Below are 57,544 nucleotides of genomic sequence, written 5' to 3' on the forward strand. Positions count from 1 at the left end.
GTCGGCGGTGGTTGAAGCCAGCAATCCGGGGGCGACGCTGATCGACGCACTTCTTTCGGCCTCGGCGGCCGGCATCATAGAACTTCTCTCGCCCAATCCGCCGGGCTGGGGCGGCACGCTGTTGCTTGGGCTGCTCCATTCGATCGAGATCGCGCTCGGCGCCACGGTCCTTGGTCTCCTGATCGGCACCGGTGGCGCCTTTGGCAAACTTTACGGCGGGCCGGTCGTACGCGACTTGCTGGCGGTTTACACCACCATCGTGCGCGCCGTGCCCGAACTGGTGCTGATCCTGCTGCTCTATTATGCCGGAACAGACCTGATTAACCAGGCGCTGACGGCAATGGGCTACCAGCGCGTCGACGTCAGCGGCCTTGCGGCAGGCATCGCCGTGCTCGGCTTTGTCCAGGGCGCCTATTCGACCGAAGTGATCCGTGGCGCCATCCTGGCCATACCGCAGGGCCAGATCGAAGCCGCTCGCGCCTATGGCATGTCACCCGGGCTCATGCTGCGGCGCATCACCTTGCCGGCGATGCTGCCCTTCGCCATACCCGGGCTCGCCAATCTGTGGCTGATCGCCACCAAGGATACGGCCCTTCTGGCAGTCGTCGGCTTTTACGAACTGGCGCTGGCGACGCGGCAGGCGGCGGGCGTCACCAAAGCCTATTTCACCTTCTTTTTCGCCGCGGGCGTGCTCTATCTCATCTTGTCGCTGGTCTCCAACCTGCTCATCGGCCGTCTCGAGGCCTGGTCGCGGCGCGGTATGCCGTCGCTCAAGGATGCGCGCTGATGGCCGGAGAAGCGACCATCATCAACGCTGCCGCGCGCACGTCGCTGTGGCTGCAGCCGCATCGCATCGTGCTGATCCTGGCCGCGATCGCGCTGGTTTTCGGTGCAGCCTTCTTCATGCGCTGGGACTGGCTGCCGCAATATTATGAAATGGGGCTTCTCGGCATCTGGCGGTCGCTGTGGATCCTGGCCGTCACCTGCTTTCTCGGCTTCCTGCTCGCCGTGCCGCTCGGGCTGGCGCAGGCCGCCGGCCCGTTCTGGTTTTCCGCGCCCGCCAGGACATTCTGCACCGTCATCAGGGGCACGCCGCTGCTGATCCAGCTGTGGCTGCTCTATTACGGGCTGGGCTCGCTGTTTCCGCAATTTCCCTGGATCCGCGAATCCTGGATGTGGCCGTATCTGAGGCAAGCCTGGCCTTATGGCGTGCTGGCACTGACCTTGTCCTTCGCCGGCTATGAGGGCGAAGTAATGCGCGGCGCCTTTGCCGGCGTGCCGAAGGGGCAGTTAGAGGCGGCCCGCGCTTTCGGCATGAGCCGCTGGAAGATTTTCCGCCGCATCTGGCTGCCGCAGGCCATCTACCGGGCGCTGCCGACGCTGACCGGCGAAACCGTGCTGCAGCTGAAGTCGACGCCGCTGGTGGCGACGATCAGCGTCATCGACATCTTCGCAGTCTCGTCCAAGGTCCGGCAGGACACCTACCTCACCTACGAACCCTTGCTGCTTTTGGCGCTGATCTACATGATCATCACCGGCATACTGGTGTTTGCATTCAGCAAGATCGAGGCGCGCATACCGAACAAGGTGGGCTAGGGAATAGTGAGTAGGCAGTAGTGAGTAGTCAGCATATGACCGGGAAACCGCTTGCTTTCGCTACTCCCTACTGACTACTCCCTACTCACTCACCACCAATCGGGTCCGCACCATGCAACTCTCTCTCGACCAGGCAACAGGGCTGTGCCGGATGGCGGCGCTCGGCGCCGGCGCCAATGAGGAGGCGGCGAGGTCGCTCACCGCCTCGATCATTGCCGCCGAGGCGGAAGGGCTTTCGACCGTCGGGCTGACCCATTTCATCGATTACCTCGAAGCGCTGGAAGCCGGCCGCATCGACGGCAATGCCGATCCCGTGATCACCAGGCCGGCGCTCGCCGTCTATCAATCCGATGCGCGTGGCGGCCTCGCCCATACCGGCTTCGACCGCACCATCGACGACCTCGCCAAGGCGGCAAAGCTGTTCGGCGTCGCCATCTTCTCGCAGAAGAACGCCTATACGTGCGGCGCACTAGGCTATTTCACCGGGCGTCTGGCGCAGCTGGGATTGGTCTCCTTCGCCGCCACCAACGGGCCGGCGGTGCTGGCAGGCTCGGGCTCGGTCAAGCCGGTCTATTGCACCAACCCGATGTCGTTTGCGGCACCCGCCGCCGATGGCGCGCCGCTGGTCATCGACCAGTCGTCGAGCGCCACCGCCTTCGTCAACATCCGCAAGGCGGCCGAGGACGGCAAGAAGATCCCCGAAGGCTGGGCGCTGGACGCCAGCGGCAACCCGACCACCGATCCGGCCGCTGCCATGAAGGGCGCCATGCTGGCCTTCGGCGGCCAGCGTGGCGCCAACATCGCGCTGATGGTCGAAGTGCTGGCGGCTGGCCTGTCGGGCGCCAACTGGTCGCTCGACGCGCCCTGGTTCTCCGGCGGATCGGACAGCCCCGGAACCGGCCTGTTCGTGCTCGCCGTCGAGCCCAAGCTGCTCGACCCGGATTTCGAGCAACGCATGAAGGACCAGCTCGACCGGCTGCGCCGGCGCTTTGGCGTGCACGTGCCGGGCCGGGCGCGGGCCGAAGCGGCCGAGAAGGCGCAGGCGCGCGGCATCAATGCCCCCAAAGCCGTGGTGCAGCGCATTTCCGAGTTCGCCGAGCGCTATTCGGGCTGAAGCGGTCCTGCGACAACGCGACCTGGCTGACCTTTCTACCGATCGCAACGACCAATAGCTGCCGGGTCGGGTTTGCCCGGTCGGTGTCTTCTGTCGGATACGTCCAGGGCCCGGGCGGGCGTATGCCGTCTCAGGTTATCCGCCCCGTTGCGCTCTGTCTCGACCGTTGCGTCACCCGGAAAACCCCGCTTCGGCGGGGTTTTCTGGGTTCATGCTCTGTATACTAAAACATGATGACGAAAGTTAACTTTTGTTAACTTGACTTGCCGGGAACCATCGGGCGTTTGCAAGGGATCGTCACAACAACAGGAGCTACGATGTCCGCAACCACCGACGCTTCCCGCGGCAAACTTATCGTTCCGGTGTTTGGCCGCCTGTATTCGTCGCTGCATGATGGCGCCGAAACCCTTCTGCGCGTCGTCGCCGGCGGGTTTCTCACCATTCACGGCTCGCAGAAGATCACCAACCCTTTCGGCGCCGCCGAGATGGTCGAAGGCCTCGGCTTCTATCCCGGCGCGTTCTGGTCGTTGCTTTTGTCCTGCACCGAATTCTTCGGCGGCATTCTGATCGCCATCGGCCTGTTGGCTCGGCCCGCCGCCTTTGCCGGCATGATCGTGCTGCTGGTCACCGTCTGGTTCCACTGGATCACTGTCGGCCAGGGCTTTTCCGGCGCTGAAAAGTCGCTTCTATGGGCGGCGATCCTGCTGTTCTTCGTTATCCGCGGCGGCAACCGCCAGTCGGTCGACGCGCGCATCGGCAAGGCGTTCTGAAGGGTCTATAAGAGGGTGGCAGCGACGACGCGTCACCCTTTGCCTTTGGCCCAAAACGGACTATGAAACGGCTTCAGCCAAGCTTTCGAGCGCCGGAGCCAGCCATGACCGAAATCCTGCAGATCCCCAAGCTCGTGGTCGTCTTCGGCGGCTCCGGCTTCGTCGGCCGCCACATCGTGCGGGCGCTGGCCAGGCGCGGCTACCGCATCAGGGTGGCGGTGCGCCGGCCCGATCTCGCGGGACATCTGCAGCCGCTCGGCAATGTCGGCCAGATCCAGCCGGTGCAGGCCAATGTGCGCGTGCGCTGGTCGGTCGACCGCGCCGTGCAGGGCGCCGACCATGTCATCAATCTGGTCGCCATCCCGCATGAAAGCGGCCGGCAGAAATTCAACACCGTGCACGAATTCGGCGCCCGCGCCGTCGCCGAAGCCGCACGCTCGGTCGGCGCAGGGCTCACCCACATCTCGGCGCTGGGCGCCGACCTCAACGCCGAATCCGACTATGCCCGCACCAAAGCGCTCGGCGAAAAGGCCGTCCTGGAGACGATCCCGGACGTCGTCATCTTCCGTCCGTCGATCAATTTCGGACCCGAGGACAGTTTCTTCAACCGCTTCGCCGACATGGCGCGCTATTCGCCGGTGCTGCCGCTAATCGGCGGCGGCCAGACCAAGTTCCAGCCGGTCTATGTCGGCGATGTCGCCGAAGCAGTGGCGCGTTCGGTCGAGGGCAAGATCAAGGGCGGCCAGATCTATGAACTCGGCGGGCCGCAAGTGCTCACCTTCAAGCAGTGCATGGAAGAGCTGCTCACCGTCATCGAGCGCAAGCGGCTCCTGGTGCCGGTGCCGTGGTGGATGGCCAATCTGCAGGCCTCGATCCTCGGCCTGCTGCCCAACCCGTTGCTGACCAAGGACCAGGTGCTGCTGCTGCGCCAGCCCAATATTGTGTCGGAGGAGGCCAACAAGGCCAACCGGAACCTTGCCGGCCTCGACATCCAGCCGCAGTCTATCGGCACAATCCTGCCCAGCTATCTCTGGCGCTTCCGCGCCGCAGGCCAGTTCCAGCGCAAGCCTGCCGGGATCGCGTAACAAGGCGTTGCGCCGTTAAACGCGCCGCGTGACCTGCATCGGCAGGCCGCCTTGCGGCTGTGTCGTCAGTTTCTGCACCGGCCACGGCTTGGTCTCGGACGTCACGTCGAAGCGGAAGCGCGACAGCATGACGGCCAGCGCAATGATCGCCTCCTGCATGGCGAAGCTGGTGCCGATGCAGATGCGCGGACCGGCGCCGAACGGCAGATACTGGAAGCGGTCGATCTTCTCGCGGTTTCCCGGATGGAAGCGTTCGGGCATGAAGGCGTCGGGCATGTCCCACAGTTTTCTGTGGCGGTGCACGACCCAGGGCATGACCAGTACGGCCGCGCGCTTGGGGAGCACCAGATCGTTCCAGGTCTCCGTCTCGATCGGCTCGCGGTTGATCGACGGCGCCGGCGGATAAAGCCGCAGCGCCTCCTCGAAGGCGGCGCGGGTGAACGGCATTGCGTCGAGCCATTTCGTTGGGTCGGGTTCGCGCGCCAGCACGGCCTCGATCTCGCGCTCGACCTTTTCGCGCTCCCACGGCGCTTCGGCGAGGCAGTAGATCGTCCAGCCCAGCGCCCGCGCGGTGGTCTCGTGGCCGGCGCCGATGAAGGTGATGATGTTGTCCTCGACTTCCGCCCGCGTCAGCCCGTCGGGGCCTTCGGCGCGCAGCAGAAGCGTCAGGAAATCCTGCGGCGCGGTGTCGGGGTCGCGCTTCAGCCGCTCCTCGCGCATCTTGACTGTATCGGTGACGATCTTGCGGAAATACGCCATGGTCTTGCGGCCGCGGATGCGGGTCAGCCGCGGCAGCCATTCGGGCGCGCGCAACAGGTCGAGCGGATCGACACGGCCCATGGTTTCGAACAGGCGGTCGATTTCCTGCGCAAAACTGCCGGGCTCGCCCGCAATCTCGCCCGAAAACAGCGTTTCGGCCAGGATATCGTAGGTGAGCAGCGTCATGTCGTGGGCGACATCGGTCATGCCGCCCTCCTCGTAGCGGGCGACGAACTGCATCGTGCGGCGCAGCATCGGCTCGGCGAAGCCGAAGATATGCCGCGGCGTGAACACCGGCGCCATCGCCTTGCGCGAGCGCTTCCACACCTCGCCTTCGGCGGTCAACAGCCCGTCGCGCAAGATCGGTCGCAGGATCATCTGGCGCACCGTCGCCATCTTGTAGTTCCTGGCGTTGTCGATCAGCACGTGGCGGATAAGGCCGGGATCGTTGGCGACGATCAGATGCCCGCCGACGCCATTCGCCGAAATCCAGGGCTCGTTGTAGGTGTGCTCGCCCCACAGTTCGAGCGGATTGCGGTAGACGATCCGCATCATCTCCAGCGTCGAAGGCGGCGTCGTGCGCGGCCTGGGCGCCGGCGGCACGAAGGGGACGGGCTGCGTGTCCATGAGGTGCTCCGCTGATAGCTCAGATGTAGTGGCTGGCAATCCGGGCGTCCATGTGACCGAACGGCAAACTGAAACGCTGTAGCGAGAATGCCTCGACAGACAATCTGTTCATCGGATCGTGACCGCCTGTGAAACGCTCGCGCCTTGTCCAATAGGGCACTCTGCCGTAGGTGATAGTCACTAACAGATACTGCCACCAGGAGAGCCCGCTTGAAGCACCAGCTGAACATCATCATCGGCAGCACGCGGCCGGGCCGCGCCGGGCCGGCCTTCGCCCACTGGCTGGAGGATTTTGCCCGCGAGCACGGCAAATTCGAACCGGTGCTGACCGACATTGCCACGTTCCATCTGCCGGTTCTGGACGAGCCGCATCATCCAAAACTCGGCAAATACGAGAAGGACCATACGAAGGCCTGGTCGAAGGCAATCGACGCCGCCGACGCCTTTGTCTTCGTGGCGCCGGAATACAATTATTTCGTCGCTCCGGCGATCGTCAACGCGATCGATTATCTATCGCGCGAGTGGAAATACAAACCCGCCGCCATCTTCAGCTATGGCGGCGTTTCCGGAGGCCTGCGCGCCGCGCAGGCGCTGAAGCCGCTGCTGACCGCGGTGGGCGTCATGCCCATCTCGGAAGGCGTCGCGCTGCCGATGTATCAGAAACTGCTGGAGAGCGACGGCTCCTTCCAGGCTAGTGAGCAGGTAGAGGGTGGGACCAAGACCATGCTGGACGAGCTCTCGCGCTGGAGCGAGGCGCTGAAGCCGATGCGGGCTGCGTAACGCAGCCGGCCCCGGCTTGCTCATGCCATAAAGAGGTGGAATGGTCGGCAGGTGACTGAGCCGGGGGCGGTTCGATTTGCGCCTGTTGTTTGCCTTGCTGTTGATGCTTGCGACCACCGCCACGGCGGTGGCGGAGCGGCGCGTGGCGTTGGTCATTGCCGAGGACGACTATCGGCTGGTGCGGAAGCTCTCCAATCCGGTCAATGACGGCGAGGCGATGGAAGTGGCGCTGAAGAAGCTCGGCTTCGAGGTCGTGGTCGAGACCAATCGTGATCTCAGGCGCATGCGCCGGGCTCTCGACGATTTTCGCGAGGACGCCATGGGCGCCGACGTGGCGCTGGTGTATTTCTCCGGCCATGGCGTCGAAATCTCCGGCGACAACCGTCTTCTGCCGGTCGATGCCGATGCCTCCTCGCTCGACCAGCTGGAGAAGACCAGCCTGCCGCTGGAGGAAGTGCGCGGTGCGGTTGCCGCCACGGCGAAGGTCGGGCTGATCGTGCTCGACGCCTGCCGCAGCGATCCGTTCACAGGCGGCAACGGCGACGGGCGTGGCGCCACATCGCTGATCAAGGACCTGGTGGACAAGATCAAGCCGGGCCTCGGACGCGTCGGCAAGGCGGAAAACATCCTGTTCGCCTTTTCGGCGGCGCCCGGCGAGACGGCTGCCGACGGTACCGGTGCGAATTCGCCCTTTACAGCGGCGCTGATCAAATACCTCGGCACCGACGGGCTCGAAATCCGCTCGGTGCTGACGCTGGTGCAGCAGGAGGTCTACGACCTTTCGCGCGGAAAACAGCTGCCCTACGTCGAGAGCGGGCTGCCGAAGCTGTTCTTCGCCTCGGCGGCCAAGGAACAACTGCCGGAGCGCGAGCGGCTGTTGCTTGCCATGGCCGATGTGACGCCGGAAATGCGCGGCGCGGTCGAACGGGTCGCCAGCGATGCCGACATGCCGCTGGCGCCGCTCTATGGCGCGCTGATCAGTTCCGACACCAGCCATCTCTCCGGCGAAAGCCTGGACGCCAAGCTGCGCGAGGCGGCCGACGCCTTCGTCAAGGTGCGCGGCGAGATGAAGACGCTGGCCGCCGACGACCCGCAGGTGACCGAACTGCGCCGCCAGGCCGAGGAACAGTTGGCGCTCGGCGCTTTCGATGGTGCACGCGTGATCCTCGCCAAGGCCGCCGACGTCGACAATGTCTCGCGCCAGGCGTTGAAGGCCAATTTCGTCAGCCGCACCCTGTCCGAAGCCGCGACGCGATTTCTCTCGGGCGGCGCGGCGCGTGCCACCCTGGACTATGCAACCGCCATCAAGGACTATGAAACGGTGCTGGCGCTCTATGGCGAAGCCGGGCAGACCTCGCTCAGCCTGGAACAGGCCGACCGCCAAAGCCGCACGCTGGAAGAGCTCGGCATCCTCTACACAACGGTCGGCAACACCGACGCCGCCGGCCGCGCCTTTGCGGCGCTGGTCGCCAATCTTGAGCAGCGAGCGCGCCAGGAAACCGATCCGAGCGTCAAGCGCGACCTGGCCATCGGCCATATCAAGTTCGCCAACATCAAGATGGCGCAAGGCGATCTGCCGGCCTCCCTGCAAAACTATGAGGCGGCCAGGGACATGTTGCAGGGCCTGACCACAGACGTGCCGGACAAGAAGGACTGGCTCGGCGATCTCGCCATGGCCAATGACAAGATCGGCAATGTGCTGGCCACGCAAGGCGACGTGGGTGCGGCAGCCCAGGCCTACCAGCAAAGCCTGTCCATCAAGCAGCAATTGGCCGATGCCGAGCCGAACAGCGTCTATCTGCTGCGCGACCTGACCATTACCTACGACGAAATCGGCGGTCTTGCCCGTACCGCCGGCCAGCTGGATGGCGCCCAGACTGCATTCGAAGAGAGCCTGAGAATTCGGCTGGCGCTGGCGCAGAACAACCCCGACGACCCCAGGCATCAGCGCGCCGTCTCCGTCAGCTACACAAGGATCGGCGACGTCCTGCGCGAGCGTGGCGACGCTGCGGGCGCGCTCGACGCCTACAACAAGAGCCAAATAATCGCCGAAGCGCTGGTGCGCCGCGACTCAAACGACACCGATTTGAAGCGCGACCTGTCGGTCGGTTACGCCAAGATCGGCAATGCTTACGGCGACCAGAAGGACTGGCCATTCGCGTTGGAGGCCTACCAGCAGGCGCTGGCCACGGCGCGAGACCTTGCCGCCAGCGACCCAGGCAACACCGATTGGCAGCGCGACCTGTCGGTCTGTCTGGAAAAAATTGCCGGCGTGTTTGATGCCCAGGGCGATATCGCCGGTGCTTTGCAGAACTACCAGGACAGTCTCGTCATTGCCGACCGGTTGGCAAATCTCGACCCGGGCAATTCCGACTGGCAGCGCGACCTGTCGATCACGTTCGAGGAAATAGGCCTGCTGGAGACCAAGCAGCGCCACTATGAGGGCTCGAAGAAGGCCTTCGAAGCCAGCCTGGCCATCCGCCAGCGGTTGGCCCTGTCCGATCCGGACAATGCGATCTGGCAATTCGATCTGGTACAGGCCTATATCAACTATGCCTATGTGGCGAAGAATCCGAAGGCTGTGTTGTCGCAGGCGCTAGACCTGACGCTGGAGCTTGACCGCACAGGCAAACTGGCGCCGAGGGACAAACCCACGATCAAATATCTGCGCCGTCTTCTGGCCAAATTGAAAGCCGCGAAAAAATAGCCGGCTGCCAGCTCGGGATTCAGCCCTGAAATGCCCGCAAACCTTGGAAAAACCGCCTTTTGCGCCTATATCTAGGACATCAAAGCGGCGTGATTCGAAGCCATTTTTTCGCGCTGAGCATGCGGCATCAATCAGACAGGTTTTCATGAGCGATCAAAGCGACAACGCCAACGGCGCTGAGGCCGAATACGGCGCCGATTCCATCAAGGTTTTGAAGGGGTTGGACGCTGTCCGCAAGCGGCCGGGCATGTATATCGGCGACACCGACGACGGCTCGGGCCTGCATCACATGGTCTATGAGGTGGTCGACAACGCCATCGACGAGGCGCTGGCCGGCCATGCCGATCTGGTCACGGTGACGCTCAATCCCGACGGTTCGGTCACCGTTATCGACAATGGCCGCGGGATTCCGACCGATATTCACACTGGCGAAGGCATTTCGGCGGCCGAAGTGATCATGACGCAGCTGCATGCCGGCGGCAAATTCGACCAGAATTCCTACAAGGTGTCTGGCGGCCTGCACGGCGTCGGCGTCTCGGTGGTCAACGCGTTGTCGGCCTGGCTGAAGCTGAAAATCCGCCGCAACGGCCAGATTTTCGAGATGAGCTTCACGCATGGCAATGCCGATGCGCCGCTCAAGGCGACCGGCAGCTATGAGCAGAACAAGCAGCCCGGCACCTATGAGGGCCGCAGCGGTTCCGAGATCACCTTCTTTCCGTCGTCCGAAACCTTCACCATGGTCGAGTTCGACTTCGGCACGCTGGAGCACCGGCTGCGCGAGCTCGCCTTCCTGAATTCCGGCGTGCGCATCATTTTGACCGATGCCCGCCATGCCGATCTCGTGCGCCACGAGTTGCACTATGATGGCGGCCTGGAAGAGTTCGTCAAATATCTCGACCGGGTCAAGAAACCGCTGATCGACAAGCCGATCGCCATCAAGGCCGAGCGCGACGGCATCACCGTCGAAGTGGCGATGTGGTGGAACGACAGCTACCACGAGAACGTGCTGGCCTTCACCAACAACATCCCGCAGCGCGATGGCGGCACCCATCTGGCCGGCTTCCGTGGCGCGCTGACGCGCCAGATCACCGGCTATGGCGAATCGTCGGGCCTGACCAAGAAGGAAAAGGTGGCGCTGATCGGCGACGACTGCCGCGAAGGCCTGACGGCGGTGCTGTCGGTCAAGGTTCCCGACCCGAAATTCTCCTCCCAGACCAAGGACAAGCTGGTCTCGTCGGAAGTCCGCCCGGTGGTCGAAGGCCTGGTCAACGAGGCGCTTGGCACCTGGCTGGAAGAACACCCGACCGAGGGCAAGGTGGTCATCGACAAGGTGATCCAGGCGGCCGCGGCGCGCGAAGCCGCGCGCAAGGCCCGAGACATCACCCGCAAAAGCTCGCTCGGCGTCACCTCTCTGCCTGGCAAGCTTGCCGACTGCCAGGAACGCGACCCGGCGAAATCCGAAATCTTCATCGTCGAGGGTGACTCGGCCGGCGGCTCTGCCAAGGGCGGCCGTTCGCGCCAGAACCAGGCAATCCTGCCGTTGCGCGGCAAGATACTCAATGTCGAGCGGGCGCGCTTCGACCGCATGCTCGGCTCCGAGATGATCGGCACGCTGATCACCGCGCTCGGCACCTCGATCGGCAAGGACGAGTTCAACGCCGACAAATTGCGCTACCACAAGATCATCCTGATGACCGACGCCGACGTCGACGGCGCCCATATCAGGACCTTGCTGCTCACCTTCTTCTTCCGCCAGATGCCGGAGCTGATCGAGCGCGGCCATCTCTACATCGCCCAGCCGCCGCTCTACAAAGTGACGCGCGGAAAAAGCTCGCAATACATCAAGGACGAGAGCGCCTTCGAGGAGTTCCTGATCGGCTCCGGGCTGGAGGAGGCGTCGCTGACGCTTGCCTCCGGCGAGGCGCGGGCCGGACAGGATCTGCGCGGCTCGATCGATGATGCACTGGCCGTGCGCCAGCTCATCAACGGGCTGCACACGCGCTACAACAGGGGCGTGGTCGAACAGGCGGCGATCGCCGGCGCGCTCAACGCCGATGTGCTAAACGACCTCGGCCGCGCCAATGCCATGGCCGAACGCGTCGCCCAGCGCCTTGACATCATTGCCGAGGACACCGAGCGCGGCTGGACCGGCCGGCTGTCGACCTCCAATGAAGGCGTCGGCGGCTATGTGTTCGAACGCACGGTGCGCAGCGTCAAGGAATTCGCGCAGCTCGATGCCGGGCTGATAAATTCGGCCGACGCACGCCAGCTCGACCGCTATGCCCCGCGCCTCATGGAAGTCTATGGCGAGCCGCCGGTGCTGCGCCGCAAGGATGTCTCCGAAACCATTTCGGGGCCGCTGGCGCTGCTCAACGCGGTGTTTGCGACCGGCCGCAAGGGCCTGACCATGCAGCGCTACAAGGGCCTCGGCGAGATGAATGCCGAGCAGCTCTGGGAAACCACGCTCGACCCGAATGTGCGTTCGCTGCTGCAGGTCAAGGTCAATGACGCCACCGATGCGGATTCGCTGTTTTCGCGGCTGATGGGCGACGAGGTCGAACCGCGGCGCGAATTCATCCAGGACAACGCGCTGTCAGTTGCCAATCTGGACATTTGAGGGCTGGGGGCCTTGCCGCCGGAGCTCCACTCCGGGTCAGGCCTTTGGCTCCAGCTTCCGACCAAGGTCCACCGCGTCGCGCAGCACTTGCAGATGCGAGCGCGGCGCGGTGCCCGCCGGCAGGGCGATTTCGACGCCGTTTGCCGTCGATGACCAATAAAGCGTGTGGGTGAAGATACGGCCAAGTGAGCTGCGAAGCTCGATCTGGATGTTCTCCACACCGGGGCCGAAGTTTTCCGTCATCGGACCGGAAATCGGATCGCCTGTCGCCCAGCCATTGCCGCGGTCGTAGACGTTCGTCCAGCGCGTTGCCGCAAACACCGCGCCATGATGCACCGCGCGCTGCGCCTTGCCTTGGCTGTGTCCTTCCCGGTAAAGCACGGTGCCGCCGGGGCGCCCGTCATCGGCAATCGGCGGGCAAGCCGAGAACAGGCGCTCGGCAAGGCCACGCCTGAATTCCGCGAGATTGTAGGTCACCAGGAATTCGCTGTGGGAGAGCGGACTGCCAAGCGTGACGAAATCGCTGATCTTCCAGGGCAGCGGGTGGTCGGCGTCCTTGGTCCGAAGCTGCTGGTAGAGCGCCCATTGACCGCGCCGGAATCCGGCGAGGTCTTCAAGGTTCTTTGGCCACGCTGACCCATCAGAGCCGAGCGTTGCCTTGTCGACGGCCTCGACCGCCGCCAGTTTGGCCTTGTCGCGGACCGCTTCCAGCCTTCGCGGCCGGAACTCGGCCCACAGGATCTGCAGCAAATCATAGGCGATGATCGACCCAAGGCTGTGCGAGACCAGCACGATGCGGTCGTAAGCATCGTCCTTCATCAGCGTCTTGAGCAACGTCAGGCCTCTGTCGCGGATCAGCGCACGCTTCTCGATCGTCGCCGCCTCGGCGCGCACATAAGCGGCGACGTCACCGAAATAGGGCAGGGCGAACTGATCCACCGCCCAGATGACAAAAGAAGCGAGGGTGGTGATCATCAGGCCGGTCGTCAAGGTAACGGCCTGTTGCCAGACCGATGTTGCCAGCACGAGTGCTGCGCCCAGAATGACGATAACGATCAGAAGTGTGGCGACGTAAAGCTTGCGGGCGTCGAGCGGAATGTCGGCGGGCTTGCGCCACAACAGGTTCGTCACCCAGGCGGCCAGCCGGCCGCGCGTCGTGCCTTGCGTGATGTCGGCCCAATAAAGCTCGTAGAAATCGGTACGGCGGCCATCGACGTCGTAGGGCGTGGTGATGCGGCGCAGCTCGTGTGACTTGGTCCGGCTGTCGGGCGTGATCCAGCTCTGGTTGATCGTGGCGCCGGAAACGGCCGGATCGGGAATCTGGGCGTAGGGTGGAGCACGGGTGGGATCGCTGCTCCAGACCGCCTGGACGAATCCCCTCAGCGTACCCATCGGCCGCTGCTCGCCCATGCCGTGCACGATCACCACCGCCTGGCCGGGCTGCGCCTTTTTGTAAGCCAGCGATGCGACAGTCTTGGGCATCAGCGTCTCCGTTGACGACATCCGACGGCGGGATCGCTCATGCTACCCCCGGCTCACCGAGCCAACAATACACGGCAGCCCATGTGGAACTCCGTGAACCAATCCACAGTTTCGCAGTTGTGCCTCGGGCCGCGCGGAAAATAGTTCCGTTCCCGGCAAGCAAATCATTTCATTGCCCTTCGGAACGGAAATCGCTCAGGAACATTGTGACGACATCGATCAATTTCTCGCAGGGAGGCTCTTTATGGGACGCGGTATTTTGCTCTGGTTGCTCGGTATTCCGATCCCGATCATCATTCTCATCATGCTGTTCGTACGGTAGGAGGCGTCGATGCAGTCCACCGTATCGGCTGTCGACGTATCCGCCTCAACGGAATCCTCCGCCCCGGCCGTCAGCTGGGGTCCGATCATCGCCGGCGCCTTCGCGGCCTCGACGCTGACCTTCATCCTCATGCTGCTCGGTTCGGGGCTGGGGCTGACCATGGTCTCGCCGTGGTCCGGCGCCAGTGCCTCGCTGACCACCTTCGCGGTGTCCGGCGCCATCTGGCTCATCATCGTGCAATGGCTGTCCTCCGGGGTCGGTGGCTATCTTGCCGGACGCCTGCGCACCAAATGGGTCGGCATCCACACCGACGAGGTCTATTTCCGTGACACCGCGCACGGCCTCCTCGCCTGGGCGCTGGCGACATTGCTGGTCGTCGGCATTCTCGGGTCGGCGCTGTCGGCAGTGCTTGGTTCAGGCGTGCAGGCGGCTTCTACTGTTGCCTCAGGCGCCGCCATGGGTGCTTCGGCCGGCGCGTCCGCCAATGCCGGCAGCGCACCGGCCGACAATGCAACGTCCTATCTCGTGGATACGCTGTTCCGTCCGGCTGATGCCGCCAGGCTCGCGGCGGCCAATCCGGACAGCGATGCGGCTGCGGCCGGGCAGGCTTCGCGCATCCTCATCGCCAGTGCGGCGGCAGGCGAAGTTTCGGCTGACGACAAGACCTATCTGTCGCAGCTGGTCGCCGCCCGCACCGGGCTTTCCGAGGCCGACGCCAAGGCGCGTGTCGACGCCCTGGTGGCCAGGGTCGAGGACGCCAAGGTCAAGGCAAAGCAGGCCGCCGACGCCGCGCGGAAAGGCAGCGCCACCTTCGCCCTGCTTGGCGCCCTGTCGCTGGTTATCGGCGCCTTCATCGCCAGCGCTGCGGCAGCCCTGGGCGGCAGGCAGCGCGACGACGAGGAAGCGGTTTTCCTGACCAGCCGCTGAACCGGTCTTCAACATCAAAAAGCCCGGTCGAACCGGGCTTTTTTGTTTCCGATGATGGACCGACAACCTTCCAGTGGAAGGTTGCGGCGGCTTAGTGATCCATGGCCTTGACGATTTCCTCGGTCATCTTCTTGGCGTCGCCGAGCAGCATCATGGTGCCGTCCTTGTAGAACAGCGTGTTGTCGATGCCGGCGTAGCCCGAGCCGAGCGAGCGCTTGACGAACAGGCAGGTGCGGGCCTTGTCGACGTCGAGGATCGGCATACCGTAGATCGGCGACGACTTGTCGTCGCGGGCGGACGGATTGGTGACGTCATTGGCGCCGATGACATAGGCGACATCGGCCTGCGCGAACTCGGAGTTGATGTCTTCCAGTTCGAACACTTCGTCATAGGGAACATTGGCTTCGGCGAGCAGCACGTTCATGTGGCCGGGCATGCGGCCGGCCACGGGGTGGATGGCGTATTTGACATCCACGCCATTGGCCTTGAGCTTGTCGGCCATTTCGCGCAGCGCGTGCTGGGCCTGGGCGACCGCCATGCCGTAGCCCGGCACGATGATGACCTTCTGTGCGTTCATCATCAGATAGGCAGCGTCGTCGGCCGAGCCCTGCTTGACCGTGCGTTCGATGCCGTCATCGGCAACCGCCGCGGTCTCGCCGCCGAAGCCGCCGAGGATGACCGAGATGAACGACCGGTTCATGCCCTTGCACATGATGTAGGACAGGATGGCGCCGGACGAGCCGACCAGCGCGCCGGTGATGATCAACGCCAGATTGCCAAGCGTGAAGCCGAGTGCCGCGGCGGCCCAGCCGGAATAGGAATTCAGCATCGAGACGACGACCGGCATGTCGGCGCCGCCGATCGGGATGATCAAGAGGACGCCGAGCGCCAGCGAAGCCGCGACGATCAGCCAGAACACCAGCTTGGCCTCGGTGGTGACCAGAAGCACGATCAGCACGATCAGCGCGATGCCGAGGACCGCGTTGATGATGTGACGGCCGCCGATCATGATCGGCTTGCCCGACATGCGGCCATCGAGCTTGAGGAAGGCGATGACGGAGCCGGTGAAGGTGATGGCGCCGATGGCAACGCCAAGGCTCATCTCGATCAACGCCTGGGCGTGGATGTCGCCATTCGTGCCGATGCCGAAACTTTCCGGCGCGTAGATGGCGGCTGCCGCTACCATGACGGCGGCAAGGCCGACCAGCGAGTGGAAGGCGGCGACCAGCTGCGGCATCGAAGTCATGGCGATGCGGCGCGCTGTAACGGCGCCGACGCCGCCGCCGATGGCCAGACCAAGCACGATCAGGCCGAAGCGCCCGGCGGACGGAGTCGCCAGCGCCAGCGTGGTGGCAATGGCAATGCCCATGCCGATCATGCCGTAGAGATTGCCTTGGCGGCTGGTGGTCGGATGCGACAGGCCGCGCAGCGCCATGATGAACAGGACGCCGGAGACCAGGTAGAGGAAGGACGCGAAGTTGGCGTTCATGGCTCTCTACCGGTCCTTCTTCTTGTACATGGCCAGCATGCGCTGGGTGACCAGGAAGCCGCCAAAGATGTTGACCGAGACCAGCATCAGCGCGACGAAGCCGAAGCCGGTGGCAATGCCGGAGGCCGAGATGCCGACGGCCAGCAGCGCGCCGACGACGATGACCGAGGAGATGGCGTTGGTGACCGCCATCAGCGGCGTGTGCAGCGCCGGCGTCACCGACCAAACGACGTAGTATCCGACGAAGATCGCAAGTACGAAGATGGCGAAGCGGAAGACGAAGGGATCGATGGCGCCGCCGGACAGTGCGTGCGCGGCATCGCCCGCCGCATCGACGCCACCGGGCGCGTTGGCCAGGTTCTGCACAGCCAGCCGGACGGCGGCACTTGCCTGGTCGAGCTGATCGAGGGCTTTCTGCAAGGTCTGATCCATCACGCGATCCCCTTCGGCTTGGCGGCGGACTTGCCGGCAGTGGCTTTGTCGGACGCCTTTTTCGGTGCAGCCTTCTTCGGCGTGGCATCAGCCACCATGGTCTCGGCCGGCATGGCCGCCGGTTCGATATGGGGCTGTTCCGCCGCCTTGGCGAAGGCCGGATGCACCACGCGGCCAGCGTCGGTCAGCATCGTCGCCTTAACCAGATCGTCTTCGCGGTTGATGGCGAGCGTCTTGCTGGTCTTGTCGACCAGCGTCTCGAGGAAGGCGAACAGGTTCCTGGCGTAGAGCAGCGAGGCCGATGCGGCGACGCGGCCGGGCACGTTGAGGTGGCCGACGATCTTAACGTTGTTGGCCGTCGTCACCACCTGACCCGCAACCGCGCCTTCGACATTGCCGCCGCGCTCGACGGCGAGGTCGACGATCACCGAACCCGGCTTCATCGAGGCGACCATCGCCGCCGACACCAGCTTCGGCGCCGGCCGGCCGGGGATCAGCGCCGTGGTGATGACGATGTCCTGCTTGGCGATGTGCTCAGCGGTGAGCGCTGCCTGCTTGGCCTGGTACTCCTTCGACATTTCCTTGGCGTAGCCGCCGGCGGTCTCGGCCGCCTTGAACTCCTCGTCCTCGACGGCGAGGAACTTTGCGCCAAGCGACGCCACCTGTTCCTTGGCGGCGGGACGAACGTCGGTGGCGGTGACGACAGCGCCGAGACGGCGCGCCGTGGCGATCGCCTGCAGGCCGGCAACGCCGACGCCCATGATGAAGATCTTCGCCGCCGGCACGGTGCCGGCCGCAGTCATCATCATCGGCAGCGCGCGGTCATACTCCGATGCGCCGTCAATCACGGCCTGGTAGCCGGCGAGATTGGCCTGCGACGACAGCACATCCATCGACTGGGCGCGGGTGATGCGCGGCATGAATTCCATCGAGAAGGCGGTGATCCCAGCCTCGGCAAGCGCCGCGACCGCGGCATCATTGCCGTAGGGATCCATGATGGCAATGACCGCCGCACCCGATTTGTAGCCCTTCAACTCGGCATCGGTCGGCCGGCGCACCTTCAGCACTACATTCGCCCGGCTCGCATCCGAAGCCTTGCCGATCGCGGCGCCCGCCTTGGCGAACTCCTCATCGGGAATGCGCGACCTGGTGCCGGCGCCCGTCTCGACGGTGACGTCGAAGCCCAGCGCCGCCAGCCGCTTCACGGTATCGGGCGAGGCCGCGACACGAGGCTCGCTGGCATCGAGCTCGCGAGGGATGAAAACCGTCTGTCCCACCGCATGATCCTTTCGGCTGGAACCTGTTTGCGCAAGAGTGCGGCTTTGCGAAAGAGTGCGGCCGGATGTCCGGCTACGCCCTTGGCAAGGGTCTGAAGAGACTATCGGAGAATGAAGGCGCCGAGGGCTAGGATCAGCACGAACAGGATGGTCGCGGAGAAGAAACCGCCTGCGAAGAAGCCGAAAGCCATGGCCAGGAGCAGGGCGCCGCAGAACAGCGAGCCGTATTTGGCCAGCGCCAGAAAGCCATGATAGGTGCGGTCATGTTCGGCATAGTCCATCTTCGCGCCCAGTTCGACAGGACCGGTCGGCGTGTGATCAGCCATAGGAATACCCCTTCGAAGACATCTTTGAGGCACATAGCGAAAAGCCGGGCCAAGAGCAATGGCGCTATTGCCGCACGACCAGTGACAACAGCCTCAAAGGAATGTTGAAAGCCGGCGATAGGGCTTGTCGCCGGCCTAACGTCGAACGTTGAGGGTTTTGCGTTTCAACCGGCCAGATGCGGAAACAGCCCGAGCAGCCCAATGACGATCAGATAGAGCGCGACGATGTAGTTGAGCAGCCGCGGCATCACCAGGATCAGCACGCCGGCAATCAGCGAGATCAGCGGGGTCAGTGCTAGCTCGGGAATATGCATGTCGGTTCCTTTCTATGGCCGCGTCGGCGTCATCCAGAACGCGGAAGCGGCGGGAAAGCTCCAGAGTTCGCGTGCCAAATTACGCAGGCTTCAGTGGTGTCAGGCGGCTTCGCGGAAAAACTTGGCGGTGGGCAGGATGGTTAGCGGTGCGAGTTCGCCGCTCTTGGGGCGTTGGAAGAGCATGCGCTGCTCGAACGCCGTGGAGTTGAAGAACGGGAAGCGATCCAGCGTCGCCTGCATGTTTTCGGAGCACTTCGACTGGAACAGATGCACGGGAACGGTGAGACCGGGATAGATGCGCGGGGGCACCGCCTGCTCGGAACGGAAGATGCGATGATAGAAGCCGGCATGCTCTTCCTTGACCGCCGTCAGGCAATATGTCGGTTTGAAGTGGCTGCAAGCTACGACCGCAAGCCTGAGCGTCACGTAGGGCAGCACGCGCAGGCTGGTCGACCACTCGATATCGGCAGCGAAACGGCTTGGATCGACGAACGTCTCGCCAACTGCCAGCCGCCGCGCCAGCGTGTCGCCGAACACGGCGGTGCTGGGGGAAACAGGGTATTTCGCGCAGGCGTAGTGGATTCTGATGGTGCTGACCAGAACACCATCGAAGAACACGCCAAATCGGTAGGAATTGCGCAGATCGTCGAAGTCGTCCTTTACCATACGCGAGGCATCGGGCTTCACCATGCCAGCATGAAGGTAGGATTTGTAGCGAAGTCGATAGATGGCTTCCAAATCCTCGGCACCGTCGCAAAGGCGATACTCGACGTGCTCCAGGACGTCCATGATATGACGAGAAAACACCGAAGGAGACTGAGCGGTGGCCCTAGAAGCCACCAGAGGCATACCTGCTAGCTGAGTTTCCATTGTTACCCTCGTGCCGTCGCAACTAAACCATACCGGACGACCGAATGAACAAGAAGATGAAACTCTAATCGTCTGTGTTTACCGAATATTAACGTTAACAATAGGTTAACGTTTTGGCAATTCACAGCTTTTGTGACGGCTTTCAAGCGCGATTTAAAGGTTGGGCTTCATGTGGTCGCGAGTTTGGCGACGGGCCGCAATTCCGCGGCGAAGGGCCAGGTCACATTGGACATCGTTTCGATGCCGGACGCGCTGAGAGCTGCGCCGAAGAGGAAGCCCTGGACGAGGTCGGGTTTCACCGAATGCACCAGGATCTTCAGCTGTTCGAACGTTTCCACACCTTCGATGGTGACGGTCAGCCCGAGCACGCGGGTCAGGTCGACGATGCCCTTCAACAAGTCGAGCGAACGCTTGTTCTGGGTCACGTCCATCAGGAACGAACGGTCGATCTTGATCTTGTCGAGCGGCAGCTTGTGGAGGTAGCTCAGGCTTGAATAGCCGGTGCCGAAATCGTCGAGCGCGATGCGCACGCCAAGCTGCTTCAGTTCCTCGATATACTGGCGCGTCAGCGATTTGTCGTCGAGCAGCGCGGTTTCGGTGACTTCGATCTCGAGGCGGCCGGCGGCGAGCCCCGAAGTGGCAAGCGCGTCGCGAACCTTCTGGACGACGTCGCGGCTGCGGAAATCCTTGGCCGAAAGGTTGACCGAGACGCTGGTCTGTGCGGGCCATTTGGCGCATTCGGCGCAGGCCGCCGCGAGCACGAAGGTGCTGATCTCGGAAATGATGCCCATTTCTTCGGCCAGCGGAATGAAGACGCTGGGCGAAACCGGCCCAAGGTCGGGATGATCCCAGCGGCACAGCGCCTCGCAGCTGGCGATGCGCATGGTGTTCATCGCCACGATGGGCTGATAGACCACCCGCAAGGCCTTGCCTTCGACCGCCGTGCGCAGGTCGGCCTTCATCATCTGGCGGTTGCGGAACGCCGCATCCATCGCCGCCTCGAACAGTCGCCAGTTGTTCTTGCCGAGTTCCTTGGCCTTGTAGAGCGCCAGATCCGCCTTGACGATCATGGCGTCGACATCGGTGTCCTCGACCCTGGACAGCACGGCGCCCGCGCTTGCCTGGATGCGCAGGCTGTGACCAGCGACATCGACTTCGCCCTGCAGATCGGCAAAGATCTGGTCGAGCAGGCCGGTCAGATGGCTTTCATCCTCGACGCGGTCGAAGAAGATCATGAACTCGTCGCCGCCGAAGCGGCTGACATTGACGCCTTGCCCGGCGACGGCCGCCAGTCGCTCGGCAACGGCATAGATCAGCCCATCGCCAACCGGATGGCCAAGTGTGTCGTTGACGCTCTTGAAATCGTCGAGATCGAGCACCGCCAGGGCGCACAGCCGGTCGCGGCTGCCCGACGCCATGGCCTCGCCGACGAGCTCATGGAAATAGGCGCGGTTCGGCAGGCCGGTGAGGCTGTCATAGCGCGCCATGAAGCGGATCTTTTCTTCGGACTCGACGCGGGCGGTGACGTCCTCGAAGGTGATGACGCCGAGGTCCTGATTGCCCTCGCGGGCCGAGAACTCGTAGTGCTGGCCATTGGAGAAGGAGACCAGCACCTTGCGGTCACGGCCTTCGCGCAACGCGCGCGTCAGCTGCGCTTCGACATAGCGGCAGTCTTTCGGCGCCAGCATGCCGCCCGCAACGCCGCGCAGGAGCAGCGAATGGATCGACCGCCCGAGCAGCTGGTCGGGAGAGCGCAGCGACATCAGATGCGCGGCTTCGGCATTGCCGACCACGACCTTGCCGTCGGGTCCGAGCATGACCAGGCCATGCGACATGGTGTTGAGTGCGCGGTTGAAGCGCTGCGCGATTTGCCTCGCCTGCTTATGCCCGACCACGGCCGAGAACAGCACGTTGCGCACATGGTCGGCACTGCCCTTGATGATGAACATGAACGGGATGATGAGCAGCCCAAGCACGACACTGGGGATGTCAAACCTGAGGATAAGGGCTGCTGCGATCGGCCCGACGAAGGTTACCGCGAAGATCGTGACCATGCGGGGCGAGCCGTAGTTTCGGCCTACGACCGTGACCAGAGAGCCAAGCGTTATGGCGAGCGCTGCGATCTCGGCATACGCATCCGAGTAGACATAGATCGAAATGAAGCAGAACAGGCCCAGCATCAGCCCCTGGATGCTGCCGTTCAGGATATATTCGCGCTCCCATCGTGTCGCATCCAAGGCATCGTGGATGGAACCACCCAGGCGATGGAACCGCCGCAAGCTGAAATACCGCCAAACGCCGATGCCAAGCAGTGCTCCGGCAAGAACCAGGAAGACAGGCTGGCCGTTGCGCCAATAGACCATAAGGCTGGCGGTTGCGTGGCAAAGCGCGCCAATGACCAGCATATGCGCGTTGTCAAACAACGAGCGCACAAACTGGATATAAACATCCACAGGGATGTTATCGGTCTTTGTTCTGCCCATTACTGGCGCCCAACTGAACCACAGCCTTGGCATAGTCCCATTAAAAAACCTTTAGCTCGCGCTGAAGGGCCTGTTTTTCCGGCCCTTTTGGCTACTCAGCGGCTTGTAATGCGCTTGGCTGCACCGGCAACTTGAATCGTTCAAGAAGGCGATTTCGTTCATCCGCCGCCTTTTCGGCGCTGGCCTGCCTGACATGGCCGTAGCCGCGAATGAGCGCCGGCACCGAGGCAAGGGCGATGGCGGCCTCGATCCTGCCTGGCGCAAGTGCTTTGGCGACAAGCTCCAGATCGGCCTCATAGCCGGCCAGAAGCTGCCGCTCCATGCGCCGCTCAGTGCTGTAGCCGAACACGTCGAAGGCCGTGCCGCGCAGGCCTTTCAGCGCCGCCAGCAGGCGAAATCCCTTCATCATCCACGGGCCGAAGCTCGATTTCCTCGGCTTGCCGTCATTGCCGCGCCTGCCCATGATCGGCGGCGCCAGATGAAATTCGAGCTTTTCGTAGCTCTGGAACTGTTTTGAGAGCTCCATAGCGAAGGAGCCGTCGGTGTAGAGCCGCGCCACCTCATATTCGTCCTTGATCGCCATCAGCTTGAACAGGTTTCTGGCGGCGGCCTCGGTCACCGCGGTCGAGCCAGGCACGGCCTTGGCCTCGGCAGCACGCAAAACCGCCAGCTTCTCGGCGTAGCGCCTGCCATAGGCGGCATTCTGATAGGCAGAGAGGAAAGCGACGCGGCGGGCGATGATATCGTCCAGCGTCTTGGCGATCTCAGTGGCCTTGCCCGGCTGGGCGACCAGGCCGCGCACAAACTCCGGCTGATGCGCGGCGCGCCGGCCCCAGCGGAAGGCGGCGATGTTCATCGCCACCGCCTCGCCGTTCAATTCGATTGCATTTTCAACGGCTTGCGCCGACAGCGGCAGCCCGCCATGCTGGAAGGCGAAGCCGAGCATGAACATGTTGGCGCCGAGCGAATTGCCGAACAATTGGGTGGCGGTGCCCGTCGCGTCGAAGAAATGCGTCTTGTCGTCGCCAGCGGCAGCGCGGATCGCCTTCTTCAGGCGCTCGATGGGCAGCGAGAAATCGGCCGAGCGGGCGAACTCGCCAGGCATGATCTCGGCGGTGTTGGCAAGGAAGATGGTATGGCCTTCGCGCACCGCGCCAAGCACCTTCTTGGCGCCGGACACGACAAGGTCGCAGCCGAGTACCAGGTCGGCCTTGCCGGCCGAAACGCGGATCGCGTGGATGTCGTCCGGCGTGCGGGCGATGCGGACATGAGTGAACACCGAACCGCCCTTCTGGGCGAGGCCGGCCATGTCGATCATGCCGCAGCCCTTGTCCTCGAGATGGGCGGCCATACCGAGCACAGCACCTATGGTGACGACGCCGGTGCCGCCGACGCCGTCGATGATCGCCGCCCAACCCTCGCTACCGAGCGGGAATTCGGCTGGCACCGGCACGCCGTCAAGCGGGTCGGAGCGCCCGGCAATGCCTTCGGCCTTCCTGATCTTGGCGCCGTGCACGGTGACGAAGGACGGGCAGAAGCCGTTGACGCAGGAGAAGTCCTTGTTGCAGCTCGACTGGTCTATTCTGCGCTTGCGGCCGAACTCGGTTTCGACCGGCTGGATCGAGACGCAGTTCGATTGCACCCCGCAATCGCCGCAGCCCTCGCAGACCAGTTCGTTGATGAAGACCCGCTTGTCGGGATCCGGGAAGGTGCCGCGCTTGCGGCGGCGGCGCTTTTCGGCGGCGCAGGTCTGGTCGTAGAGCAGCACCGAGACGCCCTTGACGTCGCGCAGCTCGCGCTGAACGAGGTCGAGGTCGTCGCGGTGGTGGATGGTGGCGCCGAAGGGGAATTCGGCCTTCCCCGCATATTTGTCCGGCTCGTCGGTGACGATGGCGATGCGCTCGACGCCTTCGGCGCGCACCTGCCTGGCGATCATGTCGACAGTCAGGCCGCCCTCATGCGGCTGGCCGCCGGTCATGGCGACGGCGTCGTTGTAGAGGATCTTGTAGGTGATGTTGGCATCGGTCGACAGCGCGAAGCGGATCGCCAGCGTGCCGGAGTGATTGTAGGTCCCGTCGCCGAGATTCTGGAAAATGTGGCCGCGCTTGGAGAATGGCGCCTGGCCGACCCATTGTGCGCCCTCGCCGCCCATGGCGGTGAAGCCGACCGTGTTGCGGTCCATCCACAGCGCCATGAAATGGCAGCCGATACCGGCGGCGGCGATCGAGCCGTCCGGCACCTTGGTCGAGGAATTGTGCGGGCAGCCGGAGCAGAAGAACGGCGTGCGCGAACCGATATCGCTGGTGTCGGCAAGCATCGCCTGGAACTGGCGCAGCTTTGCCACCTTTGCAGTGATCTCTTCCGAAGGGCCGATTGTGCGCAGGATGCGCTCGCCCAGCGCAATGGCGATCTCGTTGGGGTCGAGCGCGCCCTTGGCCGGGAACAGCCAGTCGCCGCGCTCGTCCTTCTTGCCGACGATCATCGGCTGGGTGGCGGTGCCGTAGAGGTTTTCGCGCAGTTGCACCTCGATCAGCGAGCGCTTCTCCTCGACGACGACGATGGTGTCGAGGCCGCGGGCGAATTCGGCGATATGCTGCAGATCGAGCGGCCAGGGGCAGCCGACCTTGAACAGGCGGATGCCGATGCGGTTGGCGGCGGCCTCGTCGATGCCGATGTCTTCCAGCGCCTGGCGGACATCGAGATAGCTCTTGCCCAGCGTGATGATACCGAGCTTCGGCGCGCGGCCGCCCGAATAGACGATGCGGTTCAGGCCGTTGGCATGGATGAAGGCGGATGCAGCGGCGCGCTTGTATTCATGCAGCCGCTCCTCCTGGCCGAGCATGTCGATCTCATCGCGGATGTTGAGGCCGCCGGGCGGCATATCGAACTCCGGCACGACGATGTTCAGGCGCTCGAGCGCGGCATCGACGGAGGCCGTGGATTCGATGTTGTCCTTGACGCATTTGATAGCCGCCCAGGTGCCGGCGAAGCGCGACATGGCAAAGCCGTAGAGGCCGTAGTCGATGATCTCCTGAACGCCGGCCGGGTTGAGGATCGGCACCATGGTGTCGACGAACAGGAATTCGGTGGCGTGCGCATTGGTCGATGATTCGGCCATATGGTCGTCGCCCATCAGCGCAAGCACGCCGCCATACTTCGACGTTCCCGCGAGGTTGGCGTGGCGGAAAACGTCGCCGGAGCGGTCGACGCCCGGTCCCTTGCCGTACCAGACCGAAAACACCCCGTCATGCTTGCCTTCGCCCATTAATTCCGTCTGCTGAGAGCCCCAGCAGGCGGTGGCGGCAAGCTCCTCGTTGAGGCCGGGCTGGAAGACGATGTCGGCCTGCGCCAGCTGCTTTTTCGCCCGCCACAGCTGCATATCGAGGCCGCCGAGCGGCGAGCCGCGATAACCGGACACGAAGCCGGCCGTGTTGAGGCCGGCCCGGCGGTCGCGCTCGCGTTGCATCAAAAGCATGCGGATGACCGCCTGTGCGCCGGACAGGAAGATGCGCTCCTTACCAAGATCGAACTTGTCGTCGAGCGCGACGTCGTGCAGCGTCATCAGGCATTTCCTCTGCGGAGACAGCACCGGGGGCGCGCAGCCAACGTAGGAGTGAGATGGCGCAGTCTTTCTCCGCTTGCAAGGCAGGTCAAACGAAATCGAAAGTGCCAGGCAAAGCGCAACGAACGATCCGCTGCCGTCGCGTATTCGGCACGAAATCGGTCCGCGGCGGTTGTCCGGCGACCAGAAATTTCCACGCAGTCGCGCCGGGCAAAGACGCGTCAGCCTTTCGAGCAATCCGGCTTCGGCTCACCCGGCAGCTTGCCGTCGGGATGGCCGGCAAGATCGGGATTGGCCGTATAGAGCTGGTCGACCACCAGCGGCCGGTCGGGAAGGATCGACTGGTCCTCGCTCGACATCAGCGTCGTGTCGATCTTCTGCAGGAACGTGCCGTCAGGACCCCTGATGCTGATCGAAATCGCATAGGGCTTGTCCTTGACGATACAGGTCAGCGCCGGGCTTTCCAGGCTGACCTTGTCGAGCTTCGGCCAGACCTTCTGCTCGATCACCAGGGGAGGACCGCCAGCCGGATTCTGGAAGCTGGCGACCGCAACCTGGCCTTCGCCCATCGGCTGCAGGGGCCGCAGCGTCACGACATAGGTCGCCCGGGCGAGGCGGTAATTGAAGACGACGACCTTGCCGGAAACCTCGAACAGCTTGCCGTCGCCGCCGGTGTCGCGGCAGGCGCCAAGCGCAACGGCTGCAATGAGCGCAGCACCGACAAGGATCGAACGAAAAACAACCCTAAGCATTGTTGACCTCATGTGCCGCCGTGCGGCGGCGATAGTGACGGCTTGCTTTCTGGCGGTTGCCGCACACAGCCATATCGCACCAAAGGCGGCTGGAATTGCGGCTCCTGTCAACGAACAGCCAGCTGCAATTGGGACAGATCCTGAGCCTGGCGACCGTGTCGTCGCGCAGCAGCGACAAGGCCGAAACCGCCAGCGCCGCCTCGAACGCGATCGGCGTCGATGGATCGCCGAACGGTCTACCCGGTGCGCCGATTTCGGCAGGGCTCCGATCGAGGCCGTTGGCGCAGGCCTTGAGAAAAGCGGCGAGGTCGCCGGCGGCAAGCGCACCTTTCGACACCGCGCCGCGAAACAGGCGGTCGGTCGTCTCGCGGATCGCCAGCACCACCGGGGCGATCCTGTCCGGCGAGGTCGCCTCCAGCGGTCTGCCGCCAAGCTCGGCACCGCGAAAGCCGGTTGCGGCGTTGGCGAAGCGCGCGATCTCGGCCGGATCGGCAAAACGGTCGAAAGTCTTTTCCGGATCGTTGCGCAACACCACGGTGTTGGCCGTATCGAGCGCAAGAATGCCGCCGGTGAAGCGATGTGGGGTCCAAGATACTGTCATATCAGAAATCTAACCGATAAATCGCGTTTGACAAGTTAGATTTTACGATGCAAACCTTGGCGCGGGCTCCGGCGCAGGATTTTGTTGAGGCAAGTCGTTGCCCCAAAACCGCTTTGCACTTTTGGGCGACATGCACTGAAAGCTGTCCATGCTCTATTTCTTCCAGCAGGTGCTGAACGGGCTGCATTCCGGCGCGCTCTATGCGCTGCTTGCCTTCGGCTACGTGCTGACCAACGGCATCCTGCACCGGACCAATCTCGCCTATGGCGCGCTGTTCGCCTTTTGCGGCCAGACGATGATCCTGACCGTGGCCTTCGGCTATCAGGTATTGTGGCTGACCTTGCTGGCGGCAGTGGTGCTCGGCGTCGTCACGGCTTTCTTTTATGCCGCGCTGATCGGCCACGTGCTGTCGCGCAGCGTCTTCGAACCGCTGGCCGACCGCACGCCCAATGCCATTGTGGTGACGACGCTCGGCATCCTGCTGGTGCTGTCGGAAGCAAGCCGTATCGCCGCCGACACGCATGATTGGTGGCTGCCGCCGATGCTGGCGCAGCCCATCGTTTTTGCTCAGGATGCCGGCTTCCAGGCGACGCTGACGCTGATCCAGCTCATCGATTGCGCGGTGGTTCTGGCGGCAATCATGCTCGCTGCATGGGCGTTTGCCCGCTCGGGCTTCGGCCGCCGCTGGCGCGCCGTCTCCGACGATCCCAAAGCGGCTGCCATGTGCGGCGTGGACGTGCGTGCAGTGTTCCGGCATGCGGTGCTGTTCGGCGGTTTCTGCGCCGCGCTGGCCGGAATCATGGCCGCCCTTTACTACGGCAATGTCAGCTTCGGCTCCGGCCTTGTCTACGGGCTGAAAATCCTGTTCGTGACGGCGGTGGGCGGCTATCTCTCTCCGCCTCGGGCCGCGCTCGGTGCGGCCGCCTTCGGCATGGCGGAGTCGCTATGGGCCGGCTATTTCCCGGTCGAATGGCGCGATGGCTGGATGTATCTGTTCCTGGTCGCGGCACTTGTGCTGATCGGTCCTGGCCGCGACCAGCAGAAGATCGCCTGATCGCCGCATCCGCTGTCAGACTTTGGTTGCATGACGCAGCAGCCGGTCGGCACTTTATCCCCTGCCTCCCGTCACGACGGCGTTGATCGCGCCATGCCATGTTGACCCGCCGAACCACGCACGGCATACCGTTGGGCCACAGCGGCGCGACGGAAAATAGGGGAGCCGGCGCGCCTTCGACCTGAGGGAGGAAATGCATGGCAGGGCTGCTCGCTCTATCGAGAACGATTGACCGTATGAACGAGTTCATCGGCAGGTGGATATCGTGGCTGATCCTGCTGGCAATCCTGGTCAGCGCCGCCAATGCCATCATCCGCAAGGTCTTCGACGTCTCGTCGAATGCCTGGCTGGAACTGCAGTGGTACCTGTTCGGCGCCGCCTTCATGCTGGCCGCCGCCTATACGCTGAAGCAGAATGACCATATCCGCATCGACATCGTCTACGGCATGTGGTCGCGCCGCGTGCAGCACTGGATCGACCTGCTCGGCCATGTCTTCTTCCTGATGCCGTTCGTGACGCTGATGGTGATCTATTTTGTCCCCTACGTGTCGCTGTCGTTCCGCAGCGGCGAAATGTCGAACAATTCCGGCGGCCTGATCATCTGGCCGGCCAAGGCGATCCTGCTCGTCGGCTTCTTCCTGCTGGCGCTGCAAGGCATCTCCGAGATCATCAAGAAGATAGCCATCATGCGCGGCGACATGGACGATCCCAATCCGTTCATCTCGGTGCACGAACAGGCCGAGCTCGAGGCTAAAGCCCTTGCTGAAGAGGCCAAGGCGCTCGCCCAGGAGGCGCGCCCATGATCGAGTTCATCGCCCAGAACATGGCGCCGATCATGTTCGCTTCGCTGATCATCTTCCTGCTGATCGGCTATCCCGTCGCTTTTTCACTCGCCGCAAACGGCCTGATGTTCTTCTTCATCGGTGTCGTGCTGTCGCCCTATTCGGGCGGCTCGATCAACCTGGCGTGGCCGCTGCTGCATGCGCTGCCCGACAATTTCTACGGCAGCCGGGTGATGTCGAACGACACGCTCTTGGCAATCCCGTTCTTCACCTTCATGGGCATCGTGCTGGAACGATCGGGCATGGCCGAGGACCTGCTCGACACGATCGGCCAGCTGTTCGGCCCGGTTCGCGGCGGCCTTGCCTATGCGGTGATTTTCGTCGGCGCGCTGCTTGCCGCGACCACGGGCGTGGTCGCGGCTTCGGTCATCGCCATGGGCCTGATCTCGCTGCCGATCATGCTGCGCTACGGCTATGACCGACGACTGGCGTCGGGCGTCATCGCGGCATCCGGCACACTCGCCCAGATCATCCCGCCGTCGCTGGTGCTGATCGTTCTGGCCGACCAGCTCGGCCGTTCGGTCGGCGACATGTATGCCGGCGCGCTGATCCCCGGCCTGGTGCTGACCGGCCTTTACACGCTCTACATCCTGATCATGTCGGTCGTCCGGCCGAACTCGATGCCGGCGTTGCCGCTGGCGGCCCGCACGCTTGGCCACGGCGTGCTGTCGCTGCTCGCGGCACTGCTGGTGGCAGTCGCGGCTTCCTATGCGGCCTATCGCTACCTTGCGCCGGCGCATGGCGACAATGCCGATATCCTTGGCGCCAGCATCGGCGTGATCCTGATCTATATCGTGGCGATCGCCGACAAGGGCCTGAACATCAACATGATGTCCAGGTTGGCGCAGCAGGTGATCATCGTTTTGATCCCGCCTCTGGCGCTGATCTTCCTGGTGCTGGGCACCATCTTCCTCGGCATCGCCACCCCGACGGAGGGCGGCGCCATGGGCGCGGTTGGCGCCCTGGCGATGGCGGCAATGAAGGGGCGGTTGTCGCTGGATGTCATCAAACAGGCGCTCGCGTCGACCACCAGGCTTTCCTCCTTCGTGCTGTTCATCCTGATCGGCGCGCGGGTGTTCTCGCTGACCTTCTACGGCGTCAACGGCCACGTCTGGGTCGAGCATTTGTTGACGTCGCTGCCGGGCGGCGAAGTCGGCTTCCTGATCGGCGTCAACATCCTGGTCTTCGTGCTCGCCTTCTTCCTCGACTTCTTCGAGCTCGCCTTCATCATCGTACCGCTCTTGGCGCCGGCTGCCGATAAGCTCGGCATCGACCTGATCTGGTTCGGCGTGCTGCTCGGCGTCAACATGCAGACAAGCTTCATGCACCCGCCCTTCGGCTTCGCGCTGTTCTACCTGCGCTCGGTTGCTGCCCGCGTGCCCTATCTCGACCGCCTCACCGGCAAGCAGATCGCGCCGGTGACCACCGGCCAGATCTATTGGGGCGCCGTGCCCTTCGTATGCATCCAGGTGATCATGATCGGGCTGACCATCGCCTTCCCGCAAATGGTCATGCGCTACAAGGGTGCGGCCGTCGATCCGGGAGCGATCGAGATCAACTTGCCTGATATGCCGGGCCTTGCGCCTCTCGGCACACCACCACCAGCCAACGGTGGCGCGTCACCCGCGGCGCCACCGTCGAACGATCTCTCGCAGCCGCCGAATTTCGGCGAGACGCCGCCCGCCAAGCCGGCGGCGCCGGCGACCGACCTGTCGCAGCCGCCGAACTTCAACTGATGTGTGAACACTGAGAACCTGAGTGAGGATGTCATGAGAGCCGTGCGCCTGGAAGCCGTGGGGAGCATTGCGCTACGGGAGGTCGACAAGCCTATTGCGGGACCGCAGGACGTTCTGGTGCGCGTCGAAGCCTGCGGCGTTTGCGGCACCGACCGTCACCTCCTCCACGGCGAATTCCCTTCGAGCCCGCCGGTGACGCTTGGTCACGAATTCTGCGGCATCGTCGAGGCCGTTGGAGACGCGGTTTCCGGCATCGCCGTCGGCGACCGTGTTACCGGCGATCCCAACATCTTCTGCGGGCGCTGCAGTCATTGTCGGGCCGGCCGGGTGAACTTGTGCAGCAATCTCAGGGCTATCGGCATCCACCGCGACGGCGGCTTCGCCGACTACGTCGTGATGCCGCAGAGCCAGGCCTTCCTTCTGCCTGCGAACCTCAAGCCAACGCATGGCGCCTTCTGCGAGCCGCTGGCCTGCTGCCTGCACGCTGTCGACCTCGCCGGCATCAGGCCTGGCGCTGCCGTCGTGGTGCTTGGTGGCGGCGTCATCGGCCTGCTTACCGTGCAATTGGCGAGGCTCGCAGGAGCGGCGACCATCATCCTGTCGACGCGGCAGGCCTCCCGCCGTGCGCTCGCCGAAGAGCTCGGTGCAACGGCGACGGTCGACCCAAGCGCGGTCGACCCGATCGAGGCGATCGCCGGCCCAGCCGGCCTTGTGCCCGGCGGGGCCGACGTGGTGCTCGAATGCGCCGGTGTCCCCGATACCGTCGAACAATCGGTGAGGCTGGCGAAGTCCGGCGGCACGGTGGTGATCGTCGGCGTGATGCCGCAAGGCGTGAAAGTGCCCTTCGAACCGTTCGACATCCTGTTTCGCGAGCTGAAGGTTCTCGGCTCGTTCATCAATCCCTTCACCCACAGGCGGGCAGCGGACCTTGTCGCGTCCGGCGCAATCGAGATCGACAAGCTCATCTCAAGGCAGGTCGGCCTGGAGGAAGCCGCCTCGGTGATCGCCAACCCGGCCGCCCCCGGCGAGGTCAAGGTGTTGGTGGTGCCGGGCAGGGAATGAAGGGCAGCCTCAATCCTGCGACGTTGGCGATTGGCGAAACGACGATGACCGCGTCCCTCTCCCCGTCACTATACGGGGAGAGGATGCCGGCAGGCAGGTGAGGTGCAGCGTCAACGCTTGGAAAGATAAGCTATAATTTCGGGGCGGCTACCAAGCCCAAGGCGATCAATCGCCGAAGTTTGCGCCGCCCCTCATCCACCTGCCGGGACCTTCTCCCCGTATAGTGACGGGGAGAAGGGACAGATCCCAGCCTACAGTTTGCCGTTGCGCTGCTGGACCATCATGAAGGTGTCGTAATTGTACTCGGCCACCTGCGCCCACAGATAGTGCTCCTTGCGGAAGCCCTTGATCGAGTCCCAGATCTTCTTGAACGGTGCGTTGGTGGCTTCCATTTCGGTGTAGACCTCATTGGCCTTCTCGAAACAGGCGGCCATGATGTCCTGGCTGAACGGGCGCAATTTCGCGCCGCCGGCCACCAGCCGCTTGACTGCTGCAGGATTGAGGTAGTCGTATTTCTGCAGCATGTTGGCGTCCGCCGCGTGCGCGGCCGTGTGCACCAGCGACTTGTAGGCCGGCGAAAGCTCTTCGTACTTCGCCTTGTTGAACAGGAGATGGACGGTCGGGCCGCCTTCCCACCAGCCGGGATAGTAGTAATAGGGCGCGACCTTGTAGAAGCCGAGCTTCTCGTCGTCATAGGGGCCGACCCATTCGGCGGCGTCGATCGTGCCTTTTTCCAGCGCCGGATAGATGTCGCCACCGGCGATCTGCTGCGGTACGACGCCGAGCTTCGAGACCACTTTGCCGGCAAAGCCGCCGATGCGCATCTTGAGGCCGGAAAGATCGGCGACGGTGTTGATCTCCTTGCGGAACCAGCCGCCCATCTGCACGCCGGTGTTGCCGCCGGGCAGGCCGAACAGGCCTTGCGTGGCGAGAAACTCGTTGAACAGGTCGATGCCGCCGCCATGATAGTGCCAGGCATTCATGCCGCGCGCGTTGAGCGAGAACGGCACCGCCGCACCGAGCGCCCATGTCGGGTCCTTGCCCCAATAATAGTATGACACCGTGTGGCAGGCCTCGACGGTGCCGGCCGTGGTGGCGTCGGCGGCCTGCAGGCCGGGTACGAGTTCGCCGGAGGCGAAGACCTGGACCTGGAAATTGCCGTCCGTCGCCTCAGACAGCATCTTGGAGAAGACTTCGGCGCCGCCATAGATCGTATCGAGTGACTTGGGGAAAGATGACGCCAGCCGCCACGTCACTTTAGGATTGGACTGGGCGATTGCCGGTGCGGCTAGCGTCGCGGCAGCCGCCGCTGCGCCCACGCCGGTGACCCCGGCCTTGCGGATGAATGAACGACGATCCATGCAGAACCTCCCTTTTGGACCAACAAACCGACATCAGGGACGTCTCCTCACGCCCGGTATCGATTTGCCGAAACAATACACGGGCAAGGGGTCGAGTCCAGCATGGCAGCGGGATTTGACGGCGGCGCTGGCGAAACTTGCCATGGAAAAGCGCCTTCGGATCGCCTATTTTGCAGGCACAATAGCTATTCGCTTCGCGCCAAATGGAATCCGGACCCAAAATGCACCAGCCGCTCGTCGCCATATCAACCGACGTCCGTCAGTTCGACAACTACACCTGGCATGCCGTCCCGCAGCAATATATCGAGGCAGCACTTTCCGGCGCCGGCGTGTTCCCGCTTTTGGTGCCGTCATTCGGTGACCGGCTCGACTTCGACGAGCTGTTGTCTTCGGTCGACGGTGTCATGGTCACTGGCTCGAAGTCCAACGTGCATCCATCGCTCTATGGCGGCGACGCCAGCGAAGCCAACGGCCCCTACGACCCGGCGCGCGATTCCACCACGCTGCCGCTAATCCGCAAGGCGATCGAGCGCGGCGTGCCGCTGCTTGCCATCTGCCGCGGCATCCAGGAGTTGAACGTTGCGCTGGGCGGCACGCTTGGCACCGAGATCCAGGAGCGCGAAGGCTCGCTCGACCATCGCGCGCCGGTGAGCGACAACCAGGACGAACGCTTCGCCATTCACCAGACCATTTCGATCAAGCCGGGCAGCTGCCTGGCCGGCGTGTTTGGCGCCGGCGACATCAAGGTCAACTCGCTGCACCGCCAAGGCATCGACCGGCTCGGCTCGAAGCTGCAGGTCGAGGCGGTTGCCGGCGACGGCACGGTGGAGGCAGTTTCGGTGAAGGACGCCCGCGCCTTCGCCGTCGGCGTGCAATGGCACCCCGAATACTGGGTCAAGTCGGACGACAACTCGGCCAAGATCTTCCGCGCCTTCGGCGATGCGGTGCGGCTGCATGCGGCGGCGAAGGCCGGCGCGCGGGCGGCGGCGGAATAAATCCCGACGATCAATTGCCGGCGGATTGATCCCGTTCGCCGGTTGTCGCCAGCGAAAGCAGCGGCGTGGCCGGAGCGTAGGATTCGTAGCCGTCGCCATCCGCAACCGAGAAGGTGACGATCGGGTCGGTGCCGTCGGCGCTGAACGCGATCGTGCCGTCCTCGCCCTCTCGCCAGAATTTTGCCCGCTCGATCCCCGGCAGCAACCCGCGGCAGTTCGGCGCCACGGTCAACAGCGACAGGCCATCGTCAATCGCGGCGCCGCGGCTAACCGCGCAGTCGCCTTCGTCGCCATTGGCGACCAGCCTGAAGGTGGTTGCCGGCCTTGCTTCATTGGCCGAACTTTCACTGCTGCCGCCGTGAAACAGCTGAAAGCCGGCGAAAAGTGCCGCTGCCGCAATCAATGCGGGAAGTTTCGTCATCTTGCACTCCGCGCCCCCCGGCGCAGATGCAGAATGATTCCAAAGCGTTAAGCCGACGTTAACGAGTGTGGCAGACAGCCGCTCAGCTTCGTGGCTTGACTTGCGCCGTCTCCGGCACCGGGGTCAGTGGCCGGCGCTCGCTGAACCAGGATACCAGATTGTCGACGCACAGATCCGCCATGGCGCGGCGCGTGTGGTGCGAGGCCGAACCGACATGGGGCAAAAGCGAGGTGTTGGGCGCCTCCAGCAAAGCCTTGGGCACATTCGGTTCATCGGCGAAAACATCGAGCCCGGCCGCGGCGATGGTGCCGTTGGCAAGCGCTGCGGCGAGGTCTGCCTCGTCGACCGTGCTGCCACGGCCGATGTTGACGAAAACGCCGTTGGCGCCAAGCGCCGCCAGGATTTCGGCATTGACCGCCTTCTCCGTGGAAGCGCCGCCCGGCACTACGGAAATCAGCGTATCGACCGCTTCGGCAAGGCCCTTCAGCGTCGGGTGGTATTCATAAGCCAGACCTTCGACCTTGCGCCTGTTGTGGTAGGCCACCGGCAGCCCGAACGCTTCCAGCCGGCGCGCAATGGCAAGGCCGATGCGGCCCATGCCGAAAATGCCGACATGCCGACCGCGCAAGGTCAGCCGGCTCAGGGGATAGTTGCCCTTCTTCACCCAACTGCCGTCGCGCAGCCATTTCTCGGCGTTGTAAAGTTCACGCACGGTGTTGAGCAAAAGGCCGATCGTGGTGTCGGCGACCTCCTCGGTCAAAACATCGGGGGTGTTGGTGACCATGATGTTTTTCTTGGCCGCATGGCCGGCATCGACCGAATCATAGCCGACGCCGAAGGAGGCGATGAGTTCGAGGTTGGGCAATGCATCCATCAATGCCGCATTGACGCCGGCAAAGGACGCAATGGCGCGCACGTCATGGCGCATCTCGTCGGTGACCAGGGCGGGATCGGCGCGCTCTATCTTGACCCGCTTGAAGGTGCGGTCGATGCGCTCGACCGCATGGTCGTTGAAATGTCCCGGCACCAGAACGGCGACGGTCTGCAACGCATCAGTCTTGGTCATGCACGCTCCACCGGCTTGCCGGTCGACTGGCGCACATGCAGTTCCGGCTTGATCAGTTCCTGTGACGGCCGTACCGCCTGTCCGTTCAGCTTGTCGAGCAGCGCGCTGGCGGCACGGCGGCCAACCTCTCGCTGGCCATTCCAGACTGTGGTGAGCGCCGGTGTCGCGATTGCCGCCTCCTCGAGATCGTCATAGCCGGTGACCGATATGTCGGCGCCCGGCACCAGGCCGGCGCGGGCAATGCCGTTCATCAGCCCTATGGCGACGAGATCATTCCAGCAGCAGGCGGCGGTTGGCTTGTCTTTAAGCGCCAAAAACTGTCCAGCCGCCTCGAATCCGCCCTGCTTGGTGCGCGGCCCGGCAATGCGCCAGGACGGCCTGACTTCCAGCCCGGCGGCTTCCATGGCGTTGAGATAGCCCTGGTAGCGGTCGCGCCCGGTCGAGGTCTGGTCGGTGCCGCCGATCATGGCGATGCGCTTGTGCCCGAGCGAGATCAGGTGATTGGTGGCAAGTGCTGTGCCATAGGCATCGTCGCCGCGAAACACCGGCACGTCGGCGCCTTCCACGCTGCGTGCGATCAGCACCGCCGGCAGGCCGTTTTCTTCGGCCATGACGATGTCGGAAGCCGGCGTGCCGATGGCCGGCGACATGATGACGCCGTCGGCGCCGAGCTGCAGCAGCGTGTCGATGAAGGTGCGCTGCTTTTCCAGCTGGTCGTAGTGGTTGGACAGGATAAAGGTCTGCCGGCTGCGATCGAGTTCGCTTTCGATGGAGCGCAGGATCTCGGCGAAGAACGGGTTCATGATGTCGTGCACGACGACGCCGACAATCCCCGAGCGCGAGGTGCGCAGTGAGGCGGCGCGGCGGTTGTAGATATACCCGATGGCCCGCGCATGCTCCTTGATGCGGTCACGCGTGGCGCCTGCGACCAGTGGACTGTCGCGCAAGGCGAGGGAGACCGTGGCCGTGGAGACGCCAAGCGCATCCGCGATCGTCGAAAGCTTGATCTTTTGTGCCAGCCCTTCGCTCCCCGTTTTTTAAATTTTTTAAATGCGGCGTTATGCCATCGGATTCGGAGCAAATCAAAGTTTTTTCGCCAGCGCCTCCGCTTCGACATCGACGGTCGTGCGATTGCGCAGCCGCAAACGGTGCTCGCGATGGATGATGTAAAGGCCGCTGGCGACGATGATCGCAGCACCCACCAGCGTCCAGCGGTCGGGGAACTGGTGGAAGATGATCCAGCCGGACAGGATCATCCAGACCATCTGCGAATACGGGTAAGGCGCCAGCGCCGTGGTGGTCGCCAGTCGGTAGGCCTGCACCAGCAGCCAGTGGCCGCCGGCGCCGAACACGCCCAGCATCACCAGGATGACCCAATGCCAGCCATCCTGCGGCAGCTGATGCGAGAACGGCAGCATCGGCAAAAGGAGCACGGCCGGCGCCAGCGCCGAAAACAGGATCAGGCTTTCCGAGCTTTCGCTGGCCGACATGCGGCGCGTCATGATGACGTAAAAACAGTTCGACAGCATGGAGCCGAGCGCGAAGAGGTGGCCGAGACCGAACACGCCGACGCCCGGCCTTGTGATGACGAGCACGCCGACAAAACCCGTCAGGATCGCCAGCCAGCGCCGCCAGCCGGCCCATTCACCAAGCAGCGGTCCGGCAAGGGCGGTGATCACCATCGGCCCGAAGAAGTAGATCGAGGTGGTCTCGGCCAGTTGAAGCGTTTTGAGCGCCATGACGTTGCACATCGTCGAGCCGAACAACAGACCGCCGCGCAGGATGTGGGCCGGCAAATTGTTGGCGCGGAAGCGCGACGGCTCGCGCCAGCCGCGCAGGAAGACGCCGACAAGCAGGACATGGACGGTGAAGCGGGCCCAGGCGACGATCAGCGCCGAGACGCCGGCCAGGACCAGATATTTGCTCGATGTGTCGAGAAAGGTGAAAAAGACATAGGTGGAAAGCATGAACAGCATCGCGGCGGGCGGCGTTGCGCTTTCGTCTGATTTTGCGGGAACGTTCAATGTCAGGCCGGGCAGGGAGGAGCAACGCTTAACCTTTGCGGCAATCGCCTGCGCCCGGCAAGCCAAAAGCGACTGGCACAACAGGCGTCTGAGACAGGTTCAGCGCAGGCCAATCCGATGCCCAATCCGATGCCAGCTAAGGCGCCTTGCGTTCCGCTGCGACGTTCTGACATCCCGGTGCTTTGCCGTCGGATGCCATTTGCGCCTGGAGATGAAGCCACAACGCCTGGGCGACGGGTCCATGCGGTCGGTCGCGCCGGCGCACCGCCGCCAAGGTCTCCGTCCGGCCGGGCAGATGTGCACCAGCGATCGAGATCAGCCTCCTATCCCGCAGTTCATCCTCGATCAGCCATCCCGGCAGATGGCCCCAGGCCAGTCCGTGAAGGATCAGTTCCTTCTTCATCAGATGATCCGGCGCCGAGCACTGATGCGCACCGTCGATGAGGAAATAGCTCTCCGGCGATGGCCGCCGCGCCGTGTCGCGGATCACGCACTGGGTGAAGGGCCGCATCTGCTCCGGCGCAATCTCGCGGCCAGGCGCGAACGGAAGGAACCCAGGCGCCACCACCGGCACGAGGGGCACCGCGCAGAGATCGATCCGCTCGAGATGCGGATCGGAAGGATCCGCGCGATGGAAGATGAGGTCAGCCGAGCCTTCCATCAACCGTTCGAGCGGACCGCCGACCGCCTCGTACTCCAGGTGCAGGCGTGTCCCGGTGCGTTCGGCAAAGAAGCCGCTGAGCATACGCAGGATTTGCGGTCGCGGGCAGAGATCACCCATGACGACACGCAGGACCGTCTCCTCGCCGCTCGCCAACTGGCCCGCATAGGTTCGCAGATGGTCGAGCTCGCGCAATGTCAGCTGCGCTCGCGCGTGAAACTCGCGGCCCGCCTCCGTCAGCCCCACCCGATATCCGCTGCGGTCGAGAAGTGTGAGCCCGAGCAACTGCTCGAGGCGTGCGACAGCGGCGAAGACGGATGGATGCGATCGGTTCAAGGCAAGGGCGGCCGCCTGGAAGCTGCCCTCGCTTGCCACGGCGTCAAAGCACCGTAGGTCGTGGAGTTTTAGACCATTCATTATCGTAAAAACCTACTGAGATCGTCCAATCATAGTAATTTTCCTGGATAATTACGAGGCCTAGGGTGGCTCATTCAAAGGGCGGCGGGAGCATCGAACTCCTTTCGCCAGGGTGAGATGAGGACCAGATGACTGACACGCTTTATTTTACGACGGGCGACGGCTGCCGGATCGCCTATCAGCTGGCGGGGGCCGGCCCTGTGCTTGTGCTCTCGAATTCCATTGCGACGAACCTGCATATGTGGGACCGGCAGCTTGCGGAATTTGCCGGATCTTTCCGGGTGCTGCGCTATGATCTGCGCGGCCACGGCAGTTCCGATGCTCCGGCCGGAGCCTATTCGCTCGATCGGCTGGGCCGCGACGTCCTTGAGCTGCTGGATGCGCTTCAGATCGCCCGCGTGCATTTCTGCGGGCTGTCGCTGGGCGGCTTCGTAGGGCAGTGGCTGGGTATCCATGCCCCGGACCGCATCGAGCGTCTCATCCTTTCCAACACCTCGCCACATCTCGGGCCGGCTTCTTACTTTGACGAGCAGATCCGTACTGTCCTTGCTGCGAGCAACATGTCGGCCGCCGCGGACATGTTCATGCACAACTGGTTTCCCGCCTCGATGCTTGCCGGCCCAAACGAAACCGTCGACGCGTTCCGCGCGATGGTCCTGGCGACGCCGCCCCAAGGTCTCGCGGGATGCTTCGCCGCCGTACGCGATTGCGATCTGCGCCGGACTGTCTCCCTCATTACCGCCCCCACCCTGGTGATCGGTGGAGAAGACGACAAGGTAACACTGGCAAGCCACAGCGAGGCGATCGCAGCCAGCATCCCCGGCGCCACGCTTACACTGCTTCCGGGCGTCCATATGCTGAACGTCGAGCGGCCGACTGAATTCATGAGCGCCGTTACACGCTTCCTGCTGAATTAGGCGTGCATGCGGGCGCCCTTGGTGATCTTGTCGACGAGTTTCTTGTCGGCACGCAGCGCGATGCCGACGATCTTGGCGTCCTCAGGGCCGAACTCGGCGAAGACGGCGCGGTTGGCCGCATCGAAGCCGGTGGCAAACATCTCCTCGACATAGGCTGACGCCGTCACGCGCCGCTCCAGCGCCTTCCGGTGGATGGAGTTGAGCGTCGGCCCATCGGCCGAAAGCACGATGACCGGCTGGATCGACAGAGGATTGTAAAGGTTGCCGGCGCGGTCGCGGTAGGGTTCGCCGATAATGCCGGGGAATTGCGCGACGATGCCGCTGGTCAGGAAGGCGGCGACGTTGAGCTTTTGCCAGACGGCGAGATCGTCCCGCAGCACGATTGCAAATTTCGTATCGAACACCAAAATGAGGACTCCGGAGCACGCCCATGAAGGGCAGGGATAGGTGATGACGCACGATCTAGAAGGTGAGGCGACGCAGGGTCTTGAACGTTCGTGCGCGGATGAAGACCGGATCGTGTCGGCGCCTGTTACCGCTGGCATCGAGCGCATCGAGGCGCATTTCCATGGCAACGCCTTCGACCTGCACCGTCATGATACACTTGCCGTCGGCGTGACGCTTTCCGGTGTGCAGCGCTTCCACTACAGGGGCACTGTCAACCACAGCCTGCCCGGCCAGGTTATCGTGCTGCATCCCGACGAAGTGCACGATGGCGGCGCCGGGACCGAGGATGGTCTGCGCTACCGGATCCTCTATCTGGAACCGTCACTGCTGCTCGACTGCCTCGACGGCGCGCCGCTGCCTTTCGTCAGGGATGCTGTGGTCAGCGATCCTGCCTTGCGTGGCACGCTGCTTTCGGCTCTGGCGCCGCTCGACGAGGAACTGGACGAGCTGTTCGTCGCCGATTTCGTTGCGGAGCTGGCGCAGCATCTGGGGCGTCATGCGGGACAGAAGGCAAAGCCGATGGGGAAGTCGGCCTCGCGTGCGGCGGCGCTGGCGCGCGGCTATCTCGAGGAGAATGCCGAGCGGTCCGTTCGTTCCGATGAGCTGGAAGCCGTCACCGGGCTCGACCGCTATGCGCTGTCACGCCATTTTCGCGCGACCTATTCCACCAGCCCGCATCGGTTCCTGCTGATGCGCCGGCTGCAAAAGGCAAGACGGATGATCGAGGTGGGCGAGCCGCTGGCCGAGATTGCCGTTGGCGCCGGCTTCAGCGACCAGAGCCATTTCAACAGGCATTTCAAGAAAGCATTCGGCCTGACGCCCGGCCGCTGGTCGACCCTGGTGCGCGGGCCTTCGGTAGCCGCCTAGGTCAGGAAGATCAATCGTCGATGTCGCCATCGTCGTCGACAAGCACCAGCTCCTCGTTCGACAAATTGGCCTCGATGCGGGCGAGCAGCTTGAACAGCGTCTTCTGTTCTTTCTTGTCGAGGCCCTTCAACGCCTGCTTCTCGGTCTTCTTCACCGACTTCTCGATGGCGTGGATGATCTCGCGGCCGGTGTCGGTGAGAAAGATATGCGCCTGGCGTGCATCCGCGGAAGAGGCGCGCTTTTCCAAAAAGCCCTGGGCCTGCAGCCGGTTGATGGTCTTGGTGATGGTCGGCGGGCGCACGCCGAGGCGGCCGGCGAGATTGCCGGGCGTCTGGCCGTCCTCGCGGTCGAGCGTCAGCATGATCTGGTCCTGGCCGGCATAGAAGCCGTGCGCCAGAAGCCGCGCCGCCAGCGCGGTCCTTGCCAGCCTTGCCGCCGAATGCAGCCGGCTCATCGTTGCAGTCTTGTCCGCCTTGGCCATGGTGATCCCTCTTCGGCCGTACCGGTGCGTGCAGCATAGACGCAGCCGGCCGGTTGGCAATCGACGATCAAAAAGATTCCGGCTTTCGAAACAGCTTTGCCGGCAAGCATTTGTGGTGCTCGAAATGGTGATGCCAGATGTTTATTTCAGTTAGATGACAAACGAGTTTCCGCCAAGGCGATTGCAACGGTTTGACGCGGCGCGGCTTAGCACAGATCAACGAAGAGGCGTTTCCAGCGACACGTTGATGGTCGGCATCCCTCGCACTCGGCCTCTCGGGTCTACCCATCCGCTTCGTCAATCCTGGGTCAAACACCCAGGCGGTTTGCCTCGTGCAAAAGGCCGGCACACATCCTATATCAGGCCAACAATCCCTTCTTGCGGCCCGCAATTCCGTGGCCCAGCCATTTCGAGGCAAGATATGAGCGAAGCACAGACGCAAATCCCCGTGACCGTTCTCACCGGCTATCTCGGCGCCGGCAAGACGACGCTGCTCAACCGCATCCTGTCGGAAAACCATGGCAAGCGTTATGCCGTCATCGTCAATGAATTCGGCGAGATCGGCATCGACAATGATTTGATCGTGGAATCCGACGAGGAAATCTACGAAATGAACAATGGCTGCGTCTGCTGCACGGTGCGCGGCGACCTGATCCGCGTCGTCGAAGGCCTGATGCGCCGTCCCGGCCGCTTCGACGCCATCGTCGTCGAGACCACCGGCCTCGCCGATCCTGTGCCGGTGGCGCAGACCTTCTTCATGGACGACGACGTGCGCTCCAAGACCAAACTCGACGCTGTCGTGGCCCTGGTCGACGCCAAGCACCTGCCGCTCAGGTTGAAGGATTCCAAGGAAGCCGAGGACCAGATCGCCTTCGCCGATGTTGTCGTGCTGAACAAGACCGATCTGGTGACGCCCGAAGAGCTGGCCAAGGTCGAAGCCACCATCCGCGCCATCAACCCGGCGGCCAGGATTCACCGCACCACGCGCGCCGGCGTGGCGCTGTCCGAAGTGCTCGACCGCGGCGCCTTCGACCTGTCGCGCGCATTGGAAAACGATCCGCATTTTCTCGAGGCGCACGATCATGATCACGACCACCATGATCACGACCACGATCACCACGACCATGATCACGACCATCATCATCACGATCACGCGCATCCCTCCGACATCCATGACGTGACCGTGCAGTCGGTGTCGCTGCGCGGCGCCGAGATGGACCCGAAGAAATTCTTCCCGTGGATCGAGAAGATCACTCAGATGGAAGGTCCCAACATCCTGCGGCTGAAAGGCATCATCGCGCTCAAGGGCGACGACGAGCGCTATGTCATCCAGGGCGTGCACATGATCATCGAAGGCGACCACCAGCGCGCCTGGAAAGACGGCGAAAAGCATGAGAGCCGGCTGGTGTTCATCGGCCGCGAGCTTGACGCCGAACGGCTGAAGAAGAGCTTTGACGCCTGCCAGGCGGCTTGATTTCCGGACTCTATGGCGCTAGCGCTGCCCGCTCTTCCTTCTCCCCTTGTGGGAGTAGGTGGCCTCGCGAAGCGAGGTCGGATGAGGGGTGCTCCAGCTCGGCACCGACGGCGATCCGTCCAACACCCCTCATCCGTCTCGGCGCTGCGCGCCGATCCACCTTCTCCCACAAGGGGAGAAGGTTGACGCCAGGCCTGGCCGCCTCAGTGGCTTCCCGGGAGTGGTGACAGCTTCATTGGAATGGTCCTGATGCCCACAGTTGCTCCCCTCGACCTGGAAGGTCACTGCCTTGCCGCCGTCTTCCTCGACAACGTGCCGCATTTTGCGCTCGCCGATGGGACAGTTCATAGGCTCGACAACGGCCACAAGACAATTCAGGCCAATGACGGCCTGCTCTCCACGTTCCATGACGCCGCCAACGACCGCCTGATCACCGGCGGCGAGGACGGCAAGATTTTTGCCGTTGCCGCCGGCGGCAATGTCAGCGAACTCGCCAGCGCCGGCAAGAAGTGGATCACCAGCGTCGCCGCCGGGCCGCAAGGCGCTATCGCCTATGCCACAGGCAAGACTGCGTTCGTGCGCTTTGCCGACGGCAAGACCAAAGAGTTTGCCCATCCACGTTCGGTCGAGGGGCTGGCCTTCTCCCCCAAGGGCATGCGCTTCGGCGTCGCCCGCTACAATGGCGCGACGCTGCATTTCCCGGCCGCCGAGGGCAGACCGGTGGAGCTGGAATGGGCCGGCGCCCATACCGGCGTGACCTTCTCGCCGGATGGCGCCTTCCTCGTCACCACCATGCAGGAAAACGCGCTGCATGGTTGGAAGCTCGCCGACGGCAAGCACATGCGCATGACCGGCTATCCCTGCAAGGTCAAAAGCCTGTCGTGGAGCGTGAAGGGCAAGTGGCTGGCGAGTTCCGGCGCGCCGGCGGCGATCGTCTGGCCGTTTTCGGGCAAGGACGGCCCGATGGGCAAGGCGCCGCTGGAGCTCGGCACGCGCGGCAACGCCATGGTGACATCGGTTGCCTGCCATCCGAGCCAGGATGTCGTCGCCGTCGGCTATGATGACGGCATGGTCATGGCGGTGCGCTTTACCGATGCCAAAGAGGTGCTGTTGCGCCGCCCGGGCATGGGCGCCATCACCGCGATGATGTGGGACAAGGAAGAGCGCCGGGTCGCCTTCGGCAGTGCCGCCGGCGACTGCGGCGTCATCGATATCTCGGCGTGACCTATTCGGCTCCGCACGACACCTTGCCGGTCAATTCTTTCGGCTTGCCGTCCTGTTCCGTGTCGGCGGCGTTGTCGTAGACGGCAAGCGTGTACCGGCCGTCATAGACGCCCTCGTCACTGGTCTTGGTCAGGATCGTCAGTTCGACAGAGTTGAATTTATCTCCGAGCTGATGCTCGTGGTAGACGTTCAGCCGCAACTCCTTGTCGTCCAGCCAGTACTGGGTGAGGTCGGAATCCTCGAAGACGGTCTTGCGCAGACTGTCGCCTTCCGGCCGGCCAAGTATCTCGAGATCGCCGCGAAAATTGAAGGTCGGGCCGCCCATACCTCTGGTGACCCCGGCGCCGACCTCGAATTGCACCGCTTTGTCATCGACGGAACACCAGACGCCGCCCGATGCGGAAGCCGCAGCGGCCGACAAGAGTAGCGCAATAGCGCAGATGATCGTCCGCATTTTTCTCCCCAAACCACAGACCCGATCGCATTGGCGCCCGACTGCGCCGGAAGGTCAAGTCTGCCGAACTTGCTGCTGACCCAATGCAGCGCACCAACACGGCCAATTGCGGTTGCCGTCGCCAATTGGGTAGTGTGCCGGCCGAGAGGGATTTCATGTACAGCACGAACAGTTCAAAGGCGTCCATTGGCGGTATCAGCCGTGACCGCATCGCTGCATTGCGGACAAGCGAGGCGAACACCTTCCGCAAGGCGCGGCCGAAATCGCATGCCAAGGTCGGTAACGGCCTGCCAGGCTTCTTCGGCGGTGTGCCGATGCACTGGATGAACGACTGGCCGACGCCATTCCCGATCCTGGTCGAAAGCGCCAAGGGCGCCGCCATCACGGATATCGACGGCAACAGGCTGGACGATTTCTGCCTCGGCGACACCGGTTCGATGTTCGGCCATTCGCCGCCGCCGGTGGCGCGCGCCATCCGCCGCCAGGCCGGGCGCGGCCTGACCTATATGCTGCCTTCGGAGGATGCGCTGGCCATCGGGCCGCTGCTCACACAGCGTTTCGGTCTGCCGTTCTGGCAGATCGCCACCAGCGCCACCGACGCCAACCGCTTCGCGCTGCGTGTTGCCCGCGCTATCACCGGTCGGGAAAAGATCCTGGTCTTCAACGGCTGCTATCACGGCTCGGTCGACGAGACGATGGTCCGGCTGGTCGACGGCAAAGCTGTCAACCGGCCGGGCCTGGCGGGCGAATTCCGCGACCTGACCAGGACGGCGAAGGTCATCGAATTCAACGATGTTGCTGCACTGGAAGCGGCGCTCGCCGACCGCGATGTCGCCTGCGTCATCGCCGAGCCGGTGCTGACAAATTCCTGCATGGTGCTGCCCGATCCGGGTTTTCACGACGCCTTGCGCAAACTGACGCGCGCGGCCGGAACGCTGCTGCTGATCGACGAGACCCACACCATCTCGACCGGCCCAGGGGGCTACACCAGAAAATTCGGGCTGCAGCCCGACCTTTTCGTGCTGGGCAAGCCGATCGCCGGTGGCGTGCCGGCAAGCGTGTGGGGCATGAGCGACGAGGTCGCCTCGCGCTATGCCGACTACAACCGAACCAAGGAGCCGGGCTATTCCGGCATGGGCACGACGCTGTCGGCGAACCCGCTGCAGTTCGCAGCCATGCGCGCAACGCTCGAAGAGGTGATGACGCAGGAGAATTATGCCCGGATGGATCGCCTCGCCCTGCGGCTCGATGCCGGGCTGACCGGCGTCATCGATCGCTACAATCTGCCCTGGCATGTCGCCCGCGTCGGCGCCCGCGTCGAGTTCATCTGCGCCCCCGGCCCGCTCAGGAACGGCGCCGAAGCCGAGACTGCCCATGCGCCGGAGCTTGAGGCGGCTATCCATGTCGCGCTGGTCAACCAGGGCGTGCTGATCGCGCCTTTCCACAACATGATGCTGATCTCACCGGCCACCACCGGCGCCCAGGTCAACCGGCTGATCACCGCCTTCGCCACGGTTGCGGCAAGGCTGACGGCATGAGACAAGCTGCCAAGCCAAACTCGAGTACACTAATCATGACTTCACCTTCGGGCTCGACGCCCGCCGAGGCGCAAGCCTTTCTCGACGCCCATCCCGAAATCGAAGCCTTCGATATCGTCTTGACCGACGCCAACGGGGTCGGCCGCGGCAAGATCGTGCGCCGGCATGAGCTGAAAAGCATCTTCGAGGGCGGCCGCCACATGCCGATCTCGATCCTCGGCCTCGATATCACCGGCGAGGATGTTCACGAAACCGGGCTGATCTGGACGACCGGCGATGGCGACCTCAGGGCCTGGCCGATCCCCGGCACCCTGGTGCCGCTTTACGGCACGAACCCGCCGCGCGGCCAGTTGCTGATGGCGATGTACCATCTCGAGGGACAGCCTATGTCGTCGGACCCACGGCTGGCGCTGGCCAGGCAGGTCGACATCTTGGCGGCCAAGGGCCTCTATCCCGCCGGCGCCTTCGAACTCGAATTTTTCCTGCTTGCCAATGAGCGTGACGCCGACGGCAAGGTAAAGCCGGCGGACGCCGTGCTCGACGGCCGCCGCTCGGCCAAGACGGAAGTCTATTCCGTCGACCATCTGCACGGCATGGAGCCGCTGTTTTCCGACATCTATGCCGCGGCTAAGGCGCAAGGCATTCCGGCCGAAACGGTGATTTCCGAATACGCGCCCGGCCAGTACGAGCTGACGCTGAACTATCGCAAGGATGTCATGCGGGCGGCCGACGACCTCGTCATGTTGAAGCGGCTGGTGCGGGCGCAGGCGCGCCGCCATGGTGTCACCGCCTGCTTCATGGCCAAGCCGATCGAAAAATACGCCGGCTCCGGCATGCATTTCCATGTTTCGTTGCAGGACAAGAACGGCCGCAACGTTTTTGCCGAGGCTGGCGGCGAAAGCTGGTCGCTGCCGCTGCTGCAGGGGCTCGGCGGGCTGATCCAGACCATGGCCGAATCGATGCTGGTGTTTGCGCCGCACGCCAATTCCTGGCGGCGCTTCGTCTCGCAATCCTATGCGCCGGTGGCGCCGACCTGGGGCGTCAACAACCGTTCGGTGGCGCTGCGCGTGCCGGCGGGCGACGCCAAGAACCGGCGCATCGAGCACCGGCCGTCGGGCGTCGACGCCAATCCCTACCTGATCGCGGCAACGGTGCTGGCCGGCATCATCAAGGGTCTGGATGAAGGCCTCGACCCCGGCCCCGAAACCACTGGGAATGGCTATGAAGCCGCCATCACGCGCACGACCATGCCGGTCGACTGGCGCGCTGCGATCGAGGCGGCGCGGGCATCGAGCTTCCTGAAAGAGGCGCTTGGCGAGGATCTGCATCGCACCTTCGTGGCGATCAAGCAGTCGGAGTATCTGCGCGTCGCCCGCACCGTCAGCGAGCTGGATTACCACCTCTACCTCCACGAGGTCTGAGAGACCGCCTGGAACTCGGGCAGTCGTCCTGCTAGCCCGACGATCAGGCGGCGATTACTTTTTCGCCGCCTGCATCAAATGACGTGGCGCTGCAGCCTTCAAGAACATATCATGAACGGATGAGCGCACCCACCGTCCGTGAAAAGCTGGCGATCCTGTCAGACGCCGCCAAATACGATGCTTCCTGCGCCTCGTCCGGCTCGGCGAAGAAGGATTCGCTCCAATCCGGCGGTATCGGCTCCACAGAAGGCATGGGCATCTGCCATTCCTATGCGCCGGATGGCCGCTGCATTTCGCTCCTGAAAATCCTGCTCACCAATTTCTGCATTTACGATTGCAGCTACTGCATCAACCGCTCGTCATCGAATGTGCGCCGCGCCCGCTTTAGCATCGACGAGGTGGTGAAGCTGACCATGGATTTCTACCGGCGCAACTACATCGAGGGCCTCTTCCTGTCCTCAGGAGTCATCCGCTCCCCGGACGAGACCATGGCCGAAATGGTGGAAGTGGCGCGGCGGCTGCGGCTGGACGAAAAATTCTCCGGCTATATTCATCTGAAGACCATTCCGGAAAGCTCGGCCGAACTGGTCGAGCAGGCCGGGCTCTACGCCGATCGGCTGTCTATCAACGTCGAACTGCCGACCGATGAGGGCGTCAAGAAACTGGCGCCGGAGAAGAAGCCGGAAACGATCCGGCTTTCCATGGCGAACCTGCGCCGGAAGATGGAGGAAAAAGCCGAGCCGACGCTGAGGACCAAGAAGCGCGAACGCTTTGCGCCCGGAGGTCAGTCGACGCAGATGATCGTCGGCGCCGACAAAACATCCGACGACGGCATTTTGCACACCAGCGCGCGGCTCTATGGCAGCTATCACCTGCGGCGCGTCTATTATTCCGCCTTCAGCCCGATCCCGGATTCGTCATCGTCGCTGCCGCTGCAAAAACCGCCGCTGATGCGCGAGCACCGGCTCTATCAGGCCGACTGGCTGATGCGTTTCTACGGCTTTTCGCAGCCGGAAATCCTCGCCGGCAGCAGCGACGGCATGCTCGATCTCGCCATTGACCCCAAGCTCGCCTGGGCTTTGCGCAATCGGGCGAGGTTTCCCGTCGACATCAACCGCGCCGACCGCGAAGCGCTGCTGCGGGTTCCGGGTCTGGGCACCAAGGTGGTGGCGAAGATCCTTGAAACCCGCCGCCACCGACGCATGCGGCTGGAAGATGTCGGACGGATCTGCCATTCGATCGCCAAGCTGAGGCCCTTCATCATCGCCGAAGGCTGGTCGCCGGGCGGACTCACCGACAAGACAGGCCTGCGCGACACGATCGTAAAGTCCTGCGAACAACTGTCGCTGTTTTGACCATGCAGCCGGCTCAGCTCGACCTTGCCCGATACACTGTCCGGCTAGCGAGCCAGACCGATTTCGCCGGTTGGCGCGATGCGGCACGGCGTCTGGCGCTGAATGAGGTCCGGCCTGAGGATATTAGTTGGGGTGTCGGGTCCGACGCCAATGATCCTCAAGATGCCTTGCCGGCGGTGCCAGAGGGCGCGCAGCTTACCGTCCCGCGCGAGTTCATCGCCCATGCCGAAACCGCCTTCTGCCACTCCGACCCCGGCCGGTTTGCCTTTCTCTACTGGATGCTTTGGCGCCTGCGCACCGAGCCGAAACTGCTGGCGATCGCATCCGATCCCGACACCAGGCGGCTCGAAGCCATGGAAAAGGCGGTGCGGCGCGACAGCCATAAGATGCATGCCTTCGTACGCTTCCGGAAGATCGGCGACGGCGAGAACGAGCGCTACGTCGCCTGGTTCGAGCCGGAGCATTTCATTGTCGAGCGCAACGCGGATTTCTTCGTCCGGCGGTTCACCGGCATGCGCTGGACCATCCTGACGCCCTATGCCTCCGCCGACTGGAACGGCGAAAGGCTGGCGATCGGGCCGGGTGCGGCCAAGGGCGATGCACCCGATCAGGACGACACCGAGGCGTTGTGGCTGACCTATTTCGAAAACATCTTCAACCCGGCGCGGCTCAAGGTGAAGGCGATGCAGAAGGAGATGCCGAAGAAATATTGGCGGAACCTTCCCGAGGCCTCGCTCATTCCAGATCTGATCGCAGGAGCGGACGAGGCCGCCAGGGATATGATTGCCAGACTGCCGACAATGCCGGCGCCGCACCACGCCAAGCTGCAGGCAAGACATTGGCCGAAGCCCGAGCCGGCCGAGGCGCCGGATGAAGACGATGCCAAGACGATTTCCGATTTGCGCGAGGCTGCAAAGGGTTGTCGTCGCTGCCCGCTCTGGCGCGACGCGACACAGACCGTGTTCGGCGAGGGGCCGGATGACGCCAAAGTGGTCTTCGTCGGCGAACAACCTGGCGATCAGGAAGATCTCGCCGGCAAACCTTTTATCGGGCCAGCGGGCAAAGTGTTCGATGCAATTCTCGATGACGCAGGCGTCGACCGGCAAAAAGTCTACGTCACCAACGCCGTCAAGCACTTCAAGTTCGAGCCGCGCGGCAAGCGCCGCATCCACTCGAAGCCAAATACCGGCGAAGTCCAGGCCTGCCGCTGGTGGATCGGCCGGGAGCTTGAGCTGATCAAGCCGGACCTCGCCGTGGCGCTTGGGGCAACGGCGGCGTTGTCGCTGCTGGGCAAGGCCATTGCCGTGACGAAAATGCGCGGCCAGGTGATCGAGCGCGAGGACGGTTTGCGCGTGTTCATCACCATCCATCCTTCCTTCATCCTGCGTATTCATGAGCCGGCGGACAAGGAGGCAGAGCGCGAGCGGTTTCTCAGCGATATGAGAGAGGTGAAGCGGCTTATGGGGTCGTGAGATGAGCGAAAGCCTCAGCGACATCGTCATCCACGGGCGGAGCAAGGAGGGAAGCGACGCAGCGCAGACCCGAGGATTCATGCCGCGACGTTTGGACGCTGCTACGGTGCAGAATTCTGCTCCGCTGCGCTCGACGGCTAACATCACGGAATGGACCCGGGGCTTCGCGACGGAGCTTCGCTCCTGCTTCGCCCACGGATGACGAAGCTGAGTGGCTTCAGCCAATCACCTACGGTCGTGAATCCAACGTTGGAAACTTCGGCCGCCACGGCCGAATTAACTGATTAGGATTGCCCTCAGATCATTCACATTCGTACCCGTCGGCCCCGGCACGAACAGATCGCCGATCGCGTTGAACGCCGTCCAGGCATTGTTGCCGGCCAGCATCGCCTTGGTGTCGATGCCGGCGGCACGCATGCGCGAGACAGTCGAGCCATCGGCAAAGGCGCCGGCATTGTCTTCCGAGCCATCGATGCCGTCGGTATCGGCGGCCAGTGCATGAATACCTTCCGCGCCGCTGATGCCGATGGCAAAGGCGAGCAGGAATTCGGAGTTGCGGCCGCCCTTGCCCCTTTTTCCGTCAACAGGGGCCCGCAAAGTCACGGTCGTCTCGCCGCCGGACAGGATCAGCACCGGCTTTTGGAACGGCCGGTTGCGCGTCGCCACTTCGCGCGCAATGGCTGCATGCACGCCACCGACCTCGCGCGCCTCGCCCTCGATGGAATCGGAGAGGGTGACGGCTTCGATGCCTTGCCATTTTGCCTCAGCGGCTGCCGCTTCCAGCGATACGCCAGCCGAGGCGATCAGGTGCACTTCATTGCGTGAAAAGCGCTGGTCATCCGGATTTGGCGCATCGGCCTCTGGCGAGTTGATGTGCGCCATGACGGCGTCGGGCAGTTTCATGCCGTAGGCCGCTATCGAGGCCAGCGCATCGGCGCGGTTGCCGGAGTCGGGCACGGTCGGGCCGGAGGCCACCAGCGCCGGGTTGTCGCCGGGAATGTCAGAGACAACCAGTGATACCAGTTTGGCCGGCCAGGCGGCAGCTGCCAGCCGGCCGCCCTTGATGGTCGAGAGATGCTTGCGGATTGTGTTCATCGCCGCAATCGGCGCGCCGGAGGCAAGCAGCGCCTCGTTGACGGCGATTTCGTCGGCGAGGGTCAGGCCGGGGGCAGGCGACGGCAGCAGCGCCGATCCTCCGCCCGATATCAGCGCCACTACCAAGTCGTCCGCAGTCAGCCCTTGCACCTTTTCGAGCAGGCGCCGCGACGCCTCAAGACCGGCAGGGTCCGGTACCGGATGTGCCGCCTCGATGATTTCGATGCGCTCGCATCTGGCGCCATAGCCGTAGCGGGTGACGACCAGCCCTTCGATCGGCCCGTCCCACACCTTCTCGAATGCCGCCGCCATCTGCGCCGATCCCTTGCCGGCGCCAATGACAATGGTCCGCCCCTTCGGCCTGGCCGGCAGATGATCCCGGATGGTCCGTTCAGGATCGGCAGCGGCAACGGCGGCATCGAAGATCGAGATGAGAAAGGATTTTGGGTCGAGCACGGTCATAATTGGCCGCCATCCGCGGTTTGCGAGCTTCCGAAAAGCCGGCGCCGCCCCTCACCCTTACCCTCTCCCCGTATAGAGACGGGGAGAGGGGTTCGCCGGCGTTGGGGTGCTTCTCTTCTCCCCGTCACTATACGGGGAGAGGGTGCCGGCAGGCGGATGAGGGGCAGCGGTAGCGTCACGATTTATCTTCCGGCGGCAGCGCCAATTGTGTCCGATCGACGCCGAGATGATCGCACAGTGCATCGACGACGACGCCATGATCCTGGCGTTCCGGCAGGCCGGAGACGGCGATGACGCCGATGACGCCGACGACCTTTACAGTCACCGGAAACCCGCCGCCGGCTAGTACGTAATCAGCAATATCCAGCCCCTCGCCGACCTTGAAGGTGCGGTCCGGACGCTGCTGCTCAAGCACCAGGCGATAAGTGCTTTTGAGATAGCGCTTCACCACATTGATCTTGCGTCGAGCCCAGTCGGGGTTGGAGGCGTTCGAACCTGGCAGCGCGGCATAGAACAGCGGCCGATCCCACAGCCTGATATCGACAATGATGGGCAGCTTTTCGGCCAGCGCCCGCTCTCGGATCGCCGCGCCGATCTTGAACGCGACGGCCTCGTCGAAGGCCGGGAAGACCAGCGTCTCTTCCTGTTTCTGGATCAGAGCGATGTCGTCGGCAGCGGCCATTTTGTTCTCCGAAGTCAGTCACAAATCGTGTGTACGACAAGCTCCGCCCGGTCAAGGTCTCGTCGCGGTGGTGGTCTTGCCCCGCCAGGGTCGCCCCCCACTCCGTCGAGCTTCTCTCGACACCTCTCCCCCGATCGACGGGGTAGAGGAAGGGCGCCAAGCTGTCCGAACCGGCGCCCGTCCTCCGAAGCAAAGGCTCCCTTCCTCTCCCTCCGGAGGGGGGAGAGTTGGCGCCGCGAAGCGGCGACGGAGTGGGGGAACCACTTGGCAACCAGGCGGAATCATCATCTTGTCCCGCGCGGATGATGGGTCCTACCCCACGATCATATCGATCTTGGCCGGCCGCCCCGCAACATAGACCTCGCGCACCGCGCGGTCGTCGCCCAATGTCTGCAGCAGGAACAGCTCCTCCGCCAGCGTCTCCACAGTCTCCATCCTCAGCCGCATCGCCGGCGTGGCGCGGGCGTCGAGCACGGTGATGTCGGCGTCGGTGCCTTGATCCAGCGTGCCGACCTTCTCCACCACCGACAGCGCTTCGGCATTGCCGCGCGTTAATTGCCAGAAGGACTGGAACGGGTTCAGCTTCTCGCCATTCAGCGCGATCACCTTGTAGCCTTCGTCCATGGTGCGCAGCATGGAGTAGTTGGTGCCGCCGCCGACGTCGGTGGCGGCGGCGATCCTGAGCGGCTTCTCGCGACGGCGGAAGCGCTGGTAGTCGAACAGGCCGGAGCCGAGGAACAGGTTCGAGGTCGGACAGAACACAGCCACCGAACCGCTATCCGACAGCGCATCCGCCTCGCGTTCGCTGAGATGGATGCAGTGACCGAACAGGCTCTTTGGCCCCAGCAGGCCATACTGCTCGTAGACATCGGTGTAGTCGCGCGCCTGCGGATAGAGTTTTTGCGTGAAGGCGATTTCGGCGTGGTTTTCCGACAGATGCGTCTGCATGTGTAGATCGGAATGCTCGCGGCAGAGCGTGCCGGCCATCTCCAACTGCTCGGGCGAGGAGGTGATGGCGAAGCGCGGCGTGATCGCATAAAGCTGGCGGCCCTTGCCGTGCCATTCCGCAATCAGTGCCTTGGTATCGTCATAGCCGGATTGCGGCGTGTCGAGCACGCCTGCCGGCGCGTTTCGATCCATCATCACCTTGCCGGCAATGTTGAGCATGCCGCGCGCGTGCGATTCGGCAAAGAACGCTTCGGCAGACGCCTTGTGCACCGAGCAATACGCGGCGACCGTCGTCGTGCCGTGGCGCACCATTTCATCCAAAAACAGCCGCGCGATGCGGCGGCCATGCTGGGCGTTGGCGAATTTGGTCTCTTCGGGAAAGGTGTAGGTGTTCAGCCAGTCGAGCAGTTCGGCGCCATAGGAGGCAATGACCTGCATCTGCGGAAAATGCGCATGCGCGTCGATGAAGCCGGGCAGCAGCAGATGCGGCCGATGATCGATCTTTTTCGCACCGTCGCCCGCTTGCTTTTCGACTTCCGTGTAGCTGCCTACGGCAACGATCCGGCCGTCGCGGATCAGCAGGCCGCCATCCTCCTCATAGCGCCAGGCGGCATGGTCGTCGATGGCTTCGGGCCAGCGCAAAAAACTTAGGGTGCGGCCGCGCAGAAGTGTGGAGGTCATCCCTATTTCCCTGCGCCTTCGAACCAGGCGACCAGCAGCGCCCGTTCCTTGTCGCTGATCTGGGTGACGTTGGCGGGCGGCATGGCGTGGCTGCGCCCGGCCTGCAAATAGATTTCACGCGCATGCTCGGCAATGCCGGCGTCGGTGTCGAGCATCACGCCCTTCGGCGCATGGTAGATGCCTTCATAGACCGGCTCGGCCGTATGGCACATCGAGCAGCGGCCAAGCACGGTGTCGCGCACCGCCGGGAAATGCGACGAGGCGATATAGACTTCGGCCGCGGCGGATGCCTTGAGCTCGCCGGTCAGTATTTTCGGCGCTGTCGACAGCCACATGATGATGACGAACAGCACCGCAGCCGCCATCCAGGTCCAGTGCGGGTTGCCGGCACGCTTATGCACGGTGTTGAAATAGTGCCGGATCAAGACCCCGATGATGAACACCAGCGAGGCGATGACCCAGTTGAACTCCGTCGCAAACGCCAGCGGATAGTGGTTCGACAGCATCAGGAACAGCACGGGCAGCGTCAGGTAATTGTTGTGCAGCGAGCGCTGCTTGGCGATTTTGCCGTATTTCGGGTCGGGCTTGCGGCCGGCAATCAGGTCGGCGACGACGATCTTCTGGTTTGGAATAATCACCATGAAGACATTGGCCGACATGATCGTGGCGGTGATGGCGCCGAGATGCAGGAAGGCGGCGCGGCCGGTAAACAGATGCGTCAGCCCCCAGGCGATGAACACCAGCACGCCATAGAGCACCAGCATCAGGCCGGTATCGCTTTTGCCGAGCGGCGAGCGGCAGAGCAGATCGTAGACCACCCAGCCAACGCCGATCGTGGCCATAGACAGCAGGATGCCGACCGGCACCGACATCGGCAGCACGTTGGGATCGATCAGGAACAGGTCGGCGCCGGCATAATAAACCACGCACAGCATGGCGAAGCCGGACAGCCAGGTGGCGTAGGATTCCCATTTGAACCAGGTCAGATGTTCGGGCATTTCGGCCGGCGCCACCAGATATTTCTGGATGTGATAGAAGCCGCCGCCATGCACCTGCCACTCCTCGCCGAAGGCGCCGACGGGCATGCCGGGGCGTTGGCGCAGCCCAAGATCGAGCGCGACGAAGTAGAAGGACGAGCCGATCCAGGCGATGCCGGTGACGACGTGCAGCCAGCGCACGGCGAAACTCAGCCAGTCCCAGAAAATTGCGAAATCCATCATGTGAAACCGTCCCTGCCGATCGGCTGACTTTACGGTGTCGGGCGCAAACGAAAAGAGGCGAGGTGTACGATGACTTTCAAAAAAAAATGGAAAATACTAAGCTGATCCCACGCAACTGCATGAAAGCCACGACCCGCATGGCCTATCTCGACAACATCGCCGTCTTCGTCCGCGTCGTCGAGCTTGGCAATCTGTCGGCGGCGGGCCGCGACATGCGCATTTCGCCGGCGGTCGCCTCCAACCGCATCAAGGAGCTGGAAAAACACCTCGGCGTGCGGCTGTTCAACCGCACCACACGGCAATTGATGCCGACGGAGCATGGCACGGTGTTCTACTCCGGCGCCAAGCAGGTGCTGGAGGCGATCACCGAGGCGGAAGCCGCGGTCTCGGCTCTTTCCGGCCAGCCGCGCGGCACCATCAAGGTGACCGCCCCGCTCGGCCTTGGACGGCGGCTGGTTGCGTCGGGCATTCCGGATTTCCACGACAAATACCCCGATATCGAGGTGCGGCTGAGGCTCTCCGACCACAATATCGACATCATGAAGGAAGGCATCGACGTCGCCTTCAAGCTCGGCATCATCGAGGATTCCAGCCTGCGGATGCGCGGCATCATGGAATGTGAACGCGTGCTGGTGGCGGCACCGAAATATCTCGAAGCGCGCGGCGAGCCGGTGGAGCCACAGGAGCTGATCGGCAAGAAGCACGACTGCCTGATGCTGCGCTATTCCGGGGCGCGCGAATATGTCTGGACGCTGCAGACGCCGTCCGGCCCGCAGAAATTCGAGGTGCACGGCCCCTACGACACCGACGATGGCGATGTGCTGACCGGCTGGGCGCTGTCGGGCCGCGGCATCATCAACAAGCCGCGCTTCGAGGTCGAACCCTTCATCCGCGACCGGCGGCTGCAGGTCATCCTGGCCAGCACGCCGCCAACGCCGGTGCAGTTCGCCGCCGTCTATCCGCACAAGAAGCTGCAGGACCCGAAGGTGCGGCTGTTGCTCGACTTCATGGCCGAGCGTTGCCAGCGGCTGATCAAGGATTTGCTGGCCGGCAAGTGAGGGGCTGTTGGCCCAGTCGCCAGGATTGTCTTACAAGCAGGTGACCTTAGGTTCGCATACGCCGCCCTATGATCGATGGTCCCATGCCGACTGACCAGCAAGCCACAATGCATCTTGCCGTTTCGCTCAACATTACTTCCGGGCAGCCGCTCGGGTTTAGCGACCTGGCCGGCTTTGCCAAGCAAGCGGAAGCGGCGGGGCTGGACATGATTGTCCTCGATGATTCCGCGCCGAACAGCGCCGGGTCGAGTTCTTTCGAAGCGACGACCTTGCTGGCGGCGCTGGCGACGGTGACAAGTCGGATCGGCCTTGTCGCTGCAGCCTCGACGGTGGCTCACCAGCCGTACAATCTGGCGCGCCGTTTTGCTTCGCTCGACATCATCAGCCATGGCCGCGCCGGCTGGCACGCGACCATGGCGCAGGCGCCACGGGAAGCCGCCAATTTCAGCCGGCCGGATGGATTTTCCGACGATGTGTTCCGCCGCCGCACGCAGGAATACATCGGCATCGTTCAGCGCCTGTGGCAGGGCTGGGATGCCGGCGCGCTGCTGTTCGACAAGGCCGGCGGCCGCTTCCACGATCCCGAAAAAATGCACCTGCTCGACCACAAAGGCGAATTTTTCTCCGTGCGCGGGCCGCTGAACGTCGCGCGCTCGCCGCAGGATACGCCGGTGCTGGTGCTGTCCGGCCTGTCCGAGGCCGACCTGGATATCGCCGCCCGCACCGCCGATGTCGTCCTGCTGGACAGACCCACAGAGGACGCCAAGGCGCGCCATGACGATCTCAAGCGCCGCGTTGTGGCCTGCGGACGCGATCCGGGTGCGGTCAAGCTGCTGCTGAACGTTGGCGCAGATGTCGCTGCCAACGCGCTCGAAACATTGTTCAGCTCGCAAAGCTGCGACGGGTTCAACATCGCAATACCGCCTGCCGCTATTGACGGTTTCATCGGCCGCGTGCTGCCGGAATTGCAGCGCCGCGGCCTCATCCGCCCGGATTATCCCGGCACCACCTTGCGCTCTCATCTCGGACTTGCCGGAGGAGCGCAATGACCCGCCAGATGAAGCTTGGCGCCTTCCTGTGGGCGACGGGCCACCACATCGCCGCCTGGCGTCACCCCAAGGCGCATGTCACGGCAGGCATCGACATCGATCACTACATCCAGCTGGCGCGCACGGCGGAAGCGGCGAAGTTCGACATGGTGTTCTGCGAGGACGCCG

50 protein-coding genes (1 of these 50 cut by a window edge) are annotated in these 57,544 nt (G+C 63.5%); 25 read left to right on the forward strand and 25 right to left on the reverse strand.

From position 1 onward, the window contains the following. Positions 1–121: 121 nt before the first annotated feature. From X750_RS162020 to X750_RS162000, 5 genes are all read left to right on the forward strand, one after another. Positions 122–787, forward strand: a complete 666-nt coding sequence (locus X750_RS162020; RefSeq protein WP_032893169.1) for an ABC transporter permease — start codon at positions 122–124, stop codon at positions 785–787. Continuing rightward, positions 787–1,596, forward strand: coding sequence for an ABC transporter permease (locus X750_RS162015; protein ID WP_023746541.1), 810 nt, complete (start codon positions 787–789; stop codon positions 1,594–1,596). The genes X750_RS162020 and X750_RS162015 overlap by 1 nt, the downstream gene beginning before the upstream one ends. 112 nt (positions 1,597–1,708) lie before the next feature. Then, entirely contained in the window at positions 1,709–2,710 is a 1,002-nt protein-coding gene (locus tag X750_RS162010; protein WP_023746542.1) for an Ldh family oxidoreductase, read from the forward strand. A gap of 317 nt (positions 2,711–3,027) precedes the next feature. Continuing rightward, entirely contained in the window at positions 3,028–3,480 is a 453-nt protein-coding gene (locus X750_RS162005) for a DoxX family protein (RefSeq protein WP_023746543.1), read from the forward strand. Positions 3,481–3,584: 104 nt separating this feature from the next. Beyond that, a complete protein-coding gene (locus X750_RS162000) occupies positions 3,585–4,565 on the forward strand; it encodes a complex I NDUFA9 subunit family protein (protein ID WP_023746544.1) in 981 nt (326 codons plus the stop codon). A gap of 15 nt (positions 4,566–4,580) precedes the next feature. On the opposite strand, the gene X750_RS161995 is transcribed toward X750_RS162000, so the two are convergent. Then, a complete protein-coding gene (locus X750_RS161995; protein ID WP_023746545.1) occupies positions 4,581–5,951 on the reverse strand; it encodes a cytochrome P450 in 1,371 nt (456 codons plus the stop codon). A gap of 210 nt (positions 5,952–6,161) precedes the next feature. Here X750_RS161995 and X750_RS161990 point away from each other — a divergent pair, with 210 nt between their 5' ends. The 3 genes from X750_RS161990 to gyrB all read left to right on the forward strand — a co-directional run bounded on the left by X750_RS161990 (position 6,162) and on the right by gyrB (position 12,055). After that, the gene (locus X750_RS161990) at positions 6,162–6,731 is read left to right on the forward strand and encodes an NADPH-dependent FMN reductase (protein WP_023746546.1); all 570 of its coding nucleotides are present in this window, start codon (positions 6,162–6,164) and stop codon (positions 6,729–6,731) included. Positions 6,732–6,807: 76 nt separating this feature from the next. Continuing rightward, positions 6,808–9,438 (forward strand): caspase family protein, encoded by a 2,631-nt coding sequence (locus X750_RS161985; protein WP_023746547.1) that lies wholly within the window; start codon positions 6,808–6,810, stop codon positions 9,436–9,438. Between the two features lie 145 nt (positions 9,439–9,583). Next, a complete protein-coding gene (gene gyrB / locus X750_RS161980; protein WP_023671333.1) occupies positions 9,584–12,055 on the forward strand; it encodes a DNA topoisomerase (ATP-hydrolyzing) subunit B in 2,472 nt (823 codons plus the stop codon). A 36-nt stretch (positions 12,056–12,091) separates the two neighbouring features. Here the strand turns inward: gyrB and X750_RS161975 are convergent, their stop codons facing one another. Then, positions 12,092–13,537 (reverse strand): hypothetical protein, encoded by a 1,446-nt coding sequence (locus tag X750_RS161975; protein WP_023703663.1) that lies wholly within the window; start codon positions 13,535–13,537, stop codon positions 12,092–12,094. A 331-nt stretch (positions 13,538–13,868) separates the two neighbouring features. Here X750_RS161975 and X750_RS161970 point away from each other — a divergent pair, with 331 nt between their 5' ends. After that, positions 13,869–14,786, forward strand: a complete 918-nt coding sequence (locus X750_RS161970) for a membrane protein (protein WP_023700421.1) — start codon at positions 13,869–13,871, stop codon at positions 14,784–14,786. 91 nt (positions 14,787–14,877) lie between these two features. On the opposite strand, the gene X750_RS161965 is transcribed toward X750_RS161970, so the two are convergent. The 10 genes from X750_RS161965 to X750_RS161925 all read right to left on the reverse strand — a co-directional run bounded on the left by X750_RS161965 (position 14,878) and on the right by X750_RS161925 (position 26,892). After that, a complete protein-coding gene (locus X750_RS161965; protein ID WP_023671337.1) occupies positions 14,878–16,275 on the reverse strand; it encodes an NAD(P)(+) transhydrogenase (Re/Si-specific) subunit beta in 1,398 nt (465 codons plus the stop codon). Between the two features lie 6 nt (positions 16,276–16,281). Continuing rightward, complete coding sequence (locus X750_RS161960) at positions 16,282–16,710, reverse strand: NAD(P) transhydrogenase subunit alpha (protein ID WP_023695931.1); 429 nt, start codon at positions 16,708–16,710, stop codon at positions 16,282–16,284. Beyond that, positions 16,707–17,984 (reverse strand): Re/Si-specific NAD(P)(+) transhydrogenase subunit alpha, encoded by a 1,278-nt coding sequence (locus X750_RS161955; protein ID WP_023746548.1) that lies wholly within the window; start codon positions 17,982–17,984, stop codon positions 16,707–16,709. The genes X750_RS161960 and X750_RS161955 overlap by 4 nt, the downstream gene beginning before the upstream one ends. Positions 17,985–18,085: 101 nt before the next feature. Continuing rightward, on the reverse strand, positions 18,086–18,310 hold the full coding sequence (locus X750_RS161950; RefSeq protein WP_023671340.1) for an aa3-type cytochrome c oxidase subunit IV: 225 nt from the start codon (positions 18,308–18,310) through the stop codon (positions 18,086–18,088). 164 nt (positions 18,311–18,474) lie between these two features. Then, positions 18,475–18,624, reverse strand: coding sequence for a DUF3096 domain-containing protein (locus tag X750_RS1000000163980; protein WP_023671341.1), 150 nt, complete (start codon positions 18,622–18,624; stop codon positions 18,475–18,477). A gap of 99 nt (positions 18,625–18,723) precedes the next feature. Beyond that, complete coding sequence (locus X750_RS161945) at positions 18,724–19,494, reverse strand: hypothetical protein (RefSeq protein WP_023683521.1); 771 nt, start codon at positions 19,492–19,494, stop codon at positions 18,724–18,726. Positions 19,495–19,661: 167 nt separating this feature from the next. Then, on the reverse strand, positions 19,662–21,977 hold the full coding sequence (locus X750_RS161940) for an EAL domain-containing protein (RefSeq protein WP_023714564.1): 2,316 nt from the start codon (positions 21,975–21,977) through the stop codon (positions 19,662–19,664). Between the two features lie 91 nt (positions 21,978–22,068). Further along, complete coding sequence (locus X750_RS161935; RefSeq protein WP_023746549.1) at positions 22,069–25,539, reverse strand: indolepyruvate ferredoxin oxidoreductase family protein; 3,471 nt, start codon at positions 25,537–25,539, stop codon at positions 22,069–22,071. Positions 25,540–25,760: 221 nt separating this feature from the next. After that, complete coding sequence (locus X750_RS161930; protein ID WP_023746550.1) at positions 25,761–26,291, reverse strand: hypothetical protein; 531 nt, start codon at positions 26,289–26,291, stop codon at positions 25,761–25,763. Next, positions 26,284–26,892: a CGNR zinc finger domain-containing protein gene (locus X750_RS161925; protein ID WP_023746551.1), complete on the reverse strand. Its 609-nt coding sequence runs from the start codon at positions 26,890–26,892 to the stop codon at positions 26,284–26,286. The genes X750_RS161930 and X750_RS161925 overlap by 8 nt, the downstream gene beginning before the upstream one ends. A 148-nt stretch (positions 26,893–27,040) precedes the next feature. On the opposite strand from X750_RS161925, the gene X750_RS161920 reads away from it, so the two are divergent. The 4 genes from X750_RS161920 to X750_RS161905 all read left to right on the forward strand — a co-directional run bounded on the left by X750_RS161920 (position 27,041) and on the right by X750_RS161905 (position 31,586). Beyond that, positions 27,041–27,946, forward strand: coding sequence for a branched-chain amino acid ABC transporter permease (locus X750_RS161920; RefSeq protein WP_023746552.1), 906 nt, complete (start codon positions 27,041–27,043; stop codon positions 27,944–27,946). Positions 27,947–28,143: 197 nt separating this feature from the next. Then, positions 28,144–28,749 (forward strand): TRAP transporter small permease subunit, encoded by a 606-nt coding sequence (locus X750_RS161915; protein ID WP_023683517.1) that lies wholly within the window; start codon positions 28,144–28,146, stop codon positions 28,747–28,749. After that, the gene (locus tag X750_RS161910) at positions 28,746–30,524 is read left to right on the forward strand and encodes a TRAP transporter large permease subunit (RefSeq protein ID WP_023746553.1); all 1,779 of its coding nucleotides are present in this window, start codon (positions 28,746–28,748) and stop codon (positions 30,522–30,524) included. Before X750_RS161915 ends, X750_RS161910 begins: the two co-directional genes overlap by 4 nt. 33 nt (positions 30,525–30,557) lie before the next feature. Next, positions 30,558–31,586: a zinc-dependent alcohol dehydrogenase family protein gene (locus tag X750_RS161905; protein ID WP_023746554.1), complete on the forward strand. Its 1,029-nt coding sequence runs from the start codon at positions 30,558–30,560 to the stop codon at positions 31,584–31,586. Positions 31,587–31,837: 251 nt separating this feature from the next. Here the strand turns inward: X750_RS161905 and X750_RS161900 are convergent, their stop codons facing one another. Beyond that, the gene (locus tag X750_RS161900) at positions 31,838–32,947 is read right to left on the reverse strand and encodes a TRAP transporter substrate-binding protein (protein ID WP_023725935.1); all 1,110 of its coding nucleotides are present in this window, start codon (positions 32,945–32,947) and stop codon (positions 31,838–31,840) included. Positions 32,948–33,168: 221 nt separating this feature from the next. Between X750_RS161900 and X750_RS161895 the strand changes: the two genes are divergently transcribed. Beyond that, the gene (locus X750_RS161895) at positions 33,169–33,942 is read left to right on the forward strand and encodes a gamma-glutamyl-gamma-aminobutyrate hydrolase family protein (protein WP_023746555.1); all 774 of its coding nucleotides are present in this window, start codon (positions 33,169–33,171) and stop codon (positions 33,940–33,942) included. A 10-nt stretch (positions 33,943–33,952) separates the two neighbouring features. Here the strand turns inward: X750_RS161895 and X750_RS161890 are convergent, their stop codons facing one another. The 5 genes from X750_RS161890 to X750_RS161870 form a co-directional block, all read right to left on the reverse strand. Beyond that, entirely contained in the window at positions 33,953–34,363 is a 411-nt protein-coding gene (locus X750_RS161890; RefSeq protein WP_023683514.1) for a hypothetical protein, read from the reverse strand. 82 nt (positions 34,364–34,445) lie between these two features. Continuing rightward, positions 34,446–35,429 carry a 2-hydroxyacid dehydrogenase gene (locus X750_RS161885; RefSeq protein WP_023746556.1) on the reverse strand — a complete coding sequence of 328 codons (984 nt, stop codon included), beginning with the start codon at positions 35,427–35,429 and terminating at the stop codon, positions 34,446–34,448. Further along, complete coding sequence (locus X750_RS161880; protein ID WP_023671355.1) at positions 35,426–36,448, reverse strand: LacI family DNA-binding transcriptional regulator; 1,023 nt, start codon at positions 36,446–36,448, stop codon at positions 35,426–35,428. Before X750_RS161880 ends, X750_RS161885 begins: the two co-directional genes overlap by 4 nt. Before the next feature lie 63 nt (positions 36,449–36,511). Next, on the reverse strand, positions 36,512–37,396 hold the full coding sequence (locus tag X750_RS161875) for a DMT family transporter (protein ID WP_032902466.1): 885 nt from the start codon (positions 37,394–37,396) through the stop codon (positions 36,512–36,514). A 193-nt stretch (positions 37,397–37,589) separates the two neighbouring features. Further along, positions 37,590–38,531 carry a LysR family transcriptional regulator gene (locus X750_RS161870; protein ID WP_023746558.1) on the reverse strand — a complete coding sequence of 314 codons (942 nt, stop codon included), beginning with the start codon at positions 38,529–38,531 and terminating at the stop codon, positions 37,590–37,592. A 128-nt stretch (positions 38,532–38,659) separates the two neighbouring features. Here X750_RS161870 and X750_RS161865 point away from each other — a divergent pair, with 128 nt between their 5' ends. Then, positions 38,660–39,448 carry an alpha/beta fold hydrolase gene (locus tag X750_RS161865; RefSeq protein WP_023689240.1) on the forward strand — a complete coding sequence of 263 codons (789 nt, stop codon included), beginning with the start codon at positions 38,660–38,662 and terminating at the stop codon, positions 39,446–39,448. Here X750_RS161865 and X750_RS161860 read toward each other — a convergent pair. Then, positions 39,445–39,852: a DUF2000 family protein gene (locus tag X750_RS161860; RefSeq protein WP_023746559.1), complete on the reverse strand. Its 408-nt coding sequence runs from the start codon at positions 39,850–39,852 to the stop codon at positions 39,445–39,447. The genes X750_RS161865 and X750_RS161860 overlap by 4 nt on opposite strands. 46 nt (positions 39,853–39,898) lie before the next feature. On the opposite strand from X750_RS161860, the gene X750_RS161855 reads away from it, so the two are divergent. Next, positions 39,899–40,762: an AraC family transcriptional regulator gene (locus X750_RS161855; RefSeq protein WP_023711333.1), complete on the forward strand. Its 864-nt coding sequence runs from the start codon at positions 39,899–39,901 to the stop codon at positions 40,760–40,762. A 10-nt stretch (positions 40,763–40,772) separates the two neighbouring features. On the opposite strand, the gene X750_RS161850 is transcribed toward X750_RS161855, so the two are convergent. After that, entirely contained in the window at positions 40,773–41,243 is a 471-nt protein-coding gene (locus tag X750_RS161850) for a MarR family winged helix-turn-helix transcriptional regulator (protein WP_023671361.1), read from the reverse strand. A gap of 421 nt (positions 41,244–41,664) precedes the next feature. On the opposite strand from X750_RS161850, the gene X750_RS161845 reads away from it, so the two are divergent. Further along, entirely contained in the window at positions 41,665–42,717 is a 1,053-nt protein-coding gene (locus X750_RS161845) for a GTP-binding protein (RefSeq protein WP_023683509.1), read from the forward strand. A 249-nt stretch (positions 42,718–42,966) separates the two neighbouring features. Continuing rightward, positions 42,967–43,941: a WD40 repeat domain-containing protein gene (locus X750_RS161840; RefSeq protein WP_023746560.1), complete on the forward strand. Its 975-nt coding sequence runs from the start codon at positions 42,967–42,969 to the stop codon at positions 43,939–43,941. 1 nt (position 43,942) lies between these two features. Here X750_RS161840 and X750_RS161835 read toward each other — a convergent pair whose 3' ends face one another. Then, a complete protein-coding gene (locus X750_RS161835; RefSeq protein WP_023683507.1) occupies positions 43,943–44,395 on the reverse strand; it encodes a hypothetical protein in 453 nt (150 codons plus the stop codon). Positions 44,396–44,550: 155 nt separating this feature from the next. Between X750_RS161835 and X750_RS161830 the strand changes: the two genes are divergently transcribed. From X750_RS161830 to X750_RS161815, 4 genes are all read left to right on the forward strand, one after another. Next, on the forward strand, positions 44,551–45,933 hold the full coding sequence (locus X750_RS161830; RefSeq protein WP_023746561.1) for an aspartate aminotransferase family protein: 1,383 nt from the start codon (positions 44,551–44,553) through the stop codon (positions 45,931–45,933). 35 nt (positions 45,934–45,968) lie between these two features. Then, positions 45,969–47,354 (forward strand): glutamine synthetase family protein, encoded by a 1,386-nt coding sequence (locus X750_RS161825; RefSeq protein WP_023746562.1) that lies wholly within the window; start codon positions 45,969–45,971, stop codon positions 47,352–47,354. 119 nt (positions 47,355–47,473) lie between these two features. Continuing rightward, positions 47,474–48,709, forward strand: a complete 1,236-nt coding sequence (locus tag X750_RS161820; protein WP_023694722.1) for a putative DNA modification/repair radical SAM protein — start codon at positions 47,474–47,476, stop codon at positions 48,707–48,709. A 2-nt stretch (positions 48,710–48,711) separates the two neighbouring features. Then, on the forward strand, positions 48,712–50,181 hold the full coding sequence (locus tag X750_RS161815) for a UdgX family uracil-DNA binding protein (RefSeq protein ID WP_023746563.1): 1,470 nt from the start codon (positions 48,712–48,714) through the stop codon (positions 50,179–50,181). Between the two features lie 276 nt (positions 50,182–50,457). Here the strand turns inward: X750_RS161815 and X750_RS161810 are convergent, their stop codons facing one another. The 4 genes from X750_RS161810 to X750_RS161795 form a co-directional block, all read right to left on the reverse strand. Next, entirely contained in the window at positions 50,458–51,738 is a 1,281-nt protein-coding gene (locus X750_RS161810) for a glycerate kinase (protein WP_023746564.1), read from the reverse strand. 175 nt (positions 51,739–51,913) lie between these two features. Beyond that, entirely contained in the window at positions 51,914–52,420 is a 507-nt protein-coding gene (locus X750_RS161805) for a heme-degrading domain-containing protein (RefSeq protein ID WP_023746565.1), read from the reverse strand. Between the two features lie 312 nt (positions 52,421–52,732). Then, positions 52,733–54,049 (reverse strand): guanine deaminase, encoded by a 1,317-nt coding sequence (gene guaD, locus X750_RS161800; RefSeq protein ID WP_023746566.1) that lies wholly within the window; start codon positions 54,047–54,049, stop codon positions 52,733–52,735. Between the two features lie 2 nt (positions 54,050–54,051). Next, positions 54,052–55,269 (reverse strand): urate hydroxylase PuuD, encoded by a 1,218-nt coding sequence (locus X750_RS161795; protein ID WP_023746567.1) that lies wholly within the window; start codon positions 55,267–55,269, stop codon positions 54,052–54,054. 137 nt (positions 55,270–55,406) lie between these two features. Here X750_RS161795 and X750_RS161790 point away from each other — a divergent pair, with 137 nt between their 5' ends. The 3 genes from X750_RS161790 to X750_RS161780 all read left to right on the forward strand — a co-directional run. After that, entirely contained in the window at positions 55,407–56,327 is a 921-nt protein-coding gene (locus tag X750_RS161790) for a LysR family transcriptional regulator (protein WP_023671373.1), read from the forward strand. Between the two features lie 107 nt (positions 56,328–56,434). Beyond that, on the forward strand, positions 56,435–57,376 hold the full coding sequence (locus X750_RS161785) for an LLM class flavin-dependent oxidoreductase (protein ID WP_023746568.1): 942 nt from the start codon (positions 56,435–56,437) through the stop codon (positions 57,374–57,376). Next, on the forward strand, positions 57,373–57,544 hold the start of the coding sequence (locus tag X750_RS161780) for an LLM class flavin-dependent oxidoreductase (RefSeq protein WP_023746569.1). 1,079 nt of this gene lie beyond the right edge of the window; 172 of the gene's 1,251 nt are visible here — the first part of the coding sequence; its start codon is at positions 57,373–57,375; its stop codon lies beyond the right edge, outside the window. The genes X750_RS161785 and X750_RS161780 overlap by 4 nt, the downstream gene beginning before the upstream one ends.

The organism is Mesorhizobium sp. LNJC391B00 (assembly GCF_000502535.1).
GTDB lineage: Bacteria > Pseudomonadota > Alphaproteobacteria > Rhizobiales > Rhizobiaceae > Mesorhizobium.

Bases quoted from the DNA above. Each gene is read 5' to 3' on its own strand.
- X750_RS162015 (WP_023746541.1), top strand. From the start codon at position 787: ATGGCCGGAGAAGCGACCATCATCAACGCTGCCGCGCGCACGTCGCTG.
- X750_RS162010 (WP_023746542.1), top strand. From the start codon at position 1,709: ATGCAACTCTCTCTCGACCAGGCAACAGGGCTGTGCCGGATGGCGGCG.
- X750_RS162005 (WP_023746543.1), top strand. From the start codon at position 3,028: ATGTCCGCAACCACCGACGCTTCCCGCGGCAAACTTATCGTTCCGGTG.
- X750_RS162000 (WP_023746544.1), top strand. From the start codon at position 3,585: ATGACCGAAATCCTGCAGATCCCCAAGCTCGTGGTCGTCTTCGGCGGC.
- X750_RS161995 (WP_023746545.1), bottom strand. From the start codon at position 5,951: ATGGACACGCAGCCCGTCCCCTTCGTGCCGCCGGCGCCCAGGCCGCGC.
- gyrB (WP_023671333.1), top strand. From the start codon at position 9,584: ATGAGCGATCAAAGCGACAACGCCAACGGCGCTGAGGCCGAATACGGC.
- X750_RS161975 (WP_023703663.1), bottom strand. From the start codon at position 13,537: ATGCCCAAGACTGTCGCATCGCTGGCTTACAAAAAGGCGCAGCCCGGC.
- X750_RS161970 (WP_023700421.1), top strand. From the start codon at position 13,869: ATGCAGTCCACCGTATCGGCTGTCGACGTATCCGCCTCAACGGAATCC.
- X750_RS161965 (WP_023671337.1), bottom strand. From the start codon at position 16,275: ATGAACGCCAACTTCGCGTCCTTCCTCTACCTGGTCTCCGGCGTCCTG.
- X750_RS161950 (WP_023671340.1), bottom strand. From the start codon at position 18,310: ATGGCTGATCACACGCCGACCGGTCCTGTCGAACTGGGCGCGAAGATG.
- X750_RS1000000163980 (WP_023671341.1), bottom strand. From the start codon at position 18,624: ATGCATATTCCCGAGCTAGCACTGACCCCGCTGATCTCGCTGATTGCC.
- X750_RS161945 (WP_023683521.1), bottom strand. From the start codon at position 19,494: ATGGAAACTCAGCTAGCAGGTATGCCTCTGGTGGCTTCTAGGGCCACC.
- X750_RS161940 (WP_023714564.1), bottom strand. From the start codon at position 21,977: ATGGGCAGAACAAAGACCGATAACATCCCTGTGGATGTTTATATCCAG.
- X750_RS161935 (WP_023746549.1), bottom strand. From the start codon at position 25,539: ATGACGCTGCACGACGTCGCGCTCGACGACAAGTTCGATCTTGGTAAG.
- X750_RS161930 (WP_023746550.1), bottom strand. From the start codon at position 26,291: ATGCTTAGGGTTGTTTTTCGTTCGATCCTTGTCGGTGCTGCGCTCATT.
- X750_RS161925 (WP_023746551.1), bottom strand. From the start codon at position 26,892: ATGACAGTATCTTGGACCCCACATCGCTTCACCGGCGGCATTCTTGCG.
- X750_RS161920 (WP_023746552.1), top strand. From the start codon at position 27,041: ATGCTCTATTTCTTCCAGCAGGTGCTGAACGGGCTGCATTCCGGCGCG.
- X750_RS161915 (WP_023683517.1), top strand. From the start codon at position 28,144: ATGGCAGGGCTGCTCGCTCTATCGAGAACGATTGACCGTATGAACGAG.
- X750_RS161910 (WP_023746553.1), top strand. From the start codon at position 28,746: ATGATCGAGTTCATCGCCCAGAACATGGCGCCGATCATGTTCGCTTCG.
- X750_RS161905 (WP_023746554.1), top strand. From the start codon at position 30,558: ATGAGAGCCGTGCGCCTGGAAGCCGTGGGGAGCATTGCGCTACGGGAG.
- X750_RS161900 (WP_023725935.1), bottom strand. From the start codon at position 32,947: ATGGATCGTCGTTCATTCATCCGCAAGGCCGGGGTCACCGGCGTGGGC.
- X750_RS161895 (WP_023746555.1), top strand. From the start codon at position 33,169: ATGCACCAGCCGCTCGTCGCCATATCAACCGACGTCCGTCAGTTCGAC.
- X750_RS161890 (WP_023683514.1), bottom strand. From the start codon at position 34,363: ATGACGAAACTTCCCGCATTGATTGCGGCAGCGGCACTTTTCGCCGGC.
- X750_RS161885 (WP_023746556.1), bottom strand. From the start codon at position 35,429: ATGACCAAGACTGATGCGTTGCAGACCGTCGCCGTTCTGGTGCCGGGA.
- X750_RS161875 (WP_032902466.1), bottom strand. From the start codon at position 37,396: ATGCTTTCCACCTATGTCTTTTTCACCTTTCTCGACACATCGAGCAAA.
- X750_RS161870 (WP_023746558.1), bottom strand. From the start codon at position 38,531: ATGAATGGTCTAAAACTCCACGACCTACGGTGCTTTGACGCCGTGGCA.
- X750_RS161865 (WP_023689240.1), top strand. From the start codon at position 38,660: ATGACTGACACGCTTTATTTTACGACGGGCGACGGCTGCCGGATCGCC.
- X750_RS161855 (WP_023711333.1), top strand. From the start codon at position 39,899: ATGACGCACGATCTAGAAGGTGAGGCGACGCAGGGTCTTGAACGTTCG.
- X750_RS161850 (WP_023671361.1), bottom strand. From the start codon at position 41,243: ATGGCCAAGGCGGACAAGACTGCAACGATGAGCCGGCTGCATTCGGCG.
- X750_RS161845 (WP_023683509.1), top strand. From the start codon at position 41,665: ATGAGCGAAGCACAGACGCAAATCCCCGTGACCGTTCTCACCGGCTAT.
- X750_RS161840 (WP_023746560.1), top strand. From the start codon at position 42,967: ATGCCCACAGTTGCTCCCCTCGACCTGGAAGGTCACTGCCTTGCCGCC.
- X750_RS161835 (WP_023683507.1), bottom strand. From the start codon at position 44,395: ATGCGGACGATCATCTGCGCTATTGCGCTACTCTTGTCGGCCGCTGCG.
- X750_RS161830 (WP_023746561.1), top strand. From the start codon at position 44,551: ATGTACAGCACGAACAGTTCAAAGGCGTCCATTGGCGGTATCAGCCGT.
- X750_RS161825 (WP_023746562.1), top strand. From the start codon at position 45,969: ATGACTTCACCTTCGGGCTCGACGCCCGCCGAGGCGCAAGCCTTTCTC.
- X750_RS161820 (WP_023694722.1), top strand. From the start codon at position 47,474: ATGAGCGCACCCACCGTCCGTGAAAAGCTGGCGATCCTGTCAGACGCC.
- X750_RS161815 (WP_023746563.1), top strand. From the start codon at position 48,712: ATGCAGCCGGCTCAGCTCGACCTTGCCCGATACACTGTCCGGCTAGCG.
- X750_RS161810 (WP_023746564.1), bottom strand. From the start codon at position 51,738: ATGACCGTGCTCGACCCAAAATCCTTTCTCATCTCGATCTTCGATGCC.
- X750_RS161805 (WP_023746565.1), bottom strand. From the start codon at position 52,420: ATGGCCGCTGCCGACGACATCGCTCTGATCCAGAAACAGGAAGAGACG.
- guaD (WP_023746566.1), bottom strand. From the start codon at position 54,049: ATGACCTCCACACTTCTGCGCGGCCGCACCCTAAGTTTTTTGCGCTGG.
- X750_RS161795 (WP_023746567.1), bottom strand. From the start codon at position 55,269: ATGATGGATTTCGCAATTTTCTGGGACTGGCTGAGTTTCGCCGTGCGC.
- X750_RS161790 (WP_023671373.1), top strand. From the start codon at position 55,407: ATGGCCTATCTCGACAACATCGCCGTCTTCGTCCGCGTCGTCGAGCTT.
- X750_RS161785 (WP_023746568.1), top strand. From the start codon at position 56,435: ATGCATCTTGCCGTTTCGCTCAACATTACTTCCGGGCAGCCGCTCGGG.